This is a genomic window from Pseudarthrobacter sp. PH31-O2, from assembly GCF_030063265.1.
Lineage (GTDB): Bacteria > Actinomycetota > Actinomycetes > Actinomycetales > Micrococcaceae > Arthrobacter.
Map to the genome: position 1 here is coordinate 812,876 of NZ_JASIST010000001.1, position 57,671 is coordinate 870,546.

General features: G+C 66.4%; 51 protein-coding genes and 1 pseudogene (2 of these 52 running past the window's edge). 26 read left to right on the top strand and 26 right to left on the bottom strand.

All coding sequences use genetic code 11. From position 1 onward, the window contains the following. The 3 genes in view from QMG72_RS03680 to QMG72_RS03690 are tightly spaced (at most 52 nt apart) and all read left to right on the top strand, a layout consistent with a single transcriptional unit that may run on beyond the window. Window positions 1-1,190 carry the end of a DEAD/DEAH box helicase gene (locus tag QMG72_RS03680; RefSeq protein WP_283479683.1) on the top strand. Its footprint begins 1,357 nt before the window's first position, so only the last 1,190 of its 2,547 coding nucleotides appear in the window; its start codon lies beyond the left edge, outside the window; its stop codon occupies window positions 1,188-1,190. 22 nt (window positions 1,191-1,212) lie between these two features. After that, window positions 1,213-1,713, top strand: a complete 501-nt coding sequence (locus QMG72_RS03685; RefSeq protein WP_226774870.1) for a GNAT family N-acetyltransferase — start codon at window positions 1,213-1,215, stop codon at window positions 1,711-1,713. 52 nt (window positions 1,714-1,765) lie between these two features. Continuing rightward, complete coding sequence (locus QMG72_RS03690) at window positions 1,766-3,127, top strand: alpha/beta fold hydrolase (RefSeq protein WP_283479686.1); 1,362 nt, start codon at window positions 1,766-1,768, stop codon at window positions 3,125-3,127. A gap of 25 nt (window positions 3,128-3,152) precedes the next feature. Here QMG72_RS03690 and QMG72_RS03695 read toward each other — a convergent pair whose 3' ends face one another. The 4 genes from QMG72_RS03695 to coaE form a co-directional block, all read right to left on the bottom strand. Then, on the bottom strand, window positions 3,153-4,487 hold the full coding sequence (locus QMG72_RS03695) for an MFS transporter (protein ID WP_226773382.1): 1,335 nt from the start codon (window positions 4,485-4,487) through the stop codon (window positions 3,153-3,155). A gap of 36 nt (window positions 4,488-4,523) precedes the next feature. Further along, a complete protein-coding gene (locus QMG72_RS03700) occupies window positions 4,524-5,552 on the bottom strand; it encodes a TerC family protein (RefSeq protein WP_226773377.1) in 1,029 nt (342 codons plus the stop codon). A gap of 178 nt (window positions 5,553-5,730) precedes the next feature. Further along, entirely contained in the window at window positions 5,731-7,812 is a 2,082-nt protein-coding gene (uvrB, locus tag QMG72_RS03705) for an excinuclease ABC subunit UvrB (RefSeq protein ID WP_282359950.1), read from the bottom strand. Window positions 7,813-7,894: 82 nt separating this feature from the next. After that, on the bottom strand, window positions 7,895-9,100 hold the full coding sequence (coaE, locus tag QMG72_RS03710; protein ID WP_282359951.1) for a dephospho-CoA kinase: 1,206 nt from the start codon (window positions 9,098-9,100) through the stop codon (window positions 7,895-7,897). Window positions 9,101-9,122: 22 nt separating this feature from the next. On the opposite strand from coaE, the gene QMG72_RS03715 reads away from it, so the two are divergent. Together QMG72_RS03715 and QMG72_RS03720 are read left to right on the top strand one after the other, a co-directional pair. Next, a complete protein-coding gene (locus tag QMG72_RS03715; protein WP_282359952.1) occupies window positions 9,123-9,824 on the top strand; it encodes an IMPACT family protein in 702 nt (233 codons plus the stop codon). Next, window positions 9,808-10,332, top strand: a complete 525-nt coding sequence (locus tag QMG72_RS03720) for a GNAT family N-acetyltransferase (RefSeq protein WP_282359953.1) — start codon at window positions 9,808-9,810, stop codon at window positions 10,330-10,332. Before QMG72_RS03715 ends, QMG72_RS03720 begins: the two co-directional genes overlap by 17 nt. Before the next feature lie 164 nt (window positions 10,333-10,496). Here the strand turns inward: QMG72_RS03720 and QMG72_RS03725 are convergent, their stop codons facing one another. The 4 genes from QMG72_RS03725 to polA all read right to left on the bottom strand — a co-directional run bounded on the left by QMG72_RS03725 (window position 10,497) and on the right by polA (window position 16,966). Then, the gene (locus QMG72_RS03725) at window positions 10,497-11,087 is read right to left on the bottom strand and encodes a VOC family protein (RefSeq protein ID WP_348774845.1); all 591 of its coding nucleotides are present in this window, start codon (window positions 11,085-11,087) and stop codon (window positions 10,497-10,499) included. 225 nt (window positions 11,088-11,312) lie between these two features. Next, window positions 11,313-12,794, bottom strand: a complete 1,482-nt coding sequence (gene rpsA / locus QMG72_RS03730; RefSeq protein ID WP_024367487.1) for a 30S ribosomal protein S1 — start codon at window positions 12,792-12,794, stop codon at window positions 11,313-11,315. 198 nt (window positions 12,795-12,992) lie between these two features. Beyond that, window positions 12,993-14,282 (bottom strand): GNAT family N-acetyltransferase, encoded by a 1,290-nt coding sequence (locus QMG72_RS03735; protein WP_283479690.1) that lies wholly within the window; start codon window positions 14,280-14,282, stop codon window positions 12,993-12,995. Between the two features lie 47 nt (window positions 14,283-14,329). Then, on the bottom strand, window positions 14,330-16,966 hold the full coding sequence (gene polA, locus QMG72_RS03740; RefSeq protein ID WP_502934644.1) for a DNA polymerase I: 2,637 nt from the start codon (window positions 16,964-16,966) through the stop codon (window positions 14,330-14,332). Between the two features lie 208 nt (window positions 16,967-17,174). On the opposite strand from polA, the gene QMG72_RS03745 reads away from it, so the two are divergent. Next, window positions 17,175-17,639 carry a hotdog fold thioesterase gene (locus QMG72_RS03745; RefSeq protein ID WP_226773150.1) on the top strand — a complete coding sequence of 155 codons (465 nt, stop codon included), beginning with the start codon at window positions 17,175-17,177 and terminating at the stop codon, window positions 17,637-17,639. A gap of 34 nt (window positions 17,640-17,673) precedes the next feature. Here the strand turns inward: QMG72_RS03745 and QMG72_RS03750 are convergent, their stop codons facing one another. The 7 genes from QMG72_RS03750 to QMG72_RS03780 form a co-directional block, all read right to left on the bottom strand. Further along, window positions 17,674-18,225 carry a dihydrofolate reductase family protein gene (locus tag QMG72_RS03750; protein WP_282359955.1) on the bottom strand — a complete coding sequence of 184 codons (552 nt, stop codon included), beginning with the start codon at window positions 18,223-18,225 and terminating at the stop codon, window positions 17,674-17,676. A gap of 43 nt (window positions 18,226-18,268) precedes the next feature. Further along, window positions 18,269-18,490 (bottom strand): hypothetical protein, encoded by a 222-nt coding sequence (locus QMG72_RS03755; RefSeq protein WP_226773152.1) that lies wholly within the window; start codon window positions 18,488-18,490, stop codon window positions 18,269-18,271. Beyond that, window positions 18,490-19,701: an inorganic phosphate transporter gene (locus QMG72_RS03760; protein ID WP_282359956.1), complete on the bottom strand. Its 1,212-nt coding sequence runs from the start codon at window positions 19,699-19,701 to the stop codon at window positions 18,490-18,492. Before QMG72_RS03760 ends, QMG72_RS03755 begins: the two co-directional genes overlap by 1 nt. Window positions 19,702-19,903: 202 nt before the next feature. Then, window positions 19,904-20,587, bottom strand: coding sequence for a hypothetical protein (locus QMG72_RS03765; protein ID WP_226773153.1), 684 nt, complete (start codon window positions 20,585-20,587; stop codon window positions 19,904-19,906). 51 nt (window positions 20,588-20,638) lie between these two features. Further along, window positions 20,639-21,508, bottom strand: coding sequence for a universal stress protein (locus tag QMG72_RS03770; protein WP_226773154.1), 870 nt, complete (start codon window positions 21,506-21,508; stop codon window positions 20,639-20,641). A 171-nt stretch (window positions 21,509-21,679) separates the two neighbouring features. Next, on the bottom strand, window positions 21,680-22,993 hold the full coding sequence (locus tag QMG72_RS03775) for an erythromycin esterase family protein (protein ID WP_283479691.1): 1,314 nt from the start codon (window positions 22,991-22,993) through the stop codon (window positions 21,680-21,682). Then, the gene (locus QMG72_RS03780; protein ID WP_226773156.1) at window positions 22,990-24,372 is read right to left on the bottom strand and encodes an MBL fold metallo-hydrolase RNA specificity domain-containing protein; all 1,383 of its coding nucleotides are present in this window, start codon (window positions 24,370-24,372) and stop codon (window positions 22,990-22,992) included. The genes QMG72_RS03775 and QMG72_RS03780 overlap by 4 nt, the downstream gene beginning before the upstream one ends. A 216-nt stretch (window positions 24,373-24,588) precedes the next feature. Between QMG72_RS03780 and QMG72_RS03785 the strand changes: the two genes are divergently transcribed. After that, window positions 24,589-26,376, top strand: coding sequence for a long-chain-fatty-acid--CoA ligase (locus tag QMG72_RS03785; protein WP_226773157.1), 1,788 nt, complete (start codon window positions 24,589-24,591; stop codon window positions 26,374-26,376). A gap of 9 nt (window positions 26,377-26,385) precedes the next feature. Here QMG72_RS03785 and QMG72_RS03790 read toward each other — a convergent pair whose 3' ends face one another. After that, window positions 26,386-26,901, bottom strand: coding sequence for a TspO/MBR family protein (locus tag QMG72_RS03790; RefSeq protein WP_226773158.1), 516 nt, complete (start codon window positions 26,899-26,901; stop codon window positions 26,386-26,388). Next, complete coding sequence (locus tag QMG72_RS03795; protein WP_226773159.1) at window positions 26,898-27,725, bottom strand: dienelactone hydrolase family protein; 828 nt, start codon at window positions 27,723-27,725, stop codon at window positions 26,898-26,900. Before QMG72_RS03795 ends, QMG72_RS03790 begins: the two co-directional genes overlap by 4 nt. A gap of 214 nt (window positions 27,726-27,939) precedes the next feature. On the opposite strand from QMG72_RS03795, the gene QMG72_RS03800 reads away from it, so the two are divergent. Beyond that, window positions 27,940-30,291, top strand: a complete 2,352-nt coding sequence (locus tag QMG72_RS03800; RefSeq protein ID WP_283479692.1) for an FdhF/YdeP family oxidoreductase — start codon at window positions 27,940-27,942, stop codon at window positions 30,289-30,291. Window positions 30,292-30,451: 160 nt separating this feature from the next. On the opposite strand, the gene QMG72_RS03805 is transcribed toward QMG72_RS03800, so the two are convergent. Then, the gene (locus tag QMG72_RS03805; RefSeq protein ID WP_226773161.1) at window positions 30,452-30,769 is read right to left on the bottom strand and encodes a DUF6457 domain-containing protein; all 318 of its coding nucleotides are present in this window, start codon (window positions 30,767-30,769) and stop codon (window positions 30,452-30,454) included. Between the two features lie 108 nt (window positions 30,770-30,877). Further along, window positions 30,878-31,858, bottom strand: a complete 981-nt coding sequence (locus tag QMG72_RS03810; protein ID WP_226773162.1) for a LysR family transcriptional regulator — start codon at window positions 31,856-31,858, stop codon at window positions 30,878-30,880. Between the two features lie 120 nt (window positions 31,859-31,978). Here QMG72_RS03810 and QMG72_RS03815 point away from each other — a divergent pair, with 120 nt between their 5' ends. From QMG72_RS03815 to QMG72_RS03870, 12 genes and pseudogenes are all read left to right on the top strand, one after another. After that, window positions 31,979-32,857, top strand: a complete 879-nt coding sequence (locus QMG72_RS03815) for an FAD binding domain-containing protein (RefSeq protein WP_226773163.1) — start codon at window positions 31,979-31,981, stop codon at window positions 32,855-32,857. 5 nt (window positions 32,858-32,862) lie between these two features. Beyond that, window positions 32,863-33,423: a (2Fe-2S)-binding protein gene (locus QMG72_RS03820; RefSeq protein WP_282468151.1), complete on the top strand. Its 561-nt coding sequence runs from the start codon at window positions 32,863-32,865 to the stop codon at window positions 33,421-33,423. Further along, window positions 33,420-35,813 carry an aerobic carbon-monoxide dehydrogenase large subunit gene (locus tag QMG72_RS03825; protein WP_283479693.1) on the top strand — a complete coding sequence of 798 codons (2,394 nt, stop codon included), beginning with the start codon at window positions 33,420-33,422 and terminating at the stop codon, window positions 35,811-35,813. The genes QMG72_RS03820 and QMG72_RS03825 overlap by 4 nt, the downstream gene beginning before the upstream one ends. 1 nt (window position 35,814) lies before the next feature. Next, on the top strand, window positions 35,815-36,735 hold the full coding sequence (locus tag QMG72_RS03830) for an XdhC family protein (protein WP_226773165.1): 921 nt from the start codon (window positions 35,815-35,817) through the stop codon (window positions 36,733-36,735). Next, window positions 36,719-37,054: pseudogene (locus tag QMG72_RS17815) on the top strand (nucleotidyltransferase family protein); the annotation flags it as partial. The gene QMG72_RS03830 and the pseudogene QMG72_RS17815, both read left to right, overlap by 17 nt. A gap of 128 nt (window positions 37,055-37,182) precedes the next feature. After that, window positions 37,183-37,368, top strand: a complete 186-nt coding sequence (locus QMG72_RS03840) for a hypothetical protein (RefSeq protein ID WP_283479745.1) — start codon at window positions 37,183-37,185, stop codon at window positions 37,366-37,368. Continuing rightward, a complete protein-coding gene (locus tag QMG72_RS03845) occupies window positions 37,365-38,288 on the top strand; it encodes an AAA family ATPase (RefSeq protein WP_226773167.1) in 924 nt (307 codons plus the stop codon). Before QMG72_RS03840 ends, QMG72_RS03845 begins: the two co-directional genes overlap by 4 nt. Window positions 38,289-38,326: 38 nt before the next feature. Continuing rightward, entirely contained in the window at window positions 38,327-39,559 is a 1,233-nt protein-coding gene (locus tag QMG72_RS03850) for a vWA domain-containing protein (RefSeq protein WP_282359968.1), read from the top strand. Further along, window positions 39,559-40,356 (top strand): SRPBCC family protein, encoded by a 798-nt coding sequence (locus tag QMG72_RS03855; protein ID WP_226774356.1) that lies wholly within the window; start codon window positions 39,559-39,561, stop codon window positions 40,354-40,356. The genes QMG72_RS03850 and QMG72_RS03855 overlap by 1 nt, the downstream gene beginning before the upstream one ends. Further along, entirely contained in the window at window positions 40,349-41,476 is a 1,128-nt protein-coding gene (locus QMG72_RS03860) for an XdhC family protein (protein WP_226774355.1), read from the top strand. The genes QMG72_RS03855 and QMG72_RS03860 overlap by 8 nt, the downstream gene beginning before the upstream one ends. A gap of 10 nt (window positions 41,477-41,486) precedes the next feature. Then, complete coding sequence (locus QMG72_RS03865; RefSeq protein WP_282359970.1) at window positions 41,487-42,173, top strand: DUF5134 domain-containing protein; 687 nt, start codon at window positions 41,487-41,489, stop codon at window positions 42,171-42,173. 120 nt (window positions 42,174-42,293) lie between these two features. Continuing rightward, window positions 42,294-42,914 (top strand): L-threonylcarbamoyladenylate synthase, encoded by a 621-nt coding sequence (locus QMG72_RS03870; RefSeq protein WP_226774353.1) that lies wholly within the window; start codon window positions 42,294-42,296, stop codon window positions 42,912-42,914. Between the two features lie 13 nt (window positions 42,915-42,927). Here the strand turns inward: QMG72_RS03870 and QMG72_RS03875 are convergent, their stop codons facing one another. Together QMG72_RS03875 and QMG72_RS03880 are read right to left on the bottom strand one after the other, a co-directional pair. Then, on the bottom strand, window positions 42,928-43,215 hold the full coding sequence (locus QMG72_RS03875; protein ID WP_282365177.1) for a hypothetical protein: 288 nt from the start codon (window positions 43,213-43,215) through the stop codon (window positions 42,928-42,930). 189 nt (window positions 43,216-43,404) lie between these two features. Beyond that, window positions 43,405-44,346 (bottom strand): AfsR/SARP family transcriptional regulator, encoded by a 942-nt coding sequence (locus tag QMG72_RS03880; RefSeq protein WP_226774351.1) that lies wholly within the window; start codon window positions 44,344-44,346, stop codon window positions 43,405-43,407. A gap of 375 nt (window positions 44,347-44,721) precedes the next feature. Between QMG72_RS03880 and QMG72_RS03885 the strand changes: the two genes are divergently transcribed. Further along, window positions 44,722-45,225, top strand: a complete 504-nt coding sequence (locus QMG72_RS03885; RefSeq protein WP_226774350.1) for an HtaA domain-containing protein — start codon at window positions 44,722-44,724, stop codon at window positions 45,223-45,225. 66 nt (window positions 45,226-45,291) lie between these two features. Here the strand turns inward: QMG72_RS03885 and QMG72_RS03890 are convergent, their stop codons facing one another. After that, on the bottom strand, window positions 45,292-45,558 hold the full coding sequence (locus QMG72_RS03890; RefSeq protein ID WP_226774349.1) for a hypothetical protein: 267 nt from the start codon (window positions 45,556-45,558) through the stop codon (window positions 45,292-45,294). A gap of 231 nt (window positions 45,559-45,789) precedes the next feature. On the opposite strand from QMG72_RS03890, the gene QMG72_RS03895 reads away from it, so the two are divergent. After that, window positions 45,790-46,092: a DUF4193 domain-containing protein gene (locus QMG72_RS03895; protein WP_226774361.1), complete on the top strand. Its 303-nt coding sequence runs from the start codon at window positions 45,790-45,792 to the stop codon at window positions 46,090-46,092. Window positions 46,093-46,210: 118 nt separating this feature from the next. Beyond that, on the top strand, window positions 46,211-48,469 hold the full coding sequence (locus QMG72_RS03900) for a putative bifunctional diguanylate cyclase/phosphodiesterase (RefSeq protein ID WP_283479701.1): 2,259 nt from the start codon (window positions 46,211-46,213) through the stop codon (window positions 48,467-48,469). Between the two features lie 121 nt (window positions 48,470-48,590). Here the strand turns inward: QMG72_RS03900 and QMG72_RS03905 are convergent, their stop codons facing one another. Beyond that, entirely contained in the window at window positions 48,591-49,589 is a 999-nt protein-coding gene (locus tag QMG72_RS03905) for a pirin family protein (protein WP_226774347.1), read from the bottom strand. A 70-nt stretch (window positions 49,590-49,659) separates the two neighbouring features. Here QMG72_RS03905 and QMG72_RS03910 point away from each other — a divergent pair, with 70 nt between their 5' ends. Continuing rightward, window positions 49,660-50,331 (top strand): alpha/beta hydrolase family protein, encoded by a 672-nt coding sequence (locus tag QMG72_RS03910; RefSeq protein ID WP_226774346.1) that lies wholly within the window; start codon window positions 49,660-49,662, stop codon window positions 50,329-50,331. A 13-nt stretch (window positions 50,332-50,344) separates the two neighbouring features. Here QMG72_RS03910 and QMG72_RS03915 read toward each other — a convergent pair whose 3' ends face one another. Next, window positions 50,345-51,628, bottom strand: coding sequence for an SAM-dependent methyltransferase (locus tag QMG72_RS03915; RefSeq protein ID WP_226774360.1), 1,284 nt, complete (start codon window positions 51,626-51,628; stop codon window positions 50,345-50,347). Between the two features lie 279 nt (window positions 51,629-51,907). After that, a complete protein-coding gene (ligD, locus tag QMG72_RS03920) occupies window positions 51,908-52,930 on the bottom strand; it encodes a non-homologous end-joining DNA ligase (RefSeq protein ID WP_226774345.1) in 1,023 nt (340 codons plus the stop codon). Window positions 52,931-53,291: 361 nt separating this feature from the next. Between ligD and QMG72_RS03925 the strand changes: the two genes are divergently transcribed. Together QMG72_RS03925 and QMG72_RS03930 are read left to right on the top strand one after the other, a co-directional pair. Then, window positions 53,292-54,014, top strand: a complete 723-nt coding sequence (locus tag QMG72_RS03925; RefSeq protein WP_226774344.1) for a cytochrome b N-terminal domain-containing protein — start codon at window positions 53,292-53,294, stop codon at window positions 54,012-54,014. Continuing rightward, window positions 54,011-54,964: a hypothetical protein gene (locus QMG72_RS03930; RefSeq protein ID WP_226774343.1), complete on the top strand. Its 954-nt coding sequence runs from the start codon at window positions 54,011-54,013 to the stop codon at window positions 54,962-54,964. The genes QMG72_RS03925 and QMG72_RS03930 overlap by 4 nt, the downstream gene beginning before the upstream one ends. A gap of 194 nt (window positions 54,965-55,158) precedes the next feature. On the opposite strand, the gene hrpB is transcribed toward QMG72_RS03930, so the two are convergent. Further along, on the bottom strand, window positions 55,159-57,671 hold the 3' portion of the coding sequence (gene hrpB, locus QMG72_RS03935) for an ATP-dependent helicase HrpB (protein ID WP_283479703.1). It continues 151 nt past the right edge of the window; only the last 2,513 of its 2,664 coding nucleotides appear in the window; the start codon falls outside the window, past its right edge; it ends in the stop codon at window positions 55,159-55,161.

Genomic DNA, 57,671 nt, shown 5'->3' on the forward strand with positions numbered 1-57,671 from the left:
TGATGGAGCGGCCGGGCGACCCGTTCCAGGCCGCCCGCCGGCTGCTCACCGAGAACCACGAGACCCGGTCCTCCCAGCTGCAGCTGATGAAAAGGGCGCTTGGGATCTACCGGGAGCTCCTGGCTGCAGGAGTGGTGGAACGGATCCCGGTTCAGGAGCAGGGACCCGATGGCCGCACCGTCCGGCTGACCGTCCACCTGCAGGCCAACTTCGCGCTGAACCAGCCGCTGTCCCCGTTCGCCCTCGCGGCACTGGAGCTGCTGGATCCGGAGTCGCCGTCGTACGCCCTGGACGTGGTGTCAGTCATTGAGTCGACGCTGGAGAAACCCCGGCAAATCCTCTCAGCGCAACTGAAGAAAGCGCGCGGCGAGGCCGTCGCGGCGATGAAGGCCGACGGAATCGACTACGACCAGCGCATGGCGATGCTCGACGAAGTCAGTTACCCGCAGCCGCTCGGGGAGCTGCTCGGGGAGGCGTTCGACGTTTACCGCCGGGCCGCCCCGTGGATCGGCGACTTTGAACTGGCGCCCAAATCGATCGTCCGGGACATGTACCAGCGGGCCATGAACTTTGGCGAGTTTGTCCAGTTCTACGGGCTGGCCCGCTCGGAGGGAATTGTGCTGCGCTACCTGGCCGACGGATTCAAGGCGTTGCGCCAGACGGTCCCCCAGGACGCCCTCCGCGAGGACCTCGAGGACTTCATCGCGTGGCTCGGCGAGCTGGTCCGGCAGGTTGATTCCAGCCTGCTCGACGAGTGGGAGGAGCTCACCTCCGGCAAGGCGCCAACACCTCACGATGCTCCGCCGCCACCGCCGCCGTCGCTGACCTCCAACGTGCGGGCCTTCCGGGTAATGGTCCGCAACGAGATGTTCCGCCGGGTGGAGCTCTTCGCAGATGAGGACGCTACCGCCCTGGCCGGGCTCGATTCCGGCTCCGGTTGGGACCTCGAACGCTGGGAGGACGCGCTGGACGACTACTTCGACGAACATAACGATATCGGCACCGGCCCGGATGCCCGCGGTCCCGGCCTGCTAATGATCACCGAAGAGCCCGCGCTGTGGAAGGTCCGGCAAATCTTCGAGGATCCAGCCGGCAATCATGACTGGGGCATCTCAGCCGAGGTTGACCTTGCCGCCTCGGATGAGACCGGCACCGCCGTCGTGCGCGTGACGGACGTCAACCGGCTCTAAGCGGCCCTAGTAAACTCGAATAATGAGTCTAATCCGGCCCGCGACGGCAAACGATGTCCCCGCAATCCTGCAGATGATCCATGACCTGGCTCTCTACGAGAAGGAGCCGGACGCCGTCCGGAACACCCCGGAGATGCTGGGCGAGGCCTTGTTTGGCGAGAACCCGCGGGTGTTCGCCGCCATGGCTGAGAACGAGACCGGTGAGGTGCGGGGGTTCGCCCTCTGGTTCCTGAATTACTCCACGTGGGAGGGTGTCCACGGCATCTATCTCGAGGACCTGTATGTGCGCCCGGAGGCACGCGGCGAAGGCCACGGCAAGGCGCTCCTGCGGCACCTGGCTGAGACCGCCGTCGCACGCGGCTACGCCCGCGTCGAATGGAGCGTCCTCGACTGGAACGAGCCCTCGATCAATTTCTACAAAAAACTCGGCGCACACCCGATGGAGGAATGGTCCACGTTCCGGCTCACCGGTGAAGCGCTGGAGGCCTTTGCCGGCGCCAGCAAGGCCCGGGCCCGTGGCTGACCGGTCGGTTGCTGGCCGGCCTGTTGCTGGACGGCCTGCGGCCGACCTGCCCATGACCGGTTCCGGTGCCGCGGACCTGCTGGCGGCCGCACGGCCGACTGTCCCGCACACCATCAAGTCGCGGCACGCCTACCGCGGGATGCGCACGGCGGAGCACTACTTCGAAGTGCCGCTGGACCACTTCGGCGCTGGCGGCCCGGCCGGCGAGACCATCACCGTCTTCGCCCGCGAGTACGTCTCCGCGGACCACAGCGAGGAAGCCGCCGCCCAGCTCCCGTGGCTGCTGTACCTGCAGGGCGGGCCGGGCGGGCGCGGAAACCGGCTTCCCGCGCTGGGCGGCTGGAGCAAGGCCGCCGCCAGGGACTTCCGGATCCTGATGCTTGACCAGCGCGGCACCGGGCTGTCCTCCGCGATAGACCGTAAGACACTTCCACTGCGCGGCAGCGACGCCGATCAGGCGCACTACCTCAGCTATTTCCGCGCTGACTCGATCGTCGCCGACGCCGAGTCCATCCGGCTTGCCCTGGGGTCGGGACCGTGGACGATCTACGGTCAGAGCTACGGTGGCTTCTGCGCCCTCAGCTATCTTTCCTTCGCTCCGGAGGGCCTGCGGGAGGCCCTGATTACGGGCGGCCTGGCCCCGCTCTCCGGACCCGCGGACCGGGTGTACCAAAAAACCTTCGGGCGGGTGGCGGCCCGCAACGCCGAGTATTTCGGCAGGTATCCGGAGGACCGGGCAGCGGTCAGCCGGATTGCCCGGCACCTTCGTGAGACGGCGGAGTTGCTGCCCGACGGCGAACGCCTGACCGTGGAACGTTTCCAGATGGTCGGGTCATTTTTGGGCGGAAACACCAGGGTGGACGCCCTGCATCACCTGCTGGAGGACGCTTTCGTCGGCACACCCGCCGGCGAGCGGCTTTCGGATGCCTTCCTGGAGCAGGTCCGCGGGCTGGCGTCCCGGTCCGCCAACCCGCTGTACGCGCTGATGCACGAATCAATTTATGGCCAGGGTGAGTCCACCGACTGGGCCGCCTGGCGTGTCCTGCAGGACTTCCCGGAGTTCTCCCCGGAGGCCCCCGAGCCGTTGCTGACCGGTGAAATGGTCTACCCCTGGTACTTCGAGCAGGATCCCGCACTACGGCCGCTGCGGAACATTGCCCGGCTGCTCGCCGAAAAGGACGACTGGCCACGGCTCTATGATGCCGAACGGCTCGCTCTGAACAGCGTGCCAGTGGCGGCCGCCGTCTACACGGACGATATCTATGTTGACCGTGGGCTTTCGCTGGAGACCGCGGCTGCTGTCCGCGGACTGCAGGTTTGGGAGTCCGCGGACTTCCACCACGACGGTATTGCGGACGACGGCGAGGGTATCTTCGGCCGACTCCTGGGCCTGACCCGCTCCGTCAGGCCCTAACCCGGCGGTTCGCTGCACCGCAGGGTTAGGGCGCCGTCAGGCGGCGCGCACGCATGGCGGCGAGGGAGCCGACGGTGAACACCACCGCGGCGACGGCGGCCGCCGCCAGGTTGAGGCCCCGGTAGCCAACTCCACTCATCAGCAGCCCGGAGAAGCCGGCCCCGACAGCGCCGGCGACCCCCATCATCGTGTCCGAGACACCCTGGACGAGGACGCGGTCACCGGCGTGGACGCTTTCGGCCAGCAGGGTTGAACCCGCGATCGTGGCAGCGGACCAGCCCAATCCGAGCAGGATCAGGCCCACGGCGACCAGCGCCGGTTCGGCCTGGCCGAAGCCGGCCACGAGGACCGAGAGCAGGATCAGGCCGTGCCCCAGCAAAATGACCGGCAGCCGGCCCGTTTTGTCCGTCAGCCAGCCCATGACCGGTGAGAGTGCGTACATTCCGGCGATGTGCAGCGAAATGGTGAAGCCGATCAGGACCAGGACATCGGTGCTGGCGGCGTGCGCATGGCCGGCCGGCATGCCGGTGAGCGGTCCCTCGGTCAGCAGTTGCAGGTGCAGCGGCGTCATCGACATCACGGCGGCCATGCAGCCGTGCGCGGAAATAATCGCCAGCAGCGCAAAGCGTGCCCGCGGCGAGGCCCGGATGGCATCCAGGCCGTGCCGGAGGCTGTTCCGACGCCGGGCGGCGGCGGTGGGCGTCGGCTGACTTTCGGACCGCAGCCTGGCAGCCAGCAGCAGCGGGTCCGGCCGCAGGCCAATGAGCAGCAGCAGCGCGGCCAGGGCCAGTCCCGCCGTCGAAAATACAAAGGGGCCCGCCAGTTCCGGCAAGCCGAGCGCACTGCCTACCAGGGCGCCGGGACGGATCAGGTTGGGTCCGGCCACGGCGCCGATTGTGACAGCCCACACGACGATCGCCAGGGCTCGGCCGCGGCGTTCCGGAGCGGCGAGGTCGACGGCGGCGAAGCGGGCCTGCAGGTTGGCTGCCGTGCCCAGTCCAAGCAGGGCCGCTGCCAGCAGCAGCACGGGAAAGCTTCCCGTCACAGTGGAAACGATGACCAGCAGGGCTCCGGCCATGGCAGCGAGCAGGCCCGTAACCAGCGAGCCGCGCCGGCCGCGCCGGCCGGCCAGGCCTGCCAGCGGCAGCGCGGCCGCCGCCGCGCCGAGGGTCATGGTGGTGGTGACAGCTCCGGCCCACGCGTTCGAGCCCGAGAGCTGGACGGCCAGGAGGGACCCGACGGACAGGCTGGCGCCGCTGCCCACGCCGCTGAGCAGCTGAGCCGTGCTCAGGACCCAGACGGTTCGGCGCTGGACCCGCTGCGGGTCCAGGACCGAACCGTGCGCCGGGCTGGAGTCGATGGTTTTCACGGTCCGAGCTTAGCCGAACCGTGGAAGCTACTCGGCGTCGATCAGGCTCTTGCGGGAGTCTTCCTCGAGCCGGGGGTCCACCTTCGATGTTGTGGTGCCGGAGCTGACCAGGCTGGCAATGACGGCCACGATGATGGTGCCGATGATTACCGCGAGCGAGAGGAAAGTCGGGATCTCGGGAGCCCATTCGATGTGCCGGCCGCCGTTGACAAACGGGAGTTCGTTCACATGCATCGCGTGCAGGACCAGCTTCACACCAATGAACGCGAGAATCACGGAAAGGGCGTGCTTCAGGTAGACGAGGCGGGTCATCAGGCCGCCGAGCAGGAAGTACAGCTGACGCAGGCCCATCAGGGCGAAGATGTTGGCGGTGAAGACGATGAACGGGCTTTGCGTCAGGCCAAATATGGCGGGGATGGAGTCCACCGCGAACAGCAGATCCGTCAGGCCGATGGTCACAAAGACGACCAGCATGGGGGTGAAGACCCTTTTGCCGTCCACCATGGTGCGGAGTTTGCCGCCGTCGAACGTCTGGGACATCGGCAGGACAGTGCGGATCCGGGCGATGAGCGGGTTTTCCCGGTCTTCCTCGTCACCGCCGTCGTCCTGGAGCTGCTTCCACGCGGTCCAAAGCAGGAAGGCGCCGAAGAGGTAGAAGATCCAGCTGAACTGTTCGATCACTAGTGCGCCGAGCAGGATGAAGATGCCGCGCAGGACCAGCGCGATGATGATGCCCACCATCAGGACTTCCTGCTGGTACTTACGGGGTACCGAAAAGCGGGCCATGATGATGATAAAGACGAACAGGTTGTCGATGCTGAGGCTGTACTCCGTGACCCAGCCGGCAATGAACTGCCCGCCGTACTCGGGACCGGTGAAGGCAAACATCGCTGCGGCAAAAACGAGCGCCAGCCCGATGTAGAAGGTGACCCAGAGGCCTGCTTCCTTCATGGAGGGCTCATGCGGCCGCTTGAGGACGAGAAGCAGATCGACGGCGAGGATGGTGCCGAGGACAACGAAGGAGCCGATCTCAAACCAGAGGGGAAGTTCAGGCACGAAGATACCTTTCGCAGGGTACAACTAAACGGTGCAAGTCTCTCCGGCCAAGCTCTCGCACCCGGGCCATTGCCTCCAGGTACCACTTGCAGCCCGCTACGCCCGGCAGGGCGTCTGTGCCATGCGTGTTGACGATCGTAGCGCTTGGGATACTCCCCTACGTTCGTCCTACCCTACCTTAGGCGTGCCCGGCGGACTGCATCTGGCGCAGTTCCTTCTTCAGCTCCCCTACCTCGTCACGAAGCCGGGCGGCAAGCTCGAAGTGCAGCTCCCCGGCGGCGGCATGCATTTGTTCGGTGAGCTGCTCGATCAGGCCCACCAGATCCTCGGCCGGTGCCGCGGCCAGGCCGTCCGCCCGGACCTTTGCCGAGCCCTTGCCCTTGCCGCGCGACTTGCCGGCCGCGGCGAGGAGTTCGCGGGTGTCGGCGTCCTCCTTGGCGATCTGGTCCGTGATGTCGGCGATCTTCTTCCGCAGCGGCTGCGGGTCGACGCCGTTAGCGGTGTTGTACGCCACTTGGATCTCGCGCCGCCGGTTGGTCTCGTCAATGGCCTTCGCCATGGAGTCGGTGATCCGGTCCGCGTACATGTGGACCTCGCCGGAGACGTTGCGGGCGGCCCGGCCGATGGTCTGGATCAGCGACGTTGCCGACCGCAGGAAGCCTTCCTTGTCCGCATCCAGGATACTCACCAGCGACACCTCGGGCAGGTCCAGGCCCTCCCGGAGCAAGTTGATGCCGACCAGGACGTCGAAGACTCCCATCCGAAGTTCCCGCAGCAGCTCGACGCGGCGCAGGGTGTCAACGTCCGAGTGCAGGTATTCGACCTTGACGCCGTGACCGAGCAGATAATCGGTAAGGTCCTCCGCCATCCGTTTGGTCAGTGTGGTGACCAGGATGCGCTCATCCTTCGCGGTGCGGGTCTTGATCTCACCGAGCAGGTCATCGATTTGGCCCTTTGTCGGCTTGACGATCACCTCGGGGTCGATGAGGCCGGTGGGCCGGATGATTTGCTGGACGTAGCCGTCGGCTTTGCCGAGCTCGTACTTGCCCGGCGTGGCGGAGAGGTAGACGGTCTGCCCAACGCGGTCCTGGAATTCGTCCCATTTCAACGGCCGGTTATCCATCGCGGAGGGCAGCCGGAAGCCGTGGTCTACGAGGTTCCGCTTCCGGGACATGTCGCCCTCGTACATCGCGCCGATCTGCGGCACTGTAACGTGCGACTCGTCGATGACCAGGAGGAAGTCGTCCGGGAAGTAATCGATGAGGCAGTGCGGCGCCGTTCCGCGGGCGCGGCCGTCGATGTGGCTGGAGTAGTTCTCGATGCCGTTGCAGAAGCCCATCTGCTGCATCATTTCCAGGTCGTAGGTGGTGCGCATCCTGAGTCGCTGCGCTTCCACAAGTTTGTTCTGGCTTTCCAGGACCTGGAGCCGTCCGGCGAGCTCGTCTTCTATCCGCTTGATCGCCCGGCCCATACGTTCCGGACCGGCGACATAGTGCGATGCCGGGAAGACGTACATTTCGGTCTCATCACGGATGATTTCTCCGGTGAGCGGGTGCAGGGTATAGATGTTCTCGATCTCGTCGCCGAAGAACTCGATCCGGATCGCAAGCTCCTCGTACATCGGGATGATTTCTACGGTGTCGCCACGGACCCGGAACGTGCCTCGGTGGAAGTCCATGTCGTTGCGGGCATACTGCATGGAAACGAATTTCCGCAGCAGGTCATCGCGGTTCATCTCGGCGCCCTTGCTCAGTGTCACCATGCCGGCGATGTATTCCTCCGGGGTGCCGAGGCCATAGATGCAGGACACGGTGGCGACCACGATCACGTCCCGGCGGGTCAGCAGCGCATTGGTGGCGGAGTGCCGGAGCCGTTCGACTTCCTCGTTGACGGACGAGTCCTTTTCGATGAAGGTGTCCGTCTGCGCCACGTAGGCTTCCGGCTGGTAGTAGTCGTAGTAGGAGACGAAGTATTCGACGGCGTTGTTGGGCAGCAGCTCGCGGAATTCGTTGACGAGCTGCGCTGCGAGGGTCTTGTTTTGCACCATCACCAGGGTGGGCCGCTGCACCTGCTCGATCAGCCACGCCGTCGTCGCGCTCTTGCCGGTACCCGTGGCGCCGAGCAGCACCACGTCCTTCTCGCCGTTTTTGATGCGCTCGGTCAGTTCCCCGATGGCGGCCGGCTGGTCGCCTGCCGGCTGGAATTCGCTGATGACCTCGAAAGGCGCCACGACACGGTTGATCTGCTGGGCAAGACTCATGTTCCTAATGTACCGCCGGGCCCCGACGCTCCGCCCTGATTCAGCTTTGGGCGGTACGTTCCGGTCCGGCTTCGGGCCCCGGCTACAAGGGAGGCTGCCAGCCGGTGCGCCGCGCCCACGCTTCCATTTGCGCCGGGGCGTGCCCGGCCATCCCGTCCTCCGTGTCCGAGGCGTAGCCAGCGGTGCTCCGATCTGCGCCGTGCAACCTGCCGGCCCGGCGCTTCTCGGCAAGGTATTCCTCCCGGGCAGCCGGGTCATCGCGCAGCCAGTCCCGGAAGCAGAGCGCGAACCGCCAGCCCGGCGAGCCCACGGCCCGGACGTGGAGGTTGACCGCCCGTCCGGGGTCCGCGTTGGCGTGCAGGCGCTCCGGCCAGCTTGCCGGGTCCGGGGGCGGGGGTTGGGGGTTGCCGGAAACCGCACCGGGCGGCGCCGGGAAACCCGCTTCGGCGAGCAGCAGCGAGATCCGGTCCGCGGCGGCCATGTCCTCGACGCCGAGCTGGAGGTCCAGCACGTCGTTCGCGCCGAGGCCGGACACGGCAGTGGAACCAACATGGTGCAGGGCCAGGATGTCCTCCCCCGCAGCCGTCCGCAGGCGCGCCATAAGCCGCGCGGCTTGCACCGGCCACTCGGGGTTGGCGTGCGCCGGCAGCGGGGCGCCGGTCCGGGGTGCCGGGCGGTGCCTGCCCAGGTTCTCCGCGAATGGTGACAGCCGGAATTTCCAGAGCCGGTCCACCGCGTCCCGAAGTTCCTGCTTGGAACCGGAGTTGTCCAGGACGACGTCGGCTGCTGCCAGCCGGGCCTGCCTGCCCGCCTGCGCAGCTATCCTGGCGCGGGCGTCAGCGGGGCTCATCCGCCGGTGTTGCACCATCCGCTGCAGCCGGGCCTCATCGGGGGCGTCAACCACCACCACCAGGTGGAAATTGGAACCCTGGCCAGTCTCAACGAGGAGCGGGATGTCCTGGACCACCACGGCGCCCACAGGGGCGGCGGCGGACAGTGCGGCAGCCCGCTCCCGCACCAGCGGATGGATGATGTTGTTTAATACGGCAAGGCGGTCCGGGTTGCCGAACACGAGGGCGCCGAGCTTGGCCCGGTCCAGGCCGCCGTCGGGCGTCAAAACCGACTTGCTGAAGGCCTCCACCACCTTGGCGAGTCCGGGTGTGCCGGGCTCGACGACCTCCCGGGCCAGGGCGTCTGCGTCGATCACTACGGCGCCCAGTTCGCGCAGGCGCGAGGAGGCCACTGACTTGCCTGCGGCGATGCCGCCCGTCAACCCGATTTTCAGCACTCCACCAGACTAAACTGATCCGGTGGCTGAAGATGCGGTTTTCCCGGAGAGCAGGGCCACCGTGTACACCTCGCTGGCGGCGGACCGGGAGTTCCGCCACGAGACTGAGGTTAAACGCTCCCGCTTCATTACGGTGCTGCATCGGACCGCAGACGAGGATGGGGCCCGTTCGGTCCTTGCCGCCCTGCGCAAAGAATTCCACGACGCGCGGCACCACTGTTCCGCGTTTGTGCTCGGTCCGGACCGGGATGTCCAACGCTCAAACGACGACGGCGAACCGTCGGGAACCGCGGGCAACCCGATGCTTGATGCGCTGCTCAAACGCGAAACCGCTCCGGGCGCGACGGATCTCAGTGATGTAACAGCTGTGGTGGTCCGGTACTTTGGCGGGATCCTGCTGGGGGCAGGCGGATTGGTCAGAGCCTACTCGGAAGCCGTGACCGCTGCCTTGGACCGGGCGCCCCTCGTGCAGCGCCGCCGGCTGCGGATCTGCAGGGTGGCCGTTCCGCACACGTCCGCCGGGCGGCTGGAAAACGAGCTCCGCGCCGCGGGTTACGTCATGGCAGAATCCAGTTACGCGGCGGAAGCTACTATCCTTCGGCTTGCCCTGCCGGATGATCCGCCTGGTCTGGCCCGGGCGGCCGAGCGGCTGGCCGCGCTGTCTGCCGGAACGGCCGAATTAGTGCCCGGAGAAACGGAGTGGATCGATGTCCCCCACGGCTGAGCCTTCCCGTCCCGCCGTGTTGCTCGTTGATGTCTCAGGGGCGGTCCTCGAGCAGCTCCTGTCAGTGGCGATCCAGGACGCGGATGCGGACGACGTGACCCCACCCTTGGGCAGCGCCGCCGGCTGGAATTCGGAACGGATCAGCTGGTTCCGCGAATACCACCGAGCGGCCGCCGGACTCGACGGGCCAGGCCAGCAGCAAAGCTGGGCGGTCAGTTCCGGCGGTGAACTGGCGGGCGCGGTCCGGCTGCGGCGGACCGGAGCCGGTGCGCTGGAAACGGGTATCTGGCTGGCGCGCAGCTTCCGCGGCCGCGGAATCGCACGCGAAGCGCTTCGTCTCGTGATTGGCCGGGCCGCCGCGACCGGGGCATCGGTGCTGGAAGCCGAGACAACGGCAGGGAACACCGCGGCGCTGGCCCTCCTGAGGTCAGCCGGTGCCGAGCTCGAGGAAGGCGAAGCCGCCACCGGTGCAACGGTTCCGGTCAAGGCCAGGATCGCGTTGCGCTGACTCCCCCACCCTGAGCATGCCCGCCGTTCACCACCCCCCGGTGGACATGCCCACTGTTCAGCACCCCCCCGATGCTGAGCATGCCCCCTGTTAGCCCAAGCCCTTGGACATAATCCTGATGTTCCCATCGCCCGGGTCCGCGGCTGGACATGGTCCACCCGGATTCAGGCGAGAGCCGCCGCAATTTCCCAAATGTGGCCGCCGGGGTCGCGAAAGCTTGCCGTGCGGATACCCCACGGCCGGTTCACCGGTCCATTCAGGAGTTCGACGCCGCGCCCGGTCAAATCCGCGCACAAGGCATCAACGTCGTCCACCTCGAGGGTGAATTGCATCCTGGCGCCGACCTCGGCAGAAGCCACCTTGGCAGGGCCGATGAGCTCCGGTGCCTCGGAAGAGTTCAACAAATTGATCAGGGTGTTCTCGAACCTAAACACAGCCGAGGCCTCGTCTTCATACGCCACCGGCAGACCAAACACTTCCCGGTAGAAGCGTTTTGCCACGGGCAGATCCTCGACGAATAAGGTGATGGCTCCGATTGCCCCTGGCCAAGTCCGGTTGTCAGCTGGCTCGGTTGCCTGGAAATTTCCTGCAGTTCCACCCATAGTGGCCGCCCCCTTGTGTTCCGTTGACCTAACCCGGACAGCATCGACGCTAAGCAGCTGCAAAGTCAACCATTCCGCCCGCCACCAACGGCATGGCCTGGCTCGGTCTGCGACGGACATGTCCACCGGGCCCGGCGGGATACCTCCGGACATGCCCCGCCCTCGGGACCAGGCCTGAGCATAATACTGTTATGTCCAGTGGCCGCAGCCACCACCGGGCATGTCCCCACGGGGAGCAGCCAGGGCCGGCCCGAAAACCTGGCACTTGTAAAACAACATAAAAGTGGCCGCCCCCGGAGGGGCGGCCACTTCTATGGCGCTAATTTAGGCTACAAACTGCCAGGGCCCGGAGATTGGATCCCCGGGAACCACGGGCAATTAGTTGCCGGTCAGCTTCTCGCGCAGTGCTGCCAGAGCCTCATCGGAAGCAAGCGTGCCGCCACCGGTGTTGGACTCGGCTGCAGCCGGCTCGGAGGAGTAGCTGGTGGTGCCGGAGTCGCTCTCGCCGGACGTTGCAGCTGCAGCGTCGTCGGCAGCGTGCTGGGCAACCTGCTTCTTGTGGGCTTCCCAGCGGGTCTGGGCGTCAGCGTACTGCTGCTCCCAGGCGGCGCGCTGCGTCTCGTAGCCTTCAAGCCACTCGTTGGACTCCGGATCGAAGCCCTCCGGGTACTTGTAGTTGCCTTCTTCGTCGTACTCTGCGGCCATGCCGTAAAGAGCCGGATCGAATTCGGTGGACTCGGCGTCGACGCCCTCGTTGGCCTGCTTGAGGGAGAGCGAGATGCGGCGGCGTTCGAGGTCGATGTCGATGACCTTGACGAACAGCTCGTCACCAACGGAGACAACCTGCTCGGCCAGCTCAACGTGGCGCACTGCGAGCTCGGAGATGTGGACCAAGCCTTCGATGCCGTCTTCAACGCGAACGAACGCACCGAACGGAACCAGCTTGGTGACCTTACCCGGCACAACCTGCCCGAGGGCGTGGGTGCGGGCGAAGGTCTGCCACGGATCTTCCTGCGTAGCCTTGAGCGAGAGGGAAACACGCTCGCGGTCCAGGTCGACCTCGAGAACCTCCACGGTTACTTCCTGGCCCACCTCGACAACCTCGGACGGGTGGTCGATGTGCTTCCAGGACAGCTCGGAAACGTGAACGAGGCCGTCCACGCCGCCCAGGTCCACGAATGCACCGAAGTTGACGATGGAGGAAACGACGCCGGGACGGACCTGGCCCTTTTCCAGCTTGTTGAGGAACGTGGAGCGGACCTCGGACTGGGTCTGCTCGAGCCATGCACGGCGGGACAGCACAACGTTGTTGCGGTTCTTGTCCAGCTCGATGATTTTGGCTTCGATCTTCTGGCCGATGTACGGAGCAAGGTCGCGCACACGGCGCATCTCGACGAGGGATGCCGGCAGGAAGCCGCGCAGGCCGATGTCGAGGATAAGACCACCCTTGACAACCTCGATGACGGTGCCGGTGACGACGCCGTCCTCTTCCTTGACCTTCTCGATGTCGCCCCAGGCGCGCTCGTACTGAGCACGCTTCTTGGAGAGGATCAGGCGGCCTTCTTTGTCTTCCTTGGTGAGCACCAGGGCTTCGACGAGATCGCCAACGGAGACGACGTCTCCGGGATCAACATCGTGCTTGATGGACAGCTCGCGGGAGGGAATGACACCTTCGGTCTTGTAACCGATGTCGAGCAGAACTTCGTCGCGGTCGACCTTCACGACGGTACCTTCGACGAGGTCCCCGTCGTTGAAGTACTTGATGGTGGCGTCGACAGCTGCGAGGAAGTCCTCAGCGGTACCGATGTCGTTAATTGCGACTACGGGTGTACCGGGCTTCTCGGTGGAGGTGATGGTCATGTAGTAGGGGCTCCGTTGTGGATAGTTAGTCGGTCAGGCCAACCGCTGCGCCCACGTCGGCGACACGGGAGCAGGCACGGCATTTTGCCGGGTCATCCTGATTTGTGGATTGAAGATGCGGGCACGTAGTACACGCCCGTTTAGTCTAGTCGTATACGGGAACGCCGGTCAAAGTGCAACGGCTCGGGGCCAATTCGCCTAAAAGTGCGTCAGGCAGTGCGGTGCACGGTCGACGGCGAACATCAGCCGTGCGGTCAGTGCGGCCCCGGAAACGTGCTCCAGGATCCGCCCGGCAGCCGCCAGCGTCACCGGGCAGACTGCGCCGAGAAAGACGGACCCGAGTTCCGCGACGTCGAGGCTCAGGTCCGGTTCGGTGCCGTCCGGGGCGGACTCCACGCGGGCTTCACCGTCAGTCACAGTCAGCGTGTACGTGCCCGCCGCGAAGCCCAGGGTGTCGGTGACGTGCAGGACCAGGCTGCCGTCGGTCGAGTAGCGTCGTGCGCCGAGGGCTTTGGCCGTGTCCAGGATCCGGAGCCAAAGCATGTCTGCGTTCTCGGCGGACTCGATGCAACGCGGGTCCTCAAGGGCCCACGTCAGCGGATCGTCCACGGGGGCTTCGGCCCACGCAACACGCTGAATGAGGTCGATGCTGCCGAGGAACTGCCACAGCTCGAGGTAGCCGGACGTGGTGGCAGCGACGAGGTCAACGACTTCCATGGTGGCTGGCGTGGTGTCCCAGCCGGAGAATTTGTAGGCGACATAACCGTCCACAGCACCGTCGGCGTCGTAGTGCAGGGCACAGCGGATCGATTCGTCCTCCGCCCCGTCCCGGCCTAGTGTCCCCGAGCTGCGCTGCCGGTAGGCGTCCTGCCGATCGATAGACCCGGGCGTGACCCGGTGGACGCGTTCGAACACGCCCTGGGCCAGCTCCAGCAGGACTTTCCGGTCGGCGACTTCCACCGAGCCGCTCGCACTGTGCCGCAGCCGGAAGCGCGGGCCGGTGTCCACCTTCACGCTGCGCTCGAACGTCGCGACGCCGAAGCCGAACCGCCCGTAGATGGAAGCCTCGGACGCCGTCAGGGCAGCAATGGCCAGGCCGTCGGCTTTCGACGCCGCCAGGTCCTCGGTCATCATCCGGCGCAGGAGTCCCTGCCGGCGGTGGGTTCCCCGGACGGTTACGGCGGTGATCAGCTGCGCTTCGAGCTGCCGGCCGTAACCGACATTGAGGTTTTTGCGCAGGGTCCCGCAGGTGGCCACGGGGATGTCGGCAGCCAGGGAATGCGCGGCCACTGTGCCGCACTGGTAGACCCCCGTCAGCTCGCGGTTGTCGGCGCGGTACATGGCCATGACCTTGTCCACGAACTCGTCCTTGTGGCGCTCGTCGTAAAAGCCGACGCCGACGCCGCGCAGCCAGGAGACGCCCAGCGCGTAGTCCGGTTCGCCCTTTTGGGCCGCCCGGAACCTCCTGATCTCGTACTTTTCAGTCATGTGCTTTCCCCCTGGGTATCCTGCAAAATCCACAATTCACGCAGGCATCAATGCCCCGCCTCGTACCAGCTCGAACCGACGCCGATCTGGACTTCCAGCGGAACGGTCAACCTGGCAGCCGCCCCCATCTGCTCGGTCACGAGCTTTTCCACGGTGTCCCGCTCTCCGGCCGCGACTTCCAAAACCAGTTCGTCATGGACCTGCAGCAGCATCCGCGACTTCAGTCCCTGTTCGGCCAGCGCACCGGAGACCCCGAGCATCGCACGCTTGATGATGTCCGCTGCCGATCCCTGGATCGGAGAGTTCAGCGCAATGCGCTCAGCGTTCTCGCGCAGCTGGCGGTCGGTGCTCGTGAGGTCCGGAAGATACCGGCGTCGGCCCTCGATGGTGGCGGTGTACCCGTCGATTCTGGCCTGCTCCACGACGCCGCGGAGATAGTCGCGGACGGCGCCGAACCGGTCGAAGTAGTCCTTCATCAGCGTCCTCGCCTCATCGACGGAAACCTCGAGCTGCTTGGAGAGCCCGAAGGAGGTTAGTCCGTAGGCAAGGCCATAGGACATGGCCTTGACCTTGGAACGCATCGCACTGGTCACCTGGTCTGTGGGTACATGGAAGATGTTGGAACCTACGAACCGATGCAGGTCTTCGCCGTCCTTGTAGGCCTGAATCAGGCCCGCATCCCCCGAGAGGTGCGCCATGATGCGCATTTCGATCTGCGAGTAGTCGGCCGAGAGCAGGCAGTCGTAGCCATCGCTGACCACAAAGATGCTGCGCACACGGCGGCCCTCCTCGCTGCGGATGGGGATGTTCTGCAGGTTGGGGTTGTTGGACGAGATCCGGCCGGTGGCTGCGACGTTTTGCGCGTAACTGGTGTGGATCCGGCCGTCGTCGGTGACGGACTTCTTCAGCGACTCCAGCATCTGACGCAGCTTCGAGGACTCGCGGTGCGCCATTAGCTGGACGAGGAATTCGTGCCCGGTCTTTTCCAGCAGGTTCTTGAGCGACGCGGCGTCGGTGGTGTACCCGGACTTGATCTTTTTGGTTTTCGGCAGTCCCAGCTCCTCAAACAGGACCGTCTGGAGCTGCTTCGGCGACCCCAGGTTTACTTCGTGGCCAATCGCGGCGAACGCAAGCTCCTGGGCGTTGTCGATGACCTTGGCCAGATCCGCCAACTGCTCGTCCATACGCGCCATGTCGATGGCAATTCCGGCGAGTTCCATGTCGGCAAGGACCCGGCTGACGGGCAGCTCGAGGGTGGTCAGCAGGTCCTGGGCTCCGCGTTCCTGCAGCTCCGTTTCGAAGTAGCGGCTCAGTGCCTGGACGACGGCGGCCACCTGGACGAGCGCGCCGGCGGCGGCAGTATCGCCGTCGAACGCCAACTCAAGCTGGCCGGCCTTGGCCGCCTCGGTCGCGACGCCGATGTTCAGGTGGTGCTGGGCGAGTTCGGCGAGCTCATAGCTGCGGCGGTCAGGCTGAATGAGGTACCCGGAAATTGCGGTGTCGTCCACCACGCCGTCCAGGCCCAGGCCACGGTTGGAGAGAGCTTTGAGTGCCGCCTTGTAGCCATGCATGACCTTGGGCGCGGCCGCGTCCCTGAGCCAGCCGGCCAGGACGTTCTCGGCGGCGGCGTCCTGGCCGGCGAGGTCGATGTAGGCAGCCCCGTCCGCACGGACGATGGCCAGGGCAGCGGCATCCTCGCCGATCCGGCCCGGCACGAGGTCGACGGCGACAGCTGAACGCTTGCCGGCCCCCGAGTCGAGGAAAGCAGCCAGCTCGGCAGCGTTCGAAGGGACCACGAAGTCCGGAGTGTCGAGGCGCTCGCGCTCCGGCTCAGCGACCTCACTGCCGTACAGGGCGAAGAGCCGGGTACGGATGGTCTTGAATTCGAGGGTATCGAACAACTCCTCGATGGCAGCCTGGTCCGGCCGCGGTTCCGAAAGTTCTTCCAGCGTCACCGGGAGCTCCAGATCGGTGTGGAGCCTGTTCAGCCTCCGGTTGCGCTTGACGTCCTCAACGTTTTCGCGGAGGGAATCCCCCACCTTCCCGCCGATGGAGTCGATGTTCGCCAGAACCCCCTCCAGGCCGCCGTAAAGGTTAATCCACTTCGCTGCCGTCTTGGGGCCGACGCCGGGAACGCCGGGAAGGTTGTCCGCGGACTCTCCCACCAGCGCGGCGAGGTCCGAATACTGGGCTGGCGTGACGAAATACTTCTCCTGGATGGCCACGGCATCCAGGCGGGGAATGTCACTGACACCCTTTTTCGGGTACAGCACAAAGACGTTGTCAGTGATCAGCTGGAAGGCATCCCGGTCCCCCGAAACCAGGAGCACCTCGAAACCGGCCTTGTCTCCCATCGTGGCGAGGGTGGCCAGGATATCGTCAGCTTCGTAGCCGGGCATCTTGATGGTCTTGATGCCCCAAGCTCCCATGACCTTGTCGATGAGGTCGATCTGGCCGCTCATCTCGCGGGGGGTTTCGTTGCGTCCGCCCTTGTAGTCGCTGTATTCGGCCTTGCGATGGGTGGTGTCATCGGAGACGTCGAAGGCGACGGCAACGTGGGTGGGCTTCTGCTCCTTGATGAGGTTGATCAGCATGGACGTAAAGCCGTGTACGGCGTTTGTGTGCTGTCCCGTGGCGGTGGAGAATTTGTCAGCCGGCAGCGCGAAGAACGCACGAAATGCCATGGAGTGGCCGTCGAGGACCATCAGCCGGGGCTGACCGGTGATCGGAACCACGGGCGCCGCAGTGGCGGAAACCGGTTCCGCGGCCCGGCTGGAGGGCACGGGCCTGGCCGCAATCGCTGATTCGGTCTCCGTTGCCGGAAGGGTATCCGCGGCAGAGGGGGCAAGGGCCGGTTTGGTAGTTTCGCTCACAGGTGCCAGCCTAGTTCCCATGACGGACAATTTCACGCCGGGCCCGTACACGGCCGAGCTGGCGGCAGCCGGGATTCCCGAGGAAATGCACGATTGGCTGGGGCACTACGGTGTGGGCGCCCTGGTGGTGAAGATGGGCATCCATTTCGTGGAGATGAGTCCCGAGCGCACTGTTGGCACCATGCCGGTGGAAGGCAACACCCAGGTCGCCGGCATCCTGCACGGCGGTGCCCACGTGGTGCTTGCCGAGACGCTTGGTTCCTTTGCTGCCGGAATGCATGCCGGGCCGCAGCGGCAGGCGCTGGGAATCGACGTCAGCGCCACGCATCACCGGGCAATCACCGCGGGCACGGTGACCGGCACGTGCACTGCCATCCACCTTGGCCGCACCCTGACCACGCACGAGATCGTGATGACGGACGAGCAGGGCCGCAGGCTCTCGACCGCGCGCATCACCAACCTGATCCGCGACATCGCCGAGTAGCAGCCCCGCAGCCCGGCGCCTCGCCGCAGCGGTTCTATGCCTGGGCGCGCCCGAAACGGTAGCGCAGTTCCATGATGCCCCGGCCCATGGTGTGCGCGTAAAGCAGCTCCATCGGTGCCGTCGGCCCCGACATCGGCAGCACCGGCTTGCCGCTGCCGAGGACAACGGGAATTATCGAAATAATGATCTCGTCCAGCGCGCCGGCATCCGCGAATTGGGCTGCGAGTACGCCGCCCCCGACGATCCAGACATTCCGGTCTCCCGCTTCGGCCTCGAGATCAGCAACGAACTCGGCCACGGGACCGCGGACAAACGTCACGTTCGCACCGGGCGGGGCGGAGAGTTCGTGGCGTGTGAAGACCCAGCACGCCGTCGTTGGGTAGGGCCAGCGGCCGGGTTCGTTCTTCCTTAGCCAGGCGTAGGTCTCACCGCCCATCACGATGCAGCCCACCTCCGCCATAAAGGCTTCATAGCTTTCCTTGCCCCCGGCGAAGCCGTCGAACTGGAGCAGCCAGTCCAGTTCGTCGTCGGCGGTGGCGATGAATCCGTCCAGCGAGGACGCAACAAAATACTGGAATCCAGGCATGGCCCCAGCGTAGCCGGACCCGCCCCGGACGCCCACCTGCCGGTTATTTGCTGAAGTAGGGAATGATCAGGTACAACCCGAACAAGACGGCCAGCCCGCAAAGACCGAAGCAGACGTACGCGAGCGGCCGGACCCATGCCGGTTTCCGCTCATCGACGTCGCCGGCGATGGCCGTGAGGCGGACTCCCAAGGAGTAAAGGACCACAACGGTCAGCGCAGCGACTAGCGTTGCGCCGGCGACTTGAACCAGTTCCAGCCACTTCATCAGAGCTCGCCCTTCGGGTTGTTGTTGGTGCCGGCGGCGGCGCGTGCCTTTTTCTTGCGGAAGTGCACGGCCGTGCCGGCTTCCTCAACTTCTACGGCATTGTGGTGTCCGACCCGCGACTTGTTCGAGTGCACAAACATGTAGGTCACGGCCGCAGTGCCGGCCACGGCGGCAATCACCACGCCGCCGACGCCGGTATTCACCAGCAGTGCCGTGAGCGCCCCCATCAACCCCGCAGCCGGAAGGGTGAAGAGCCAACCCAGCGCAATCCGCCCAGCGGTGCCCCATCGTACGGTGGTCCCGCGCCGGCCCAAGCCTGAACCGATTACGGAGCCGGACGCTACCTGCGTGGTGGACAGTGCAAACCCCAGATGGGAGGAGGCCAGGATGGCGGAAGCCGTGCTGCTTTCGGCGGCAAAGCCCTGTGCCGGCTTGACGTCGGTAAGCCCGGATCCCATCGTGCGGATGATGCGCCAGCCACCGGAGTAGGTACCAAGCGCGATGGCGAGGGCGCAGGCGGCGATGACCCAGAGTTGAGGTCCGGAGCCCGGCTGCTGGCTGCCCGCAGCAATCAGCACCAGCGTGATGATGCCCATCGTCTTTTGTGCGTCGTTGGTCCCGTGGGCAAGGGCAACGAGGCTGGAGGTGAAAATCTGGCCGGTCCGGAATCCGCCGCGCTTCTGGGTGAGCTTGCTGCCGGTATCCGGATCGTGCCGGGAAGTCAGCGCATACGCAAGCTTGGTGCACAGGTACGCAACACCGCCGGCGATGATCGGCGCAAAGATGGCGGGCAGGATCACCTTCTGTGTCAGGGACGAGAAGTTAACCGAATGGATCCCGATCCCGGCGATGGCCGCACCGATCAGACCGCCAAATAATGCGTGCGAGGAACTCGACGGCAGGCCTTTGAGCCAGGTGATCATGTTCCAGAGGATGGCGCCCATCAGGCCGGCGAAGATGATCTCCGGTGTGATCTGGATGCCGTCGGCACCTTCCTTGATAATTCCGCCTGACACGGTCCTGGCCACTTCCGTGGACAGGAATGCTCCCACCAGGTTCAGGACCGCCGCGAGGGCGACCGCCGTTTTGGGTTTGATGGCGCCGGTGGCAATGGGGGTGGCCATCGCGTTGGCGGTGTCATGAAATCCGTTGGTGAAGTCAAAAAAAAGTGCCAGCGATATCACCAGCGCCACCATGATGGTGATTTGCACCTATTGCCCAATCTGCAGAGTAGTCGGTCAGCAGTTTCATCCGCCGGCGCCGCATCATTCATCCGGAATTCACCGGATAGGCGTGCGGGGTTCAGCAAAATCGCTTGACGCGTTAAAGGGTAAAGGGCAAGGGTAGCAGGGCCCAAAACTGGCCCCGGCGCCGCCCTGGCCGGGTCAGTGGGCGGGGCGCAAGCGCCTTTCCTCAGTTCTGCTGGAGATCGGGTGCCGGCGCGGCGTCGATCATCGCGGCGGCCTTCTGCTCAAGCGCAGCAACCGTCACGTCAGGCAGCGCAATCAGTCCGTCCAGTTCGCGGCGCGCGCGCCGGTACGCGGTTTGCCGTTCCGCCGGTGTGGCAGCAGCATCCGACGCGATCCGCAGCAGCTTCCGGGCCGTCGCGAGGCGCTGCCGCTCGGGTCCGGTGAAGTTGCTGTCCTTGATCCGCAGGGCCTCACGCTCGGCGACGTCGAAGGCGAGGGCGAAGCCGTGTACGGCTTCGCGGTACTCAGCTAACCGCGACAGCGTTGTGATGTCCTCCGGGGCTTCGGGTCGCATGGCGTCGGCCGTCCGTTTGGCGCGCAGGAACGCTACCGTTAGCGGTTCGCGGACGTCGGTCATGGCCGGAAAGTCGATGAGCTTGCCCACGTCGAGTTCATAGTCGAGCCACCGCCGGTTGACGGCGTTGTGGCTTTCCACCAGGTTCCAGGCCTCGGACCGGCTGGCCTGTTCCGCCTCCGCGGCCTGGTTGCGAAGCGTATAGAGCTCAACCCGCCGCTTGTGCCGGCGTTCACTGGCTTGGGACCAGGAACGTGCCCAACCGCCGAACACTCCGCTGAGCGGGAAGACCAGCCACCAATAGTGGCCAATAAAATCCAGGACGGGCTGCACCAGAGGTTCCTCCCACCCGGCGCGGGCAGGCTAAAAGGTCCGCTGCGCCGCTCAGTCCTTGTGCTTAACCTTGTGGACCCGGGTAACGATGGTCGGGCACGGCAAGCTGAGGAGGACGGCGTGGGCTGTGGAGCCGAGCAGCATCCGGGAAAAGCCCCCGTGGCCGCGGCTGCCAACCACGAGGAGCCGTGCGTCCCTGGCGGCTTCGACCAGGGCTTTGGCGGGTTCGGTGTCGGTCTCCAGGCGCTGGTGGACAATCAGGTCCGGATACTTATCGCCCAGCCCTGCGACGGATTCCGCCAGGACGACCCGGTCCTCCTCAAGGATGGATTCCGCGAGCCCGCTCTCCGGCAGCTGGGTTTCGATCCAGCGCGCCGGCCTGCGGAAGGCGAAGACGACTGTCAACTCGTCACTGCCGCGGTCTGCCTCCGCGGCCGCGAAGTTCACGGCCTGGAGGGATTCTTCGGAACCGTCCACTCCCACCACAACGCCGTGGTTCCCCGCGCCGGCCTTGAGCGGAATGACAGCTGCGGAAGCTTCGGAGGCGGAGACGATCTGCAGGGCACGATCCGACATGGGGCCGCCGTCCAACCAGTGTTTGTCGTGCTCGCCCACGACCACCAACGATGCTTCCTTGGCGGCGTCCCGCAGCACCGAGCTGCCGCTGCCGTGACCGAGTTCGACGTCGACCTTGACACTGGGGGCCTGTCCGCTGGCGCTGGCCTTCGCCTCCTGGAGCAGTTCCGTGCCGGCCTGCCTGATGAGTTCGTGGTACTGGAAATCCGGGGTCATCCAGCGGTCATCCACGGCGTGGATCACCGTGACGGGAAGCTTGTCGCGGGCCGCGCGTTCGAGGGCCCATGCCAGCGCGGCCTTGCTTCCGGCTGATCCGTTGATACCGACGACGATTGGCTTTTTCATTCTGAATCGTGCTCTTTTCCGTAGCGGGGTCTGTCCTGCTTCGCGTGATCCGGGCGGCAGTACCGGGAGTCCGCCGACACCTTATTCTCCGCCGGGGCTGCTCCGCCGGTTAGGGGCTTAAGCCCCGCGCACCGGTGCCTCATCCGCGCCGGGACGTGAAACGGGCCCGGACTAGAAGCCGGTCGGCTCAGTTGCAAATTCCGGTTCCCGCGGCGGAGCCTCATGGTGAATCGGTCGCAGCGGGCGGGTGTGCTCGAACCAGACCAGCGCGTCGTAGCGCTCACCCATCCGGGTCGGAACGTAATTCCCCAGCTCCCGCTCAGGGTGGTAGAGGACACCTATCGCCCGGTGGCCAAGCCAGCTCGAGAGCCAAGGCCCGTTCCTGTCGGCATTGAACTCCAGCACCGCTGCCGCCCCCAGTGCCTCGTGCAGGAAATCCTCGTGGCTGCCCGGGCGCGCGGCCGGAACCGGCAAGACCAGCTCGTGGCTGCCCCAGGCGTCCGCCGCGATTACCCCGCCCCGGTGGCAGGCGAGGCCCACCAGCAGCACGCCCTCGGCAGCGTGCCGTTCGCGCAGCAATTGCCCCACGTTCACCAGCCCGTCCTGCGTCATATCCGTAGCCCGGGCATCCCCCACATGGGTGTTGTGCGCCCAAATGAGTCCCTTCGAGTCGGCACCCAGGTGTTTGCTGAGCCGGTCGATGGTATCGGCCATGTGGTGGTCCCGGATGTTCCAGGACTGGCGGTCACCGCGGACCATGATCCGGTAATAGTGCTCGGCGTTGGCTGCCACCTCGGCGTTCTGCACCGCGTCGAACGCTCCTTCGTCGTGCCCGCCCGGGCCGGACACCCTGCTTCTGACCTCGGTGAGGAGGGCGATGACGTCAGCCTCGCAGGACTGCGGGACCAGCCTCGTGCTCCAGGCGTACCTTTGCGGGTCTTCGTGGTGGGGCACGAAGCACTGCCAGGCTCGCAGGGCCGCGGGTACCGCGCCGGGCTCGTTGTCCCGAAGCCAACTGATGATTTCTCGGAGCGAATCCCAGAGCGAGTACACGTCGAGCCCGTAGAAACCGACCCGCCGGCTCATCGGACGGCGGATATTCCAGCTTCGGAGCCAGTCCAGGAAGGCCGCAACTTCCTCGTTCGCCCACAGCCAGGTGGGCCAGCGTCCAAATCCCGCGAGCAGGGCATGGACCCCCTGGTCCTCCCCGGTCTCGCCGCGCACCCAGCGATTGATCCGCCAGCAATCGGGCCAATCCCCCTCGACACCGATCCAGTTATAGCCCTCCTCTTCGATCAGGCGCCTGCTGAGGGTGTCGCGCCAGGTATAGAACTCGTGTGTTCCGTGGGACGCTTCGCCAATCGCGACGAACCGGCAGTCCCCGGCCCGCCGGACGAGCCCGTTGAGGTCCCGGTCGGTCGTCAAGGGCCGGGCCAGCGAGTGTATTTCGGCCAATACCGCGGATTTCGCGGTGCCCGAGGTCACCAGGGCTCCTCAACGGAGATCGTTTCGAGGTGCTCGGGAACCCGGGCCCGCCAGCCGAGTTCACGCTTGATCCGCAGGCGCAGGGCATCGGAGGCGTCCGGCTCTCCGTGGGTGATGTAAGTCATCCGTGGTGCTGTTTCGGCGGCCTTCATCCACGCGATGATGCCGTCGGCGTCCGCGTGCGCAGAGAGGCTTTCCATTTGGATCACTTCAGCGCGGACCACGATGTCCTCACCATAAACGCGGAGCTCGCGCCCGCCGGCCGCGAGGGCGGCGCCACGGGTGCCGCCGGCCTGGTATCCGCTGAGGATCACAGCGTTCTTCGGATCCGGCCCGTAGGCGGCGAGATGGTGCAGGATCCTTCCGCCGGTGAGCATTCCGCTGGCGGAGATGATGATCATGGGGCCGCCGCGGAGGTTCAGCAGCTTGGATTCATCAACGGAGCGGGTGAGCCGGGCGATTTTGTACATGTTCCGGTATTCCTGCTCGCCAAGCCGGTGCTCTTCGGGGTGGCGCTGATACATCCCGGAGGCATCGATCGCCATTGGGCTGTTCAGGTACACGGGGATGTCCGGGATCAGGTTCTTGCTGCGGAGCCGGGACAGGTGCAGCATCAACGTCTCGGCCCGGCCGACGGCGAACGCCGCGACCAGCACCACGCCGCCGCGCTTCGCGACCCGGTTAATAATGTCCGCCAGTTGCTTCTCCGGAGCCACGGTGGAGTGCTTCCGGTTCCCGTAGGTCGATTCAGTGACCAGTACGTCGGTCGCTGGCAGGGGCCGTGGCGGGAACATCAGCGGGTCATCAGACCGTCCCAGGTCCCCGGTGAAGTGCACCGACCGGGAGCCCATCCGCACGTGGACCTGCGCGGCGCCGAGGATATGGCCCGCCGGCAGGAGCGTCAGCACCATCCCGCCGCCGAGGTCCAGTGGATCGTCAAAAGCACGGACAGTGAAACTGTTGAGCGAAGCGACGGCGTCAGCTGCGGTGTAGAGCGGCAGCGCCGGGTTGTGCCCGGCCGATCCCCTGTGGGTGGCGTACCGGGCTTCCTCCTCCTGCAGGTAGCCGCTGTCGGGAAGGAGCAGCTTGCACAGGTCGGTGGTGCCTTCAGTGGCGATCACCGGACCGGCGAATCCATTGCGCACCAGGACGGGAACGTAACCGGTGTGGTCCAGATGCGCATGGGTCAGGACGACGGCGTCGATTGATTCCGGCGGGACCGGAAACGGTGTCCGGTTGCGTTCTCGGCTGCGTTTGTAGCCCTGGAAGAGTCCGCAGTCCACCAGGACCAGTTTACCGCCGGCTTCCAGCAGGTAGCGGGAACCTGTGACGGTATCCGTGGCTCCGAGGAAGCGGAGGGTTGGCTGCTGGTGCGTCATGGTGTTCCCGTTCCCGCCTGGAATGACCGGCATCAACACGACGGGGCGGCGCTGACCCGCGCAAGCGATGTAGCCTCAGCTTCCGCCCGCACCGCGGCCGGCCATAGGGCCAAAAGTCACGGGCGCGGCAGCCGCACCGCGCAGGCACCGGTAGGATTTTTTGGGCGGGCCTCCTGGCGCGCGAACACCTGTGGATTGCAGTGGCAAGGACTGATCATGAAAAAGACATCGACGTCGAGCTCGTCCACCGGCCCAGCTTCGGCGGATACTGCCCGGGAACATGGGCAGCCGTGGAGCGAACGCCCCTGGACCCGCGCGTACGGGCCGGGCGTACCGTCCCGCCTGGCGCTCCCGAAAGGCTCGCTCGTCGACCTCCTGGACAAGTCGGTGCGGCGTTATGGGTCGAAGACCGCGCTGGAGTTTTTCGGCGCCCGCACCAGCTACCGCGAGCTCGGCACGCTGATCAGCCGGGCCGCCGCCGGTCTGGAGAAGCTCGGCGTCAAGGCCGGCGACCGGGTCGCCCTCGTGCTGCCAAACTGCCCGCAGCACATCATTGCCTTCCATGCCGTGCTGCGCCTGGGCGCCGTTGTGGTCGAGCACAATCCGCTGTACACGGACCGGGAGCTGCGCCACCAGTTCGAGGATCACGGGGCCGTCGTCGCAATTGTTTGGGATAAAGCGGTGGAACGGGTCCGCCAGTTGCCGGCCGACGTTGGGCTGCGCAGCATCGTCTCGGTGGAACTCATTCCGGCGATGCCGCTGCTGCAGCGGCTGGCGCTGAGGCTTCCGGTTCCGGCGGCCCGTAAGGCCCGCGCCGCCCTCTCCGTGGGCAGCAAGCAGCCGAAGGCCCGGCCCGTAGCCGCCCCGCGAACGGTACTGCCGTGGCGGGACCTCCTCGACGCCGGCAGACTCAAAAAGAATCATCCGCGCCCCGCACCCCGGGACGTCGCGGTCCTTCAGTACACCTCCGGCACCACGGGGTTGCCCAAAGCGGCCATGCTCAGCCACGCCAATCTGCAAGCCAATGCCGCCCAGGGCAGGGCCTGGGTGCCCGGGCTCAAGGACGGCCGGGAGACCGTGTACGCGGTGCTGCCGATGTTCCATGCCTACGGGCTGACGCTCTGCATGACGTTTGCCTTGAGTATCGGCGCGAAACTGGTCCTGTTCCCTAAATTCGACGTCGATCTGGTGTTCAAGGCGCTCAAGAAGTCCCCTGCGACTTTCCTGCCGGCCGTGCCGCCGATCTACGACCGGATCGCTGCGGCCGCGGCGGAACGCGGCGTTGGGCTGGGAAGCATCCGCTTTGCCATCTCCGGCGCGATGAACCTGCCTACGGCGACCGTGGAGACCTGGGAAAAAGCGACCGGCGGCTACCTGATCGAGGGCTACGGACTCACCGAAACGTCTCCGATCGCGATTGGCAACCCTTTCGGCGCCAGCCGAAAGCCGGGCACCGTCGGGGTACCCTTCCCGTTGACCGACATCCGGGTGGTGGATCCCAGGAACGTCGCGCTGGACCGTGCGGCGGGCGAGGAGGGTGAACTGCTGATCCGCGGTCCGCAGGTATTCGCCGGCTATTGGAACCGGCCGGTGGAGACCGAGGAGGCCCTGCTCGACGGCGGTTGGTTCCGTACCGGAGACATCGTCTCCGTGGACGAGGACTACTTCGTGACCATTCGTGACCGGATCAAGGAACTCATCATCACCGGGGGCTTTAATGTCTCGCCCAGCGAAGTTGAAGACGTCATGGCCACGTTCCCGGGGGTTGCCGAAGTCTGCGTCGTCGGACTGCCCCGCGCCGGCGGCGGCGAGGACGTGGTCGCCGCAGTCGTGCCGGCCGCCGGCACCAGCATTAACACCGACTCGCTCCTGGTCTTTGCCCGGAAACACCTGACCGCCTACAAGGTACCCCGCCGGGTGGTGGTCCTTGAGACGCTCCCCCGCTCGCTGATCGGCAAGGTCCTGCGCCGCGAGATCCGGGACACCCTCGCGGCAGTGCGCTGAGGCGAAGGATTACTGCCGGCCGCCGGCCGCACCAGGATTGAGACGCGCGATAGCCGCCGACAGGACGGCGGCGAACCCACACCACAACGCGTAGGGGGCCAGGGCCACGCCTGCACCGCGGTTCAATTGATATGTACGACGCACCAGATCGGCGCTGCTTGCGGTCAGCACAGCGCATTCCGCCGCTGCCAGCCACGGCCGGCGGGCACGCCAGAAAAGCCAACTCCATGTCGCGTTAAGAACCAAGTTGACTGCCAGGGCGCCCCGGTAGGCACGGGTCTCCGCCGCTGCGATGCTGCCGTCTGGCGGATCCTCCGCCTCGCCGCTGTCCAGGGCGGCGGCGGAACTGACCGCGAGATCCGCATAGAGGGCAGTCCAGACCACTGGAAAGGCTATAACCGGCGGCTGCCAGCCCGGTTTCCGCAGCCCCCGGTACCAGCGGCTGTCCGGATCGGTGGCTAGGCCCCCGGCCGCTGCCGTGGCGGCGGTCGCTGCTGCGGTCCACACGGCTGTGCGCAGTTTCATGGCCCCTCATTGGGTGTTGTAATACCGGCACGGCCCGGGAGCAGGCGCTCGCTGATGAATTCGATGGTCCGGTCAAGGGCCGCCCTGGTCGGGTGGCCCGGGGTGTCCACCAGGTCCACGGTCAGCACACAATGTGCGGACTGGGCGATTCCGAGCGGGTTGCCCGGCGAGGAATCGATTTCTATCCCTTCGAAGCTCCCGCCGAATTCGCGCCGCATGGTTTCGAATCGCTCTGCCGGGCACGCCCGGTCGTTGCTGAACCGCAATCCGAGGAGCCGCAGCCCCTGGCTGGTCCGGTCCTTCACCCGGTCCAGTTCGACGTCGTCCAAACCTACAGCGGCCCGCCGCCGTGCCGTCAGGCCCGCGGGCAGCGCTGGCTGGCTCATAACAGGGGCGAGGACTGCGGGTTCCAGGGCCATGGCCAGCGCGAAGCTTCCGGTCATGCACATGCCGATCGCCCCGACGCCGGGACCCCCGCACTCCTGATGGGCGGTAGCGGCAAGGGCGCACAGCCAACCTGTGGCGGGACTGCTCCGGTTCGCCAGGACGGCGAATTCGCGCGAGACGCATACTTTCGCTATTGACTTCACAATTCCCTCACCCGCTTTTCCGCCGGGACGCCCAAACATGGAAGGAAGATAGACCGTGAATCCGCTCTCGATCAGCCTGCGCGCCAGGTCCAACACGCCCGGGTGGATCCCGGGGACCTCGTGGATCAGGACCACCGCCGGGCCCGCTCCCGCCCGGAACACCTGGTGGTGGATGCCGCCGTGGCTGAAGGTCGACTCGGTGAAGCCCGCCAGCGTTACCTTTTGCTCCGGCATCTAAGACCCTTTCGGATTCGGGCCGGCTCTCCCTGATTCACTTTGGCCGCACCGCCTACCGCACATGCTACGTAACCGCGGCGCCGCCGTCGACGGTGAATTCCTTCCGGCGCTCCGGGCCAACTACTAGGCCCGTCTCAGGACAAAAAGGTAGTCTGCTTGGTATCAGTGAAGCGCAGCCTAAACAGGCGGTGGTTGCAGAAGGGAAGTTCACGTGACCAGCAAGAACCCCCAGGTCGAGGAATACGACGACAAGGACCTCGTGGTCGGAGACGGTCCAAAGGACTGGGCCGCCGGCATCCCCGGAGTGATGCACTCCATGGTGCCTGCCATCGAGCACATGGGTGTGAACCGGACGCGCAAGACCGTTCTGGCGATGAATCAGAAGAAGGGTTTCGACTGCCCGAGCTGCGCGTGGCCGGACCCGAAGCACCGCAAGACCTTCGAGTTTTGTGAAAACGGCGCAAAGGCTGTCACCTGGGAGGCGACTCCGGTGGTCATTGGCAGTGAGTTCTGGGCGGAGCATTCCGTCAGCGAACTGCGGACCCGCTCCGAATACTGGCTGGGAATGCAGGGCCGGCTTACCGAGCCCGTCCACAAACCGGCCGGCGAGGACCACTACAAGCCGGTGAGCTGGCCGGAGGCGATCCGGATCGTCGCGGACAAGCTCAAGGGCCTGGACTCACCCGACGAGGCAGCGTTTTACACCAGCGGCCGCACGTCCAATGAAGCCGCCTTCCTCTACCAGTTGATGGTCCGCGGCTATGGCACGAACAACCTGCCGGACTGTTCCAACATGTGCCACGAGTCCTCGGGCTGGGCCATGGGCCAGACCATCGGCATTGGCAAGGCAACCGTCAGTTTCGACGACTACGCCAATGCCGACCTGATCATCATCATGGGCCAGAACCCGGGCACCAATCACCCGCGGATGCTTACCGAGCTGGAAGCCTGCAAGGAAAACGGCGGCGAAATCGTTGCTGTCAATCCCCTGCCGGAGGCCGGGCTGCGCCGCTACAAGAACCCGCAGAAGGTCAAAGGCATCGTTGGCCGCGGCACGGAAATCGCTGACCAGTTCCTGCACATCCGCATCGGCGGTGACATGGCGCTGCTGCAGGCAATCTCCAAACGTGTGCTCGACGCTGAGGCACAAAACCCCGGCACCGTGCTGGACCACGAGTTCCTGGCCGCGCACTGCGAAGGACTCGATGAGCTCAAGGAACACCTCAGCTACCTAGACGAGGAAGCGGTCCTGGCTGCGACCGGCCTGCGAACCGAAGAAATTGACGAACTCGCGTCGCGCTACCTGAAAGCCGAGAAAGTCATTATCACCTGGGCCATGGGCATCACGCAGCAGAAGAAGGGCGTGGCAACCATTAAGGAGATCATCAACCTGCTGCTGTTGCGTGGAAACATGGGCAAGCCCGGCGCCGGAGCCTCCCCTATCCGGGGGCACAGCAACGTCCAGGGCGACCGCACCATGGGTATCTGGGAGCAGATGCCGCAGTCCTTTATGGACGCCCTCGGCGATGAGTTCGGCTTCGAACCGCCCCGGGAACACGGTGTGGACGCCGTGGAAACCATCAACAAAATGCGCGATGGAGGGATCAGGTTCTTTATGGCTCTCGGCGGAAACTTTGTAGGCGCCATGGCAGACACCAACGCCACCGAAGCGGCCATGGCGGGAACTGAGCTTTCCGTGCAGGTATCCACGAAACTCAACCGCTCCCACGCTGTGACAGGCGCGGAGGCACTGATCCTGCCCACGATGGGCCGGACGGAGATTGACATCCAGGAGTCCGGACCGCAGTTCGTCTCCGTGGAGGATACCGTCTGCGCCGTGCACCCTTCCTGGGGAAGCGTTGAACCGGTCTCGCACCACTTGCTGTCCGAGACGGCGATTGTCAGCCGGCTCGGCAAAGCGCTGGTTGGGGACCGGATCAAGGCCGACTGGGACGGCTTCGAGAAGAACTACGACCTGGTCCGTGACCACATTTCGCAGGTCGTGGGCGGTTGCGAGGACTACAACACCAGGATCAGGCAGGAAGGTGGCTTCATTCTCGAGAACGGACCGCGGGATTCCCGGACGTTCCCCACCCCGACCGGCAAAGCTGTGCTGACTGTCAACGATCTGGAGCACGTGCAGAAGCCGGAGGGAACCCTGATCCTGCAGACCATGCGCTCCCATGACCAGTTCAACACCACCATCTACGGGCACAATGACCGCTACCGGGGTATCAAGAAGGGCCGCGATGTGGTCTTCGTGAACCCGGACGACATCGTGGAGCTGGGCCTTGCCGACGGAATGTTGGTTGACATCCGGGGCGAGTACCGGGATGGCGTGGAGCGTATTATCCGGAAGTTCCGCGTGGTGTCCTACCCGACCGCACGGGGCTGCGCCGCCGCCTACTACCCGGAGGCCAACGTGCTGGTGCCCCTGGACCATACGGCCGACGGCAGCAACACGCCGGTGTCCAAGGCCGTTATCGTCAGGCTTGAGCCCAGCCCGGACCAGGCAGCGAACAGTTCGAGCTCGCCGGCATCCGGCGCGGCGCAGCTGCGGTAGAAGGCTTTCCCGCGGGACATGCCCAGCCCTGACCGGGCCCACTGGACATCATGGAACAATGTCCAGTCTCCGGAACCAGGGGTGGGCATGTCCCGCGGGTTTGCCCGCAGCTCCCACGGGGTTTGCAGCCGCTCCCGTGTTGGCTTGCCGGCTGCTGCGGCTATTGTGCCCGCTTCGCCCAGCCCTCTTCGTCGGGTCCGCCCGACTCGCCATGCTCACAGAGCTCAAGAACCTTGTTGGCGGCGGCGTGGACGGCCTCATCGGTCCCCTTGCGGCCCTCGGTCGAAGCGGTTCCCGCGGCGAATCCGACGATGAATGCGCTGACGGCATCGGCGTGCGGCCCCACGGCTTTGAGTGACTCGTCTGCGACTTGAACGATTTTCTCGTGGTCTACTTCCAGGTCAAGAATCTGCAGCGCCTGAATCAGGCGGGCACTCCAATGCCGCAGTGAGCTGTCTTCGTCCCGGGTCAAAGTCATGTATGGCTCCTCGTCGTAGCGGTAGGTGGGTGATTATCTACCCCCACTAGGGTTAGCACCGACCCCGGTGTTTCGCAACGCGAGACAGTCAAACCCGGCGGGGAAGCTTCAGCTCCACAGTGCGACGTGAAACTTCGGTCCCCGGCGTTCCAAGCCCCTCGAACCGCCGGGGGCCGTCATCGCAGCAGTCGCATCCGCGGTTCCGGCGAAGCGCTGCAGCGTCTGCGCCATGGTGGTGGTCCGGCGGTGGTCCAGGGTGCTCGCCCACCACAGTCCGGTGACCGGTGTCCCGACGACGGGTACCCGGGCGAGTGAGCCGCCCTGGAGTTCGGTTCGGACATTGTTGCCGAGCGCCAGCATGATGCCCTCCCCCGCCCGCACCGCTGCCAGGGCCTCCGTCTCGCTGCTGAGCCGGATGATCTCCGGCGCCACTCCCAGCGTGGCCAGCCAACGGCCCTCCTCCGAGCTGTTTTGGATCCCCGCCGGACCGGCGAACCAGGGCCGGTCCAGCAACCGGGCCGCCGTAACCGGTCCGTGCAGCCGGGCCAGCGGATGTACCGCCGCCGCTACCAAAACACGCTGGTAGCGCAGGAACGCAACGCACTCCATTCCCGCTCCGATGCCGACGGTGCCGGCCGGAGACCTCGGCCGGGCGCCGAGGGCGATGTCGTACGCGCGCTCCTGCAGCAGCGAGGCCAGATCGTCGGCGGACTCGACCACTACGTCCACCGCAGCTCCGGGGACACGCTGGGTGAAGAGATCCAGCAACCGACCGGCAGCGTGTTCGGCAAAGGGAGCGGTCGATGCAATCCTCAGCCGTCCGGCGTCGTTCTTGGCGTTCGCCACCTGCCAGCGCGCTTGGTCTGCCATGCCGACTATGTCCTGGGCGTAGTCCGCCAGGGCGCGGCCCCCCGGCGTGAGCGCGATGCCCCCTCCGGCACGCACAAAGAGCGGGTCGCCAAGGTCCAGCCGGAGCGCCGCCAGGGCCGCGGAAACTGCCGGTTCACTGACTCCGAGGGTTTCCGCGGCAGCGTGCAGCGACCCCAGGCGGGCGACCAGGGCGAACGTGCGGAGCTGGCTTAATGTCATGGCCACAGCGTCATAACCTTTCGCTTATGACGATATTGACACTGCGTATCAGGTGAGGCAAGACTTGCCCCAAATCGGTGCTGCGCGACGTTGCCAGCGCCCCGGGGTGAGGTGGGAACAATGCAGATTCCGGCTCCTTTTGACTACGTGCGGGCCACTTCCGTGGACAACGCCCTGGAGCTCCTCTCCCGCCACGGGCCGGAGTCGCGGGTCATCGCCGGGGGGCACAGCCTCCTGCCGATGATGAAGCTCCGGCTCTCCCGGCCCGAATGGCTGATCGACATCAACGACCTTTACGAGCTCGACTTCGTCCTTCGTGACGGCGACACGCTTCGTATCGGCGCCCTGACGCGCCACTCGACCCTGCTGGAATCTGACGAGATCGCGGCGCTCTTCCCGATCGTCCGCGACGCCGAAGCGGTGATCGCCGATCCGGTCGTGCGCAACAGAGGAACCATCGGCGGATCGCTCTGCCAGGCCGATCCGGCCGAGGACCTGTCCACGGTCTGCGACGTGCTGGGTGCCGAAGCCGTGATCCGGGGACCCGCCGGCGAGCGCGTCCTGGCCATTGCCGACTTCCACCGAGGGCCCTATGAGACGGCGGTGGGCCAGGACGAACTGCTGTGCGAGCTCCGCTTCCCCATCCGCCCCCGCGCGGGCAGCGCCTACGAAAAGGTCGAACGACGAGTGGGCGACTGGGCTGTCGGCGCCGCCGGCGCGTCCGTGACGCTCGCAGCAGATGGCACTATTACTGATGCCGCCGTCGGGCTCACCGCCCTCGGCCTCGACCACACTGTCGCCGGGGCAACCGAACTGCTCCGCGGCCAGCAGCCACGGGAGGAACTGTTCGTGGCGGCCGGACGGATCGCCGCGGAAGCCTGCGACCCGGTGGCCGACCAGCGCGGCCCGATTGACTACAAACGGCACCTCGCCGACGAACTCACCCGGCGGGTACTGCGGCAGGCCTGTGCCCGCGCCGCCCAGACACAGGAAGGCTGAAGCGGATGCAAATCAGCATGACCGTCAACGGCAACGAAGTCACCAACGACATTGAGCCCCGTGTGCTCCTGGTCCACTACATCCGCGAGGTCCTGGGCCTGACCGGCACCCATTGGGGATGCGACACCAGCAACTGCGGCACCTGCGTGGTCCTGATGGACGGCCAGCCGGTGAAGTCCTGCACGGTCCTCGCGGCGATGGCGGCAGGACACGACATCCGCACCGTCGAAGGGCTCGCCAGCGGCGCAACCCTTGACCCTGTCCAGCAGGGCTTTATGGAGGAACACGGGCTGCAGTGCGGCTTCTGCACTCCCGGCATGATGCTGACCGCCCGTGCCCTGCTGGACAAGAACCCGCACCCGGACAGCACCGAGATCAGGCAGGCCATTTCGGGCCAGATCTGCCGGTGCACCGGCTACGCCACGATCGTCCGGTCGGTGCAGTGGGCAGCCTCCCACCCGGCGGGCGCCGACAGCGACGCCACGGTCGACGAGGTCATCGACGGAACCGACACCGTGGTTGAGGACATCGCAGCGCACACGGAAGACGCAGAGGTGAAGGCATGACAGTCATCCACGAACGGCCGTCCAATCCGGCGGCCGGTGACTCGGACCGCCCGATCGGCTACGGCCGTATCCAGCGCAAGGAGGACCCGCGCTTTGTGCGGGGCAAAGGCAACTACCTGGACGACATTGTCCTGCCCGGCATGCTGCATGGCGCCATCCTGCGCGCCCCCGTCGCGCACGCCCGGCTGGTCTCCATCGACACCACCAATGCCCTCGCCCACCCCAAGGTCCTCGCCGTCATTACCGGCAAGGACCTGCTTGGCCTCAAGCTCGCGTGGGCCCCCACGCTCTCGGCGGATGTCCAGGCAGTCCTGGTAACTGACAAGGTCCGCTTCCAGGGCCAGGAAGTCGCCTTCGTCGTGGCCGAGGACCGCTACGCAGCCCGCGACGCGCTCGAGCTGATTGACGTCGAATACGACGTCCTGCCCCCGGTCATCGACGCCCGGAAGGCCCTCGACGCCGGCGCCCCCGTGATCCGCGACGAGATCGAGGGCCGGACGGACAACCACATTTTCGACTGGGAAATGGGCGACAAAGCCGAAACCGAAGCCGTCTTCGCGAGCGCCGATGTCGTTGTCTCACAGGAGATCGTCTACCCGCGCGTGCACCCCGCCCCGATGGAGACGTGCGGCGCGATTGCCGACTTCGACGCCGTCGACGGCAAGCTGACCCTGTACGAAACCACGCAGGCCCCGCATGCCCACCGCACCCTGTTCGCGATCGTCGCCGGGATCCCCGAGCACAAGATCCGTGTGGTGTCCCCGGACATCGGCGGCGGCTTTGGCAACAAGGTCGGCATCTACCCCGGCTACATCCTCGCCGTCGTCGGCTCGATCGTCACCGGCCGCCCGGTGAAATGGGTGGAGGACCGCTCCGAGAACCTGATGTCCACCTCCTTCGCCCGCGACTACATCATGCAGGGCGAGATTGCGGCCACCAAGGAAGGCAAGATCCTCGCGGTGCGCACCAACGTCCTGGCCGACCACGGTGCGTTCAACGCCACTGCGCAGCCCACTAAGAACCCGGCCGGCTTCTTCTCCATCTTCACCGGAAGCTATGACTTGAAAGCCGCGTACTGCTCCGTCACTGGCGTCTATACGAACAAGGCACCCGGCGGCGTCGCCTACGCCTGCTCGTTCCGCGTCACGGAGGCCGTTTACCTCGTCGAGCGGATGGTGGACATCCTGGCCCGCAAACTGGAAATGGACCCGGCGGAACTGCGGCTGAAGAACTTCATCAAGCCCGAACAGTTCCCTTACGCCAATAAGACCGGCTGGGTGTACGACTCCGGCAACTACGAGCCCGCGATGCGGCTCTCGATGCAGCTCGCCAGCTACGACGAACTGCGCCGCGAGCAGCAGGAGAAGCGCGCCCGGGGCGAACTGATGGGGATCGGCATCTCCTTCTTCACCGAGACCGTTGGTGCCGGCCCCCGCAAGCACTTCGACATTGTGGGCCTCGGCATGGCCGACGGTGCCGAACTGCGGGTCCATCCCACCGGCAAGGCAGTGGTCCGCCTCTCGGTGCAAAGCCAGGGCCAAGGCCACGAAACGACGTTCGCGCAGATCGTCGCCGAAGAACTGGGCATCCCGCCGGAAGACATCGACGTCGTCCACGGCGACACCGACCAGACGCCGTTCGGCCTCGGCACCTACGGGAGCCGCTCGACGCCGGTGAGCGGCGGCGCCGTCGCCCTCGTCGCCCGCAAGGTGCGGGAGAAGGCGAAGCTGATCGCCGCAGCCATGCTGGAGACCCGGCCCGAGGACCTCGAATGGGAGAAAGGCCGCTGGTTCGTCAAAGGAGATCCCAGCGCCGGGAAGACCATCCCGGAAATCGCCATGGCTGCCCATGGCACCATGACGCTGCCCGAGGGTGTTGATGGCAACCTCGACGCCGAGGTCACCTACGACCCGCCGAACCTCACGTTCCCGTTCGGAGCCTACATCTGCGTGGTCGACATCGATCCGGGCACCGGGCACGTCAAGGTCCGTCGCTTCATCGCCGTCGACGACTGCGGCACCCGGATCAACCCGATGATCATCGAGGGCCAGGTCCACGGCGGGCTGACCGACGGCGTCGGGATGGCCCTGATGGAGATCATCGAGTTCGACGCCGACGGCAACTGCCTGGGTGGATCGTTTATGGACTACCTGATCCCCACCGCGATGGAGGTGCCGGACTGGGAGACCGGATTCACGGTCACGCCGTCCCCGCACCACCCCATTGGGGCGAAAGGCATCGGCGAGTCCGCCACCGTCGGCTCACCGCCGGCGATTGTGAATGCCGTCGTCGACGCACTGGCCCCCTACGGGGTGGTTCACATGGACATGCCCTGCACACCGGCCCGGGTCTGGGCCGCCATGCAGGGCCGGGCAAGGCCGCCGATCTGACATGGCACCGACTGGAGATTCCCTCGCGGCCCGGGCGAATGACCTCGCCTCCCGCCGTGAGCCGTTTGTGCACGCCACTGTGGTCCGGGCCCAGCACCCCACCAGCGCCCACGCCGGGGATACAGCCCTCATCCTGCCCGGCGGCGAGATCCAGGGCTTCGTCGGCGGGAGCTGCGTCGAGTCCTCGGTGCGGGAGTACAGCCTGCAGGTCCTGGCCTCGCAGGAACCCCTGCTGCTGCGCGTTGTCCCCGGCGAGCCGTCCCGCAGTGCTGAGGAGGGGGCTGTTGAGGTGTCCAACCCCTGCCTGAGCGGCGGGGCGATCGAGATCTTCCTTCAGCCGCGCATCCCGGCGCCCCGGGTTCTGGTGGTCGGTACAACGCCCGTGGCCCAGGCGCTCGAGAGCCTCGGCTCCGGCGTCGGAATGGCAGTGGAACTCACGGACGGCGAATCCGCGGCTCCGCGGGGAGACGACGCAGCGCTGATTGTGGCCTCCCACGGCAAGGCGGAGGAGGCCGCGCTTGAGTCCGCACTGCGTGCCGGGGTGCCGTATGTCGCGCTTGTGGCCAGTGGGACCCGGGGCGCAGCGGTACTGGAATCCCTTGACGTCGACCCGGCGCAGCGTTCGCGGGTGTTCACCCCGGCCGGCTTGCAGCTGGGGGCCCGCACTCCCGGCGAAATCGCGCTCTCGATCCTGGCGCAGCTCATCCAGGAGCGGTCGACATCACGGCAGCCGGCGACGGCAGACCCGGCGACGGCAGCGGAAGTTCCGCCCACCGCGATCGACCCGGTCTGCGGCATGTCCGTTGCGGCGGCCGACTCCTCGATCCACCTTGCGCACAACGGTGTGACCGTCTACTTCTGTTCACCCGGCTGCCGTGCCGCCTTCCGCAAAGATCCGGAGCACTATGACCTCACCCCCTGAACGTCCACCCGCACGGCACCGGACGGCGGGGCTGATCCTGGCGGCCGGAGCGTCGCGGCGCCTGGGCCGGGCCAAGCAGCTGCTTCCCTACGGGACGGGGGTGCTCCTCGACGCCGTGCTTGCTGTCGCCCGGGACTGCGGCCTTGAGCAGACCGTGCTGGTCCTGGGAGGCTCTGCCGGGGAGGTCCGGCGCACGGTCGACACCACAGGCTGCGAGATTGTGCTCAACCCGGACTTCGGGGCGGGCTGTTCCTCCTCGATCGCCGCCGGCATCGCTGCTCTCCACCCGGAAACGGGCGCCGTGCTCCTGCTGCTTGGTGACCAGCCGGGTGTCCGTTCCGTCGACGCCCGCGCCCTGCTGCGGCTCCTGGCCGCTGATACGGATCATGGTGGAAAAATGCCCCCGGCATCGCCGTCTGCCGCTACGACGACGGCGTCGGCCACCCCCTGGCGTTTACCCGTCGGATGCTCCCGGACCTGGCCGCCCTGCACGGCGACAAGGCAGTCTGGAAGCTGCTGGAGCAGCGGTCCGACGACGCGGTCGAACTTCGCGTTCCGGGACCCGTGCCGCTCGACGTCGACACCGACGAGGACTACCGGCGGGTCCTGGCCGGGCTGGAGGGCGAGCTGTGAACGCCGCTGCGCGCGCCGGCGCGGAGGAGGATATCCAGCGGCGGATCCCCGACGTTGCGTCCCTGGTCTCGGCGCTGGACAGCAGCGACTACCTGGCCGACGTCGGACTGGCCACCGCGCTGTTCCTGGCCGTCCGGCTGCCTCAGCCACTTCTCCTGGAGGGCGAAGCGGGCGTCGGCAAGACCGAGGTGGCGAAGACCCTTGCCGGACTGCTGGATACGCCGCTGTACCGGCTGCAGTGCTACGAGGGGATCGACGCCGGCGAGGCCCTCTACGAGTGGAACCACCAGCGGCAGCTCCTCGGCATCCGGCTTGCCGAAGTGCGGGATGCCTCCGTGACCGAGACCGACCTCTTCGGCCCGGAGTACCTGCTGCGCCGGCCGCTGCTGCAGGCGATCGAACATCCCGGACCGCGCCCGGCGGTGCTGCTGCTGGACGAGATCGACCGCGCCGACGCCGAATTCGAGGCCTTCACCTTCGAATTGCTCGCCGAAGCCGCCGTCACGATCCCGGAACTGGGCACCATCCGGGCCACCCATCCCCCGATCGTTATTCTGACTTCCAACCGGACACGGGACCTGCACGATGCCCTGACGCGGCGATGCCTGTACCACTGGATCGATTACCCCGGTCCGGAGCGGATCGCTGAAATTGTCCGCCGCCGTGTGCCTGCCAGCAGCGGCCCGCTCGCTTTGCAGGCCGCCGCCATGATCACCAGGCTACGCACGCTGGACCTCGCGAAACCGCCGGGGATCTCCGAGGCCATCGACTGGGTGTCCGCCCTCGCCGTGCTTGGCATCGAGCACATTGACTCGACGACAGCGGAACGAACCCTCGGGTCGATCGTCAAGAACCGCGACGACCTGGAACTGGTTGGCGCCCGGGGGGCCAACTGGCTTGTGGCCGGTGCAGGCGGGTGAGCGCGTTGACCGCCGGAACAGTCCAGGATACGGCCCCCGTGCCCCCCGCAGTGGAGGCGGCCGCCTTGTCCGCTGCGTTTGTCACCGCCCTGCGCAGGGCCGGGCTATCGTGCTCTCCGGACCGGGCAGTCCGGCTGGCCGAGGCTCTCCGCCTGGTCCCTCCGGCCGACGTCGAAACCCTCTATTGGGCATCCCGGGTGGTCTTGGTGTCAGCTCACGGACAGCTTCCCGCGTTCGATGCCGTCTTCGCTGCCGTATTCCGCGCCGGATTCGACCCCGCTGCACCGCCGCGCACCACCGCCCCGGCCGCCCCGCCGCCCGGCCCCCCGGAGCAGGCACGCACCAGGCCCTCCCCGGCCGAGGACCGTGCCCCGGGCAACGCGCCGGCCGACCCGCGGGCGACGCCGCCGGTTGCCGCCGCGGGACCGGACAGCGACGGGGACAACCACGCCCCGGAACGGGAAGCAGTCCTCGCCATGGCCTCCACCGATGAGCAGTTGCACGCGATGGCTTTCGCTCAGCTGACCGACGCGGAAGTCCTGGAAATCCGGCGGCTGGCGTCCGGGTTGCTGCTCGCCACCCCCACGAGATTGAGCCGCCGCACCCGCAAGTCCACCCACAGCAGCGCCCGGCTGGACGTCCGCGCCACGGTCCGCGCGTCGCGGCGCTCCGGCACCGACACGACGGGGCTGTTGTACGCACGGCGCCGTGAGCAGCGCCGGAAGCTCGTGATGCTGTGCGACGTCTCCGGTTCGATGGAACCGTACGCGCGGATCTTCATCTCACTGCTGCAGGGAGCCGTGGCAACAGCCGGCGCCGAGGCCTTCGGGTTTTCCACCCGGCTGACGCGTCTGACCCGGCAGCTGGCGCTACGCGACCCGGACGAGGCCCTGGCCCGCGCCGCGGAGGCCGCCCCGGACTGGGCCGGCGGCACCCGTATTGCCGACAGCATCAGGCACTTCGTTGATGACCACGGCCGCCGCGGGCTGGCACGGGGCGCGGTGGTGGTCATTTTCTCGGACGGCTGGGCGCAGGAGGACCCCGACAACGTCGCGGCGCAGATGGCACGGCTGCGGCGCCTGGCCCAACGGATTATCTGGGTCAATCCGCGCAAGGCAGCCCCGGAATACCAGCCGCTGGCGGGCGGCATGGCGGCCGCGCTGCCATACTGTGACGCCTTCGTCAGCGGACACAGCTACACGGCTTTGGCTGCGGTGGCGGCCGCAATCCGCGGCGACAGCCAGCCATCACTCAAGGGAAGAGGGAACTGATGCAAATAGACAGCACCTTTGCGGTCGTAGCACCGATCGGCACCGTCTGGGACACCATTATGGACTTTGAACGTGTGGCTGGCTGCGTCCCAGGCGCCAAAATCCTGAACAAACTCTCCGACGACGCCTACCAGGTGGGCATGGGCGTGAAACTGGGCCCGGTTAACATGCAGTACAAAGGCCTGCTCAACGTGATCGAGCGCAATGCCGGCGAACACCGTGCCGTACTCGGCGGAAAAGCCCAGGAAACCCGCGGCCAGGGCACCGCCGAAGCCACAGTGACGCTGCTTCTGACGGAAGAGGCAGGCGGCACAACCCGAGGGACAGTCAAGGCCGAGCTATCGCTTTCCGGCAAGGCCGCCGCGATGGGCAAGGGTGTGATCGGCAGCGTCACCGAACAGATGATGACCCTCTTCGCCAGCAATCTGCAGGCCATGATCGCCGCGCCCGCCGCGCCCGGCACCGTTCCGGCAGACGGGGTCCCCGGACCGGTGGCCGCCCCGGAAGCCGGGGCCGCAGCGGTGGCCCCGGCGCCGTCGTCGGAACTTCCGGGACTGCGGCCGGGCGCCGTGCCAGCAGCGGGCGCGCCTGCCCCGACAACCGCCCCGGCATCTGCCACCGCCGGCAGTTTGGACGCACTCAGCCTCGCCAAGGGCATTGCAACGGATCAGCTCTCCAGCCCTGTCAAGGTGCTGGCACTTGTAGCCGTGGTGGCGTGCATCTCCTACGTGGCCGGGCGGCTCTCGGCGTTCCGCCTGATCCGGGCGATTGGCAGGCTGAAGTCCGACCGTGCGTGATGTCCTGGCGGCCATGATGACGGGCTGGCGGAGGGGTGACACCGCCGGCCTCGCCACGGTGGTGGGCACGTTCGAGTCAGCCCCCCGCCTCCCTGGGGCGTCCATGCTTGTCACGGCTGAGGGGACGGCAGCCGGCTCGGTCTCCGGCGGCTGCGTCGAAGGTGCTGTGTACGAGCTGGCCACGCAGGTCAGGCAGGACGGCACTCCCGTCCTGGTGCGCTACGGGATCAGTGACGACGACGCGTTCGCCGTCGGTCTGAGCTGCGGCGGGATTATCGACATCTTCGTGGAGCCGGTTTCCCGGCAACGCTTCGCCGAACTCGACGCCGTCAGGCAGGACATCGACGACGGACGGCGCGTCGGGGTCGCGACAGTGATCGAACACCCGGACAGCAGCTGGCTGGGCCGGCACCTGATTGTGCGGTCCGACGGTTTCGAAGGCGACCTCGGGTCCGGGCGGGCAAATCATGCCGTGGGCGATGACACCCAGGGCCTGCTCGCCGCGGGACGCTCCGGCATCCTGAGCTACGGCCCCGATGGCGAGCGGCTGGACACCGGGATGCGGGTCTTCTTCGCGAGCTACGCGCCGCCGCCGCGAATGCTCATTTTCGGCGCGATCGATTTCGCTTCTGCGCTGGCCCGGTTGGGGACCTTTCTCGGCTACCGCGTCACGGTGTGCGATGCGAGGGCCATTTTCGTTACGCCCGCCCGCTTTCCCGACGCCGCAGAGGTCATCAACGCCTGGCCGCACCGCTACCTCGCCGAGCAGCTGGAACAGGACCTGGTGGATGAGCGCACCGTGATGTGCGTTCTGACCCACGATCCGAAGTTCGATATTCCACTGTTGGACGTTGCCCTGCGCGGCCGGCCCGTGGCTTTTATTGGTGCCATGGGTTCGCGCCGGACCCATGACCATCGGGTCGCGAGGCTGCGTGAGGCGGGAGTGGACGAGGAAGCGCTGGCGCGGCTGCACAGCCCCGTGGGACTCGACCTTGGCGCGCGGACTCCCGAGGAGACAGCGGTGTCCATCGCTGCCGAGTTCATTGCCAAGCAGTGGGGCGGCAGCGGGGCAGCACTTCGGCAACTCGAGGAACGCATTCACCACGAAGAGCAGCATTGACCGGGCTCCGTTGATCGCTAACGACGTCGCGCGCTGGGGGCTGACGGCACTGCTGCTGGCAGCGTCGCTGTTCGCGGTTTTTCAGGCCAGCCGCAAGTCGCCACCGGCCACTAGGGTTGAATATTGCCTCCATGCCGCGATGCTGGCGGCCATGGCGGCCATGCTTGCTTCCGGGGACCGGTGGCCCGCGCTCCCCCAGATTATGGTCTTTGGCCTTGCCGCCTGGTGGTTCGTGCTCCGCGCCGTCTCCCGGCGCCCCATGGTACTCGCCGTACTGAACGTCACCGCCGCCGGACCATGGCACGGCCGCCGCGAGGGCGAAGCCAGCCGTGGCAGGTTGCTGTACAACGCCCTAACCATGGCTGCCATGGCCTACATGCTGGCGGTCATGGACTTACGCGGCACCCACCGGACACCGGCCGCTCCGACGGCCGCCGGCCTTGCGGACCTGGCGGCGCACCACGGTGGCTCCAGTGCGCGGCCGTCGCTGGCAGGGTCCTTTCCGGCCGCGCTGCCGGAATGGACAAGCCTGTCCGCTCCCGTCCTGGCGGTAGCCTTCGGGGCGGCCGGCGCCGTGTGGGGCGTGCTCCTGCTCCGGCGCGCCCGACGCCGCAACCGGACGGGCAGCGGCGCGCCGTTCCTGGAACTTGTGTCCGCGGTTTCGATGGCAGTTATGTTCGCGGCTTTCGCTGTATAAGAGCCCGGAGCTGGCATTCACCCGCGTGGGATCGATCCGACCCTGCCGCCAGCGGACCGGAAGATGACTCACGGGCCCTGCGGCAGGCGGTCCAGCCACCGGCGGCGGTAAGCTCGTGCCATGGCGAGATACTTCGATGTTCACCCAGAAAACCCCCAGGCGCGCTCCATCAGCCAGGCGGTGGAAATGATCCGGTCCGGCGGGCTGATCGCGTACCCCACCGATTCCTGCTACGCGCTCGGTGCTCAGCTGGGCAACAAGGAAGCGCTGGACCGGATCAGGACTATCCGCCACCTCAATGACAAACACCACTTCACGCTGGTCTGCAAGGACTTTGCCCAGTTGGGCCAATTCGTGCAGATCGACAACGACGTGTTCCGGAGCATCAAGGCCGTCACGCCGGGAAGCTACACCTTTATCCTGCCCGCCACCAAAGAGGTTCCCAAGCGCCTGCTGCACCCGAAAAAGAAGACGGTGGGGGTGCGTATCCCGGACAACCGGGTTGTCCAGGCTTTGCTCGCCGAACTTGGCGAGCCGTTGCTCTCCAGCACGCTGTTGCTGCCGGACGAGGAAGAGCCGCTGACCCAGGGCTGGGAAATCAAGGAACGGCTTGAGCACGTGGTCGACGCCGTCATCGACTCCGGCGATTGCGGCGCGGAGCCGACCACAGTCATCGACTATTCCAGCGGCACTGCCGAAATCGTCCGGCGCGGCATGGGTGACCCCGCACGCTTCGAGTAGCGCGGCCCGGGGGCTAAGCTGACGCCGTTTCGGCGTTCCCCGCGACGCCCGACGCCCGGTGGCGCAGCCAGCGGCGTGACAAGTCCAGAGCCGCGAGAAGTCCCGCGAGCGGCGTGAGGACGGCTGCGACATAAACGAACAAAAGCCAGCTAAGCGTGGTCAACGGCGTCTGGTGGTCGCTCAACAGCGACAGGCCCCCGCAGAGTCCTAGGATCCAGAACACCGCCACGCCGGCGAGCACTGCTGCCGCGGGGAAGTACTCGCTGGTGACGGCGTTTTTTGCAATACTCATCGTTTTCATAAACTGTCCTCGTGCGGGCGGAAAGGAAAGAGGTCCGCTGGGCCTTTTCCAGTATGGGGCCCGCAGCCCCCGGATTTTCGGTGAATGCCCGTCGCGTGATGAAGCTAACGCCCGTTCCTGCTCATCGGTGGCATGCGACGCGGCTTTTCATTCACGTGCGTTCCCGAAGCGGCGGCACCGCAGCGGACTTCAGACCGCCATGGCCAGCGCCTGTTGCATAAAAGAGCCGAGCACCCGGCCGGCGTTCTCCTGCAGGCGCCGGGAGTCCGCCGCGGCAGGCTGCACCGATTTGGAGCCATGCAGCCGCTCCCCCAGATAGAGCACCGCTGCCAGGACTTCCGAGAGCTCCGCGTTTCCCTCGGCTTGTTGCCTCAGCAGCCTCAGGTGGGCAGTCTGCAAGGCTGGCCCCGGAGCGCAGCCCAGGTCACGGTCGAACAGCCGGCGGCAGCGCTCATACGCTGAGAGGCCCTCAACCGGCAGGCCCGCCTGCTCGTATCCGGCGACAAGGACCGTCCATGCACGTTCGTTGAGCGGCTCGGACCGGATTACGGCCTGCGCCAGTGAAATGGCGAGCTGGGGCCGAGCGAGGAACGCAGCCGTTTCAGCCGCGAGAATCTGGGCCCCCAATTTGTCGGCTTCGTGGCGGGTCCGGGCCTCCTCCGCCCAGTCGGCCGCGAGTTCAAAGCCCAGCAGCGGTTCCCTCGCCAGTTCCAGGGCCCGCATCGAGAGTGCATGCGCCTGGGCCGGCGGAGAGTTCCGGGCCGTGCGTAGCAGTTCGCGGAACTCAAACAAGTCCAGTGTCACCAGCTGCGGGTCCAGCAGGTAGCCAGAGTTTGCGGTACGAAGCGGGCCCGACTTGGTGTTGCCTGGCTGGATCGCGCGCCGGAGGCTGCTGACATAGCTCTCCAGTGTGGCGACGGCGCCGCCGCTGGCCCGGGGTCCCCACAGGATCTCCACAAGCCGGGCCTTTGACACCGGTGTGCCAAGGTTCAGCAGGAGAATCTCCAGGATGTGGCGCGGCTTGCAGCCTCCCAGGTCCGCTGCTTTGAGGACGGTGCCGTTTCGCCGGACCTCGAACGATCCGAACAGCCGGACCGAAATTGCCACCGTGGGTTCGCTCGGATTCTCCACGTTGATCCCCTCCCCAACTATCAACTAATCGCGCCTGGAAGCGCCGAAAGGAGCTATTCGGATCCGCCCCTGAGACTCAATTCCATCCGGCCTTCTAGGTAAACCGTTGCACGCGGATCCGGGTGCAACAAGAAGTGCAACTACCCGATCCTTTGTTCCGTGGAAAGTCGGGTATACGTCCTTGTGGCCCCAAGTATTAGGCGGGCGAATTCTGAGTACCCGCAACGTAGGGCAGGTACCGCAGCGCCGGACCGGTGGGGCTGCGGCGGCACAACACAGCGCCGGAGCCGGGCAACCCGGCGCCACAGTTCAGCTGCCGGGCAATCCGCCGATAGGCTCAGAGGAGACCAGCCTTTCACCTACAGGAGAACCTTCGTGAACCGAGCGTCCGATCCAGCCGATCGACTGCCCCCGCTGGGCCTCAGCTGGGGCGTCAAGCGCAGCTTCATCGATTACATCGCCAGCCTGGCTGATGGGTCCGTTTCAGCAACCAGCGGGGCTGCCAAGGCCGATGACTCGCTTTTCTGCTTCGGCCCCGGTTCCTGCGACTACGACGTTGCGCGCGGAACTGGAGTGCTGCGCTTCCGCGGAGACGTCCGGCTCGCCGGCCACCATGGAATGCTCTTGGTCAGGTTGCTGGACCCTTGGATCACCTTCACGGGCGGCAGCGGAGTGCTCTCCATCAGCACCGGCGACGGCGGCGGCCAGGACCGCGCCACTATTGGTTTCCTCAGCCCTGCAAGACCAAACCAGTCCGACGGGTCCCTGGTGTGGGATCACATCGACGTCGTCATATCTCCGGAAGGATCCGAACTCTTCGACGGACAGTACGCTGCCGGCCAGCCGATGGATCCGCTCTTCATCCGGGTCACCCAGTAGGAGAACCCTGCGGGCTGCAGCCACGGACACCCCTGATCCAGGGTGCTGGCACGCACGCTGTGTTGCCTAGTTCTCTTTGGTGCCCTGCGGCAGCAGGGAAGGTTTTCCAAACAGCCAATCGGAGACGTCGCTGCGCAGCACCAGGTGGGGCCTGCCCGTGTCGCTGACACTGCCGCTGGGAACGTAGTAGCCCCGCCCGGAGCCAGGACCGCCTGCTGCCCGGTCAAGCGCATCCGTGAGATCCCTGGGCAGGTGACCGGCCGGCCCGCAGGCCCGGAGGCCTTGAACTTCCTCGGGCGTAAGCCTTCCTAGAACTGCGGTTATATCTGCCATAACGTCTCCTCTGCGGCGGCTGGTGCCTAAGTAATCAGGCTAAGACCCCGGCGTAAACGGCAGATGACATCCGGGCGAAGATCCTTACACACCCGGGATGTAGGTGACGGCCAGCCGGAGGTGTCGTGAGGGTCACTGCCCCGGGGGCGCCCGCCCGCAGCTATTGCGCACGTGGATGCTGTACCGTTCAATCCCGGGAAACTCAGAACTATGGAATCGAGAATCAACCAGGTGGCAACCGATTATGACGAAGTCCGATCCGACGTTGCGGAGACCCGCAACGCTTCGCTGGAGGCTCTTCGCTCCGCGAACGCACCGGACGCGCGCAGCGTAACCCGCGAACTCGACGAGGCGGACACCTCCGAAGGTGTGGAATTGCCGGGCGCTGACTTGTCCGGCGAGGAACTGACGGTCACCGTCATTCCGCAGAAAGACGACGAGTTCATGTGCTATTCGTGCTTCCTGGTCCGGCACCGCTCGCAGCTGGCCCGCGAGAAATCCGGCCACTCGTACTGCGCTGACTGCATGAACTGACGGACTGTCCGCGTCACATTTTCCCGATAGCGACGCAGGTCATGGCTTGCGCGGCCCGTTCCGATACGCTTTTCCTTGACGATTCGGCGCGTGCCGGTGCGGAGCCGGAGGCGGAATCATGCGGAACTGGACCACGACGCCGGAAGACAGGCCTGCGGTGGCGGCCGGGGCTGCCCCGGACGGGGACGTTGTCCGCAACAGCTTCGGCACCGGCAATGCCGGTACCGAAGCTGTTCCCGCAGGCACCGCGACCCGACGCCCCGGGCGCACCTGGAGCCTCAAGACTGAATGGTCCAGGGCGTTCGCAGTAATGCTGGTGGCGCTCCTCCTGGGGGCCGTCGCTACGGTTGCCGGAGTTCGGGCCGTCGGTGACCAGGTTCAAAACGCTTCCGCCGGACTCCACAGCGCGTTAGAGACAGTCGCGCAGTTGCGCACTGCAGTTGATACCCACGAACAGGCCGCGCAGCGGCTGCTGTCCAATGCTCCGGTTGACCGCACGGAATTCCTGCGCCAGCAACTGGACGTGTCCCGCCGCTTCGACGAGGCGATCCAGGTCCTGCCGGCAGAGAGGGACATGCGCGGGACCGCCGCCACAGCCCAAGCGCAGTGGCAGGACGGTCTCGCAGCACTTGGGCTGTGGGGCAACCAGGTACAGGGCGTCACGGCAAGCCGCCTGACCGGCGCACCGGCCCTTGCCATGTCCGGCTCCGGGGTCCGCGTCCTGCTGGGTGAGATCCAGCAGTCGGCCCTTGAAGCGATGGACTCCGGTCTGGCCTACAGTGCTGAGCTGGAGCAGACAGTGATCGCAGCGCGCAGCGCCCTTTTCGCCTTGGCCGCGGCTGCCGTCATCTACTTCCGCGGCAGATTGGTCAAGTTCCTGATCCGGCCCGTCGAGGGCATGCACGTCGGTGTCCTCAAACTGCAGGCCGGGGACTACAGCCACCGCATCGACGTCGTCCGGCGCGACGAACTGGGTGAACTGGCAGAAGCCTTCAACTCCATGGCCGCTGCTGTCCACAACAGCCATCTGGCCCTGACGCACCGGGCCACCCACGATCCGCTCACCGGGCTGGCCAACCGGGCGGCGCTGACTGAGCGTCTCGCGGTCTCCTTCGAGCCCGCTTCCGAAGGCAAGCCCCGGCACGAAGGACTTCTGATCGTCGATGTTGACGACTTCAAAGATGTCAATGACACGCTGGGCCACGAGGGTGGCGACGCGCTGCTTATCCAACTGGCCGGCCGGCTGCGGGCCTGCGTGCGCTCCGGCGACCTCGCCGCCAGGCTCGGCGGCGATGAATTCGCGATCGTCGTAGCGGACGACGCCGACGGGTCCGCCACGGCCGCGATCGCGGAGCGGATTCACAACGTTCTCGGGTCGCCATTCGCCGTCGGAGACGTCCGGTTGAAGGTTTCAGTCAGCATGGGGGCCACCCTTCACCGGCCCGAAACCGGGGAGCCCGCGGATCTGCTGCGGCAGGCCGACTTCGCGATGTACATGGCAAAACAAGGAGGCAAGGGGCGGTTCCAGAGCTTCGATGCCGAGGGCTATAACAGGATGACGCACAGTGCGGCACTGCGTGCCGCGCTGGCCGCGGCAGTGCCCGAGCGGCAGTTGCAACTCGCCTATCAGCCGGTCGCTGACCTGGACACCGGGAGAATCCTCGGCGTGGAGGCACTGGTGCGCTGGAACCATCCCACACTGGGGTTGCTGGAGCCGGACCAGTTCATCGCCCTTGCCGAAGAAACCGGTGATATCGAGGCGATCGGCGGTTGGGTGCTCAGCACGGCGAGCCGGCAGGGCGCCCGCTGGCGGGCCTCGATCAGTCACTGCGAAGACCTTTGGGTGTCGATCAACCTCTCCTCCCTGCAATTGTCCAGTCCGCGGAACCTCGGCAGGATAGAGAGTGTTCTCGAGGATCCCGCTGCGGAAGCAGACAAAATTGTGCTGGAGGTCACCGAAACGGCTCTGGCCAGCAGCATCGACGGCGGTGTCCAGGCGCTCCACCGGCTAAAGACCTTCGGGGTCCGGATCGCCATCGACGACTTCGGCACCGGCTACTCCTCGCTGAGCACTCTCGCCGAGCTGCCTGCGGACATCCTCAAGATCGACCGCTCATTCCTCTCCGCCAGCGCTTCCGACACAGCATCCGCGGCCCTGCTCGAAGGCATCCTGGGACTGGCCCACAAACTTAACCTTGACGCGATCGCCGAAGGCATCCAGGACGACGCGCAACTGGCCCTGCTCCGCCGCCTGGGCTGCCGGATGGGGCAGGGCTACTTCCTCTCCCCGCCGGTGCCCGCATCAATGATCGAGTCCCTTCTCGCCGCCGAAGCGCGGCTCCAGCCGGCTGGCGGTTCGCCAGCGCCAGGCTTGTGAGGACGCAGCCCGCAGCCTGGTTTTGAACCGGCCGTCCAGTCCCGGTTCAGTGCACGGCAGGCCGCGGCTACGCACTGCTGTGGCGGGGGCCGGGCTGTGCTGTGCTGTGCACCGACGAGGCTTAGTCCCGGGGGCGGAGTCTGGCGTTCGGGAGCGCAGGGGCCGGCAGCGGTGCCGGTTCCCCGTTGGGGAACGTGCCGAACCGTGGTGCGGCCGGGTCCGTCCCCGTGGCAGCAGCTGGATCCCCGGCGCCGATCTCCGTCTGCCACTGCGAGCGGTACTCGACGATTTCTTCATGGTTGCGGCCCACGAAGTTCCACCACATCACGATCTGCTCGCCCAACGGTTCACCGCCGATCAGGAGCAGACGCAGCGGTTCGTCTCCGGCCACCAGCGTCAGGGACGTCCGTCCGACCGGCACGAAGGCGAGGTGGTCCTGCAGGACCGGGCGCCCGTCCAGGATGAGGGTTCCAGCGTCCACCAACAGGCCATATTCGAAGGTTGGATCGGTGTCCAGGCTGAGACTGGTTCCGGCGTCCAGCACGATCTCGGCGCCGAGCAGCGGGGTGTGGGTGGTGACCGGCGATGTTGTTCCCGCGATGGATCCCAGAAAGACCCGCATCATCCAGCCGGGTCCGGTCAGTGGTTCGGGGCGGTAGTGCTCAAAAGTCGGCTCCATCCCGCGTTCCCTGTCCGGCAGCGCCACCCACAGCTGCGCGCCGTGCAGGACATCCGTTGCGGGAGTGGAGAACTCGGAATGGCTGATACCGCGACCTGCAGTCATAAGGTTAACCTCGCCGGGACGCACGGCCGCGTGGAATCCGGCCGAGTCGCGGTGCTCAATCTCACCGGTGAACAGCCAGCTGACCGTCTGCAACCCGGTATGCGGATGGCGCGGCACGCGCATGCCCCCGGACCCGCCAACCCGGTCCGGGCCGTAGTGGTCCAGAAAGCACCACGCGCCGATGAGGCTCCTGCGCCGTTGCGGCAGTGTCCTTCGTACGTCCATGGCCCGCGGACCGCCCAGCGGGACCCGGCGCGGAACGAGAATCTCCACCCCGGCGCAGCCGACGTCCTCAGCACAAATAATCTCCTCCGGCGCCACCTCGGTATTGCTCATAACAACAGCGTAGCGACCGAGCCGCGCCTGCCGAAGTAGTCCGCGGCGTTGCAGCCGTCATGATGGAGTTATGACCGTCACCGAGTTCCCCGTCGCCATCCCTGTGGGAGGATCCTCCGTTTCGGGCCTTTATGCCCGCCCCGAGAATCCGAGTGCCACACTGGTTATCGCCCACGGGGCCGGGGCCGGCATGGAGCATCCGTTCCTCACCGGCTTTGCCCGCGCCCTGAACCAGCTGTCCATAGCCACACTTCGTTTTAACTTCCCCTCCCGGGAGGCTGGCCGGGCGTTCCCCGACCGGCCGCCGGCGGCCATGGCGGCCTGGCGCGCGGCCATGACCGAGGCGGCTTCCCGCTCCGCGGGCGAGCCGCTCTGGGCAGCGGGCAAGTCCTTCGGCGGACGGATGGCCTCCATGGCGGTTGCCGACGGAATGCCCGCAGCAGGACTCGTCTACCTTGGTTACCCGCTCCATCCGCCGGGAAAGCCGGAAAAACTCCGGGATGAACACCTCTACGGGCTGGGCCTTCCGATGCTCTTCCTGCAGGGCACCCGTGACCCGTTTGCCACGCCCGAGCTGTTGGCGGCGGTGGTGGCCGGGATTGGCCCGTCGGCGGTGCTTCAGTGGCGCGATGGCGGCGGCCACAGTTTCGATGTCGCGGGAACCAAACGCGGCCCGGACGAGGTCGGGGCAGCACTGGCCGGACCCACCGCGGACTTCATCGCAGCCCACCAGGCCAACTGAGGCGTGCGAAGGCTCAGAGCCACGCGGTCCGGCGAAGCGGCGGCTCGGCGCCGCCGGGCCGCTGCACCAGTACCTGGTTAACGCCGGTGATTCCGGCTTCGAAGCCCAGTGCGCTGGCGGCCATGTAGAGCCGCCACACCCGGGACCGGCCTTCGCCTGCGAGTTGCGTGGCCTGACCCCAGTGATCCTCGAGGTTCTGCACCCAGGCCCGGAGTGTCAGCGCATAGTGCCGGCGCAGGGCTTCGACGTCGAGGACCTCGAGTCCGCCGGACTCGAGGGCTCCAACCATCTCCGCGAGGCCGAGCATCTCACCGTCCGGGAACACGTAGCGTGGGATGAACGAGTCCGGATCCGGCGCGGTGGGGCCGGCGTTCCAGGAGATGGCGTGGTTGAGCAGCCGGCCGCCCGGCCGGAGCAGCCCGTGCAGCTTGGCAACATAGCCGGCCATCTGCTCGCGGCCCACGTGCTCAGACATACCGATGGAGCTGATCGCGTCAAAGGGCCCGTCGTCTACGTCGCGATAGTCCTGGACCCGGATGGCCACCCGGTCCGTCAAACCGGCGTCTGCCACCCGCTTGGCTGCCATGGCCGCCTGTTCACGCGAGAGCGTGACGCCTACGACCTCGACCCCGTAGTTCTCGGCCGCGTGCAGGGCAAAGCTCCCCCAACCGCAACCGACATCCAACACGCGCATACCCGGGCGCAGTCCCAGCTTCCGGCAGACCAGTCCCAGCTTGGCGTCCTGCGCCGCTTCCAGCCCGGTGTTCCCGTCCTGCCACACCGCGCAGGAATATACCAACGACGGGCCCAGAACCAGAGCGTAAAAGTCATTGCCGACGTCGTAGTGATGGGAGATCGCCGCAGCGTCACGCTTGCGGGTGTGCCGCCGGCCGGCGCGCACGGTCTTTGCCTCTTCCGGGGGCGGCGCCGGGTTCGGCCCCAGGGCGCCAAGCAGGGCGGCGTTTTTGAGAATCGTCCCAAACTCCCGGACCGTCAGCGGGCGGAAAGGTCCGGGCTCCGCAAACTTACCGGCGGAGCTGAGGGCGCCGAAGCTGGCGAAGACGTTACCCGGCGCGTCGATGTCACCGGAAATATACGCGCGGCTGAGTCCGAGCTGGCCCGGGGACCACAACATTCGTCGCAGGGCCCGCCGCGTGCGGAACTCGACGACCGGGGCGCCGACCGGACCCGCCTCCGAGCCGTCCCATGCCTTCAGCCGCAACGGGATCTCGGCCGTGCCCAAGACGATGGCCAGCACTTCGGCCAGCCGCGCTGCCACCCCGGTTCGCTTCGCCATCATCTTGGTCCCTTCCAGCACGACGTTCCACTTCCAATCTAATTCGGCGCGCCACGGCCGGACAGGGGCCGGATGGCCCTGACGCCGTCCCGGTAGCGGCGGCCTTGTCCTTCCGGTGGGCCGAGTGTGTTCCCGGCGCGGCGTTCTGCCCCGATATCGGCTACCCCTCAGCCCAGCGTCCTGCGGGACCGGACCGCCTCCGGAAGCGGGGCCTTGATGACGACCGGTTGCGTCGGCTTGGCGGGTTCACCGGCCGAGGGATGCGGGGTATCTGAGCCGTTACTCCTTGTTCCTGGCCCGGCTGGGCTGCACCCGCATCGGTTCGCCGGGCATCTTGGGAAAATCCGGCGGGAAGGGCAGCTCCCCCAGCCCTGCCGCCAGGTCACGTTCCCACCACTGGAGCAGAACGTCGATGGTGCCCGGCTTCGCGTGCATATCCGCCCACGGGTCTCCGGTGGCCCTGAGCCGTCCCGGCACGGTGGCGATGGTGAAGTCCTGGGCGCTGACGTGCTCGAGGTCCGCCCAGCTGATCGGGCAGGAAACGGTCGCCCCGGGGATTGCCCGCGGGCTGTAGGCCCCGGCCATGGTGCGGTCGCGGTTCGCCTGGTTGAAGTCCACGAAGATCCGAGCGCCGCGCTCTTCTTTCCACCATGCGGTGGTGACCTTCTCCGGCATACGCCGCTCCAGTTCACGGGCGGCAGCGATCACGGCGTGACGCACCTCAAGGAACTCCCTGCTGGGTTCAATCGGCGAGAAGACATGGAGTCCCCGATTGCCGGAGGTCTTGATGAAGGCATCCAGCCCGGCCTCAGACAACACGGTACGCAGTTCCTGCGCGGCGGGAATAGCGTCATCGAATCCGGTGCCCGGCTGTGGGTCGAGGTCGATCCTGAGCTGGTCCGGGTTGTCCGGATTGCCGGCCCGGGAAGCCCAGGGGTGGAAGACCACAGTATTCATCTGCACGGCCCAGACTGCAGCGGAAACCTCATCGAGCACAAGCTGGGGATGTGATCGTCCGCTCGGATACACCACCGTCACAGAGCCGACAAAATCCGGGGCGCCCCTGGGCGGGTTCTTCGAGAAGAACTGCTCGCCGTCGATAGTGCCGCCGAACCGCTGGAGTGTGAGGGGGCGGCCGCCGTTTGCGGCCAGGAAAGCCTCCCCGACGTCGACAATGTACCGGGCGAGGTCCAGTTTGGTAAGCCCGAGCTGCGGCCACAGCACCCTGCCGGGACTCGAAATCCGTATGTCCCGATCGCCGTCGGGGCGGCTGACTGTGATGGTGGCTTCTTCCTTGGCCATGGGGACAACCTACCCCCGGACCCAGGACAACTGAAGAGGCGAACGGATGGCCGCAGTGGCCTGTAGTTTCCGCATTTCATGTGGCACTTGGTGCTGCGGACATTCGGGATCACTGGAGGCGAAAGACTCTAGCTACGGATTTTTGCCCGTGGTTGCGTTAATGCGGGATCCGAAACAGATAGAGAATCGAGCATCCAATGACCGGATGGCTGGCCGCAGGCGTTGGCACGCTAGGGGTTGGAACCTATTTTGGCTGGGATGGCTTTACTATTCAGTCAGGAAACCTGGTCGTGATCATCGTAATGATCATCTTGTTCGTCGTTGCCCTCGTCCTACCCTTTCCCGGCGGGAATCGGCGCAAATGACTGCCCGGGCCACAACGGCGCACGGTTTGCCGGAGGAACGCGAGGCTCATACCTGGACCGGACGGGCCCGCCGGTGGCTGCTTGGGAAGCTTCCGCCGGAGAAGCTGTTGCCCGAGGACCAGCCCAGCTATGTGATGTCGTGGGCCTATGTGTTCGGCATGGGGGCAATAGCTTCGCTGCTGTGGATCATCATTTCCGGCGTCGTGCTGGGATTCAACGGGCCCCACTGGTATCACGTGTCCGCATTGGGCGGCTTCGTCAACAGCACCCATCTGTGGAGCGTGGAACTGTTCTTCATCTTTATGGTGGTGCACCTGTGGCTGAAATTCTGGATGGCGGCCTGGCGCGGAGGCCGGGTCCTGACCTGGATTACCGGAGTAGTCGCCTTTGTCGTTTCCATCGTCGCTGCCTTTACCGGGTATCTGCTTCAGACGAACTTCGATTCCCAGTGGATCGCTTTCGAAGCCAAGGACGCGTTGAACGCCGTCGGGGTGGGCGCCTGGTTTAATGTGGCCAACCTCGGGCAGATCTTCGTCTGGCACATCACCCTGCTTCCCCTGGCCGTCGGGGCCATCGTTATTCTGCACGTCCTCCTGGTCCGGGTGCACGGTGTAACACCCCCGCTGGAGGCAGGCGAGGGCGACGCCCAATTGATGCACAACAGCCCGGAGCCCACTGAACCTCCGGAGTCCACCAAGACCAAGGACGTCGCGCGGTGACGAGGCAGAACAACAGCACCTCCTGGCGTAAGGCGAACAACATCGCCAGTCGGCCCTGGACGGGCAGCGTCCGCGAGTACGATCTCGTCAAGGAACTGACCATCGGCGTTGTCGTGGTTGGCCTTCTTGTGCTCGGGGTGTCCGCCATCTTCGGGTCACCTGATGAGCCCAGTGTCAGTCTCAAGGGGTGGGCGATTGCCGCCCCGGCTGATTTCGTCGCCACCGCCGCAAAGGAACTTGGCAGCACCAGCGACACCGCAGGGTACGGGCCGCCGTACAACGCGACTCCGGATGCAGCGCAGAAAATCGGTCCCATCGACCTGCAAAGCCTCTCGGGCGTCCGCATTCGGGTGGATACAGCGAATGACTTCGTGATTGCGCCGCTGGAGACGTTGCCCTCTCCGCCGGCCGCCGTAGCCGATTGGACTGCCGCCACGGATCAGCAACGCTCCGACTGGACAGCCGCCTATTCCGATGCCCTCGACGCCGCCCCGGACAACGCCCCGGCCAGCGTAGCCGCGGGCGACTACGGCCCGGTTCCTGCGCTGACCGGCGCGCTGCTGGACATGGCACGGAACGGCAATCTGGACGGCGTGCTGGAAGGTGGCGGCAACTTCTACAACATGGACTACACCCGCAGCCTGCTGTTTCTCGGCGACGGCACCTATTTCCCGGACCTTGCGGCCAGCCAACACCTCACCGGGGACCAGTGGGGCGTCATGAACGAGACCGGCGACACGCCCGGGCAGTCCTGGCTGTGGCTTTTCTCGCTCCTCTATCAGGTGGAACCATTCAAGTCCTCGCCTAATGCCGATGCCCTTGTTGTGGTCACAATGCTCGTGTTGACCGCGTTGCTGGCCGCACTGCCGTTCATTCCCGGCCTGAGGTCGCTGCCGCGGCAGGTACCCGTGCACCGCCTGATCTGGAGAGACTACTACCGAAACCGTTGACCCCGTCAGCAACGGATCGGGTGCCACGGTCGGGCGGACTACCGGCCAAAGCCAACTGGTGACGATGTGGTTCGTTCCCAAGGGTTCGCCGCTGTGGTGTTCGTGCGTCTACAGTGCCGGCCGCCCCTCCCGCACCGCTCCGCCCTCGCCGAGGAAGCCACCCACTCCTGACCCTGCATGGGACAGCCCGTTCCTCAGCTCCGGTTTTTGGTCCGTGAGGTCGCCGGCGCCGTCCAAGGATCCACCGGCCAGGGATGCCTGGGGTAGCGTCCGCGCATCTCGGCACGGACCTGTGCGTAGGGCCCGGACCAGAACGAGGCGAGATCATCGGTAACAGCCAACGGCCGCCGGGCGGGCGACAGCAGATGGAAGAGCACGGGTACCCGGCCGCCCACCAGCCGCGGCGTCCGGTCCCAGCCGAAGCACTCCTGGAGTTTGACGGCGACGACGGGGCGGCCACTGCCGTCCCCATCAGCGGGGTAGTCGATCCTGACCCACGAACCGCTCGGCACCTCAAGGCGTTCGGGAACGAGTTCCCCTAGACGGGAGGCCTCGGGCCATGGCAGCAGGCGCCGCAGCGGCTCCGTCAGCTCGATCCCGCTCGTGGCGGCGCCGCCGGCCAGCGCCTCAAGCTCCGGCGCCAGCCACTCCTCGAGCCGGGCCAGCAGCGCCGGCTCGGAAACATCCGGCCAAGGCCCACCCAGTTCCCGGTGGAGCAGGGCGAGACGGCGGCGGAGTGCGTCCGCCGCCGTCGACCATCCAATGGTTCCAAGTCCTTCCTTTTCCAGCTCCCGGGCCACGGCTGTGCGCCCTTCAGCAACAGAGGGACGCACGGGAGTGGAGGACAGGACGATCGCGCCCAGCCGGCGGTCCTTGCGGGCGGTGACCCTGCCTTGCTTGAACCGTGCTTCCACGCTCTCGGTGAGGAGGTGCCGGGCTGCGGCCTCCGCCGTGTCCGCCGTCAGCGGCGCAGCGGAACGGATGACGGCTCCGGTGCCGGCCGCATCGCGTCCCTGGGCCCGGGAAACTTCGGCGACAGCGAGCCATTCGTGACCGGCCAGGGAACTTCCGGTGGGGAGACCGGCCCGCGTCCCGGAGCTGAGCAGGTAGCGCTCCGGGCCGTCACCGGCGACCCGCCGAGCGACGCGGTCCGGGAACGCGAGGGCAACGACGAAGCCGACTGATTCAGTGGCGCTTACCGCCGCCTGCGGCAGGGTTGTGGCGCCGAACTTCTTCTGGCGAGCGACCGACTCCATCCGCCGGACATCCTCCAGCCAGCGCCGGGATGCTGGTTCCCGGCCAGCGCGCAGCGCGGCTACCAGCCGCGGCAGGTCGGCGCCGGGGGCACGCTGGTCCCCGGCGACGACGGCGACGGCTTCCGCGGCGGCACGGATTCCGACGACGGCCCCGCCGTCCAGCAAGGCGCGGGCAAGCCGGGGATCGGCAGGAACTCTTGCCAGTTCCTTGCCGAGATTCGTGGCGAGGCCGTCCGGGGCCACCGCGCCGAGTTCGCGCAGCACCTCGACGGCCTCGTCCATCGCAGCCTGCGGAGGGGCGTCGGGCAGGGACAGGCCGCGGCCGCCAGGCGAACCCCAGCAGGCCAGGATCAGGGCGGAGGCGGTGAGGTCCGCGACGGCGATCTCCGGCGTCTGGTGGGCCGGCGCTGCACCGTAGCTCTTTTGGTCGTAGCAACGGACCGCGCGTCCGGGGCCTTGGCGCGCAGCCCGGCCGGCCCGTTGTTCGGCGGAGGCCCGGGAGCAGGAAACGTTCACGAGGCCGGACATCCCCCGGCCCACATCCCGACGGGGCTCGCGGGACAGGCCTGAGTCGATGACCAGACGGACGCCCGGGACGGTCAAGGAGGATTCTGCGAGCGACGTCGACACGATGATCCGCGGGCGCCCGCCGGTTTCCCGCCCGGAGACGGCGCGGTCCTGTTCTGCGGGTCCAATCTGTCCGTGCAACTCAAGGACGTCAGCACCGGTCCTGCCACGGAGCCGGCCGGCAACATAGGACACTTCCCACGCTCCCGGCACGAACACCAGTGCGTCCATGTCCTGGCCCGCCGCGAGTGCGTGGGAGTGCGACGATGCCGCGGTGTCCGCCACGTGGTCAAGGAACGCGCGCGTGACCCCGCGTTCATCCAGACGCGGCACCGCGGCGGGCACCCAGTCCACCTCGAGCGGATACAGTGCGGACGGGCAGTCAACCACCGGTGACGGCAAGCCGCCGTCGTGGTTTCCGGAATGACCCGCCGAACCGATCAGGGCGGCGAAGCGGGGCGCGTCCAGGGTGGCGGACATCGCGACGAGTCCGAGGTCGCCCCGGAGCTGGCGCACTTCCGTGAGCATACCGAGCAACAAGTCGGTTTCGAGGCCGCGTTCATGCACCTCGTCCAAAATGACGGCGCTGGCACCTTCCAGTCCAGGATCCGCGAGCAGCCGGTTCAGCAGGATGCCCGGGGTGACAAATTCGATCAGGGTGCCCGGACTCGTCTGCCGTTCCCCGCGGACTGTGTATCCGATGCGGTCCCCAACCCGGCTGCCGTCCAGAGCCGCCAGTCGCCTCGCCGCGGACCGGGCGGCGACGCGCCGGGGTTGGGTCACGATGATGCCCGGGGCGGGCCCGGGGCCGGGCCGCCAGGCAGCGCCCAGCGCCAGGTTGGCCAGCAAGGGCGGCACCAGGGTTGTTTTGCCCGTGCCCGGCG

Excerpts from the sequence above, each read along its gene's own strand:
- QMG72_RS03720 (WP_282359953.1), top strand. The coding sequence starts at position 9,808 with ATGTCCCCCACGGCTGAGCCTTCCCGTCCCGCCGTGTTGCTCGTTGAT.
- QMG72_RS03685 (WP_226774870.1), top strand. The coding sequence starts at position 1,213 with ATGAGTCTAATCCGGCCCGCGACGGCAAACGATGTCCCCGCAATCCTG.
- QMG72_RS03810 (WP_226773162.1), bottom strand. The coding sequence starts at position 31,858 with ATGACATTAAGCCAGCTCCGCACGTTCGCCCTGGTCGCCCGCCTGGGG.
- QMG72_RS03780 (WP_226773156.1), bottom strand. The coding sequence starts at position 24,372 with ATGACGCACCAGCAGCCAACCCTCCGCTTCCTCGGAGCCACGGATACC.
- QMG72_RS03870 (WP_226774353.1), top strand. The coding sequence starts at position 42,294 with ATGGCGAGATACTTCGATGTTCACCCAGAAAACCCCCAGGCGCGCTCC.
- QMG72_RS03795 (WP_226773159.1), bottom strand. The coding sequence starts at position 27,725 with ATGCCGGAGCAAAAGGTAACGCTGGCGGGCTTCACCGAGTCGACCTTC.
- QMG72_RS03905 (WP_226774347.1), bottom strand. The coding sequence starts at position 49,589 with ATGAGCAATACCGAGGTGGCGCCGGAGGAGATTATTTGTGCTGAGGAC.
- QMG72_RS03915 (WP_226774360.1), bottom strand. The coding sequence starts at position 51,628 with ATGGCGAAGCGAACCGGGGTGGCAGCGCGGCTGGCCGAAGTGCTGGCC.
- QMG72_RS03790 (WP_226773158.1), bottom strand. The coding sequence starts at position 26,901 with ATGAAACTGCGCACAGCCGTGTGGACCGCAGCAGCGACCGCCGCCACG.
- QMG72_RS03745 (WP_226773150.1), top strand. The coding sequence starts at position 17,175 with ATGACGGACAATTTCACGCCGGGCCCGTACACGGCCGAGCTGGCGGCA.
- QMG72_RS03735 (WP_283479690.1), bottom strand. The coding sequence starts at position 14,282 with ATGACTGAAAAGTACGAGATCAGGAGGTTCCGGGCGGCCCAAAAGGGC.
- QMG72_RS03825 (WP_283479693.1), top strand. The coding sequence starts at position 33,420 with ATGACAGTCATCCACGAACGGCCGTCCAATCCGGCGGCCGGTGACTCG.
- QMG72_RS03770 (WP_226773154.1), bottom strand. The coding sequence starts at position 21,508 with ATGAAAAAGCCAATCGTCGTCGGTATCAACGGATCAGCCGGAAGCAAG.
- QMG72_RS03690 (WP_283479686.1), top strand. The coding sequence starts at position 1,766 with ATGACCGGTTCCGGTGCCGCGGACCTGCTGGCGGCCGCACGGCCGACT.
- QMG72_RS03830 (WP_226773165.1), top strand. The coding sequence starts at position 35,815 with ATGGCACCGACTGGAGATTCCCTCGCGGCCCGGGCGAATGACCTCGCC.
- uvrB (WP_282359950.1), bottom strand. The coding sequence starts at position 7,812 with ATGAGTCTTGCCCAGCAGATCAACCGTGTCGTGGCGCCTTTCGAGGTC.
- QMG72_RS03900 (WP_283479701.1), top strand. The coding sequence starts at position 46,211 with ATGCGGAACTGGACCACGACGCCGGAAGACAGGCCTGCGGTGGCGGCC.
- QMG72_RS03785 (WP_226773157.1), top strand. The coding sequence starts at position 24,589 with ATGAAAAAGACATCGACGTCGAGCTCGTCCACCGGCCCAGCTTCGGCG.
- QMG72_RS03750 (WP_282359955.1), bottom strand. The coding sequence starts at position 18,225 with ATGCCTGGATTCCAGTATTTTGTTGCGTCCTCGCTGGACGGATTCATC.
- QMG72_RS03820 (WP_282468151.1), top strand. The coding sequence starts at position 32,863 with ATGCAAATCAGCATGACCGTCAACGGCAACGAAGTCACCAACGACATT.
- ligD (WP_226774345.1), bottom strand. The coding sequence starts at position 52,930 with ATGGCCAAGGAAGAAGCCACCATCACAGTCAGCCGCCCCGACGGCGAT.
- QMG72_RS03875 (WP_282365177.1), bottom strand. The coding sequence starts at position 43,215 with ATGAAAACGATGAGTATTGCAAAAAACGCCGTCACCAGCGAGTACTTC.
- QMG72_RS03890 (WP_226774349.1), bottom strand. The coding sequence starts at position 45,558 with ATGGCAGATATAACCGCAGTTCTAGGAAGGCTTACGCCCGAGGAAGTT.
- QMG72_RS03805 (WP_226773161.1), bottom strand. The coding sequence starts at position 30,769 with ATGACTTTGACCCGGGACGAAGACAGCTCACTGCGGCATTGGAGTGCC.
- QMG72_RS03855 (WP_226774356.1), top strand. The coding sequence starts at position 39,559 with ATGCAAATAGACAGCACCTTTGCGGTCGTAGCACCGATCGGCACCGTC.
- QMG72_RS03925 (WP_226774344.1), top strand. The coding sequence starts at position 53,292 with ATGACTGCCCGGGCCACAACGGCGCACGGTTTGCCGGAGGAACGCGAG.
- polA (WP_502934644.1), bottom strand. The coding sequence starts at position 16,966 with ATGGCATTTCGTGCGTTCTTCGCGCTGCCGGCTGACAAATTCTCCACC.
- QMG72_RS03725 (WP_348774845.1), bottom strand. The coding sequence starts at position 11,087 with ATGTCCGGAGGTATCCCGCCGGGCCCGGTGGACATGTCCGTCGCAGAC.
- QMG72_RS03755 (WP_226773152.1), bottom strand. The coding sequence starts at position 18,490 with ATGAAGTGGCTGGAACTGGTTCAAGTCGCCGGCGCAACGCTAGTCGCT.
- QMG72_RS03815 (WP_226773163.1), top strand. The coding sequence starts at position 31,979 with ATGCAGATTCCGGCTCCTTTTGACTACGTGCGGGCCACTTCCGTGGAC.
- QMG72_RS03910 (WP_226774346.1), top strand. The coding sequence starts at position 49,660 with ATGACCGTCACCGAGTTCCCCGTCGCCATCCCTGTGGGAGGATCCTCC.
- rpsA (WP_024367487.1), bottom strand. The coding sequence starts at position 12,794 with ATGACCATCACCTCCACCGAGAAGCCCGGTACACCCGTAGTCGCAATT.